Here is a 57,671-nt window from a genome sequence, read left to right on the forward strand (position 1 = left end):
CGCGAACGCCCGCCGGGGCGAACCGGCCCGGGCGCCGCAGCCCGCCCGCGTCCGCGAACCGATCCCGGAACGGCGGCGACCGGAACGGCGCTAGCTGTACGTGGCCGGCGCGGGAGGTGAGCGCGGGTCAGCGCCGAGCGGCCCGCAGTTCCCGCGGCAGCGCGAACACGAGGGTCTCGTTCGCGGTGGTCACCGGCTGGACCTCGCCGAACCCGTGTTCGGCGAGCATGTCCAGCACCCCGCGCACCAGGATCTCGGGGACCGACGCACCGGAGGTGATCCCGACCGTGGTCACCCCCTCGAGCCACGCCGGGTCCACCTCGCGCGCGTAGTCCACCAGATACGACGCACGGGCCCCGGCGCCGAGCGCCACCTCCACCAGGCGCACCGAGTTCGACGAGTTGCGCGAACCCACGACGATCACCAGATCGCATTCCGGAGCCATCGCCTTCACCGCGACCTGACGGTTCTGGGTGGCGTAGCAGATATCGTCGCTGGGCGGGTCCTGCAGCGCGGGGAACTTCTCGCGCAGCCGCGACACCGTCTCCATTGTCTCGTCCACACTGAGTGTGGTCTGCGACAGCCAGATCACCTTGGACTCGTCGCGCACGGTCACCTTCTCGACCGCGTCGGGTCCGTCGACGAGTTGTACGTGCTCGGGAGCCTCACCGGCGGTTCCCTCGACTTCCTCGTGGCCTTCGTGACCGATCAACAGGATGTCGTAGTCGTCGCGGGCGAAGCGTTTGGCCTCCTGATGGACCTTGGTCACCAGCGGACAGGTCGCGTCGATGGTGCGCAGGTTGCGTTCGGCGGCGGTCGCGTGCACCGCGGGCGAGACCCCGTGCGCGGAGAAGACCACCAGTTCCCCTTCGGGAACTTCGTCGGTGGTGTCGACAAAGATCACGCCGCGCTCACGCAGGGTTTCCACCACGTGGCGGTTGTGCACTATCTCCTTGCGGACATAAATCGGGGCGCCGTGCTTTTCCAGCGCCTTCTCCACGGTTTCGACGGCACGGTCCACACCCGCGCAGTATCCGCGCGGTTCGGCGAGCAGCACTCGTTTTCCTTCGGGGGCGGCGGTCGCGGCGCCGGCCGAGCGAGCGATTCCGACATTCAACGGTATTGCCGAGGACATGCCCCACAGAATACGTGCGTACCCCGGCGACCGCTGCGGCCGTGCACCCCGGCACCCGGGCGACGCCCAGACCACCTGTTCGGCCCGTTCACCCCGCTCACCGCCGGGGTCCGCGGGACCTCACGCGACCGGTCACCGGCGGCGTCACCGCCGGGAGGGTGTGCAGGTTCACCCGCGGCGGCTACCACGACGCCGACGCGTTTCCCGCCGCGGCGGCACCAGCCGGTCCGCGGGAAACGCGCCGACCCCGCCGCGGCTTGCCGGGTGAGCGCACCCTCTTTTGCGCACCCCGCTATATCGGGCAGGCTATTACCATGTTTCGACCACCGTTCCTGGCCCGCGTCGCCGCCGGAGCCGCCGTCTACGTGCTCGAGGAGACGCGACGGCTGCCTTCGGCAGCGGCGAAATTACCGCTCACCGCGGTAAGCCAATTACTGCAGACGGGAATGCACGTCCAGCAGTTCGTCACCAGTCTCGCGATCAAGGGCGATTCGGTTTTCGACCGGATCATCAACCGTCCCGAGGAGCAGCCCGAATGGGCCACCTTCGACGAGGACGACGACCCGCCGGTGCGTGAGCCGGTCGCGACTCCGCGCCGCCGCAACAGCGGTTTCGACCGCTTCGACGCCGATCCGGCCGAGGTGGAACTGGCCCTGCAGGAGACCCTGGACGGCCTGCGCGCGATCCAGAACGGCAACCCGGTGCCCGCGGCGCACACCTTCGACACCGAAGCCGCCGCCGCTGACCCGGCCGGCGATATCGCGGCGTCGGCCGCTGCGGCCGCGGTCGACGGACCCGAGTCCGCCGCCACGGCCAATCCCGAGCCCGTCGCCGGACCCGAGCCGGCGGCCGAGCCCGAGCTCCCCGAGGCCGGCGTCCGCTACGACTACCCGAACATGACCCTGGCCCAGCTGCGCGGACGGCTGCGCACGCTCACGGTCGCCGATCTGGTCGCGCTGCTCGACTACGAACAGCGCACCCTGGATCGCGCCGCGTTCGTGACCATGCTGACCAACCGGATCGCCACCGTACGGGCCCAGTGACCGAGGCCGATCCCGCGCCCGCGGCCGGCCGGAGCGGTTCCGGCCGGCCCGGGCAGGCGCCCGCCCCCGCCAATTCCGCCGAGCAGCCCTGGCCGGTGCGCTCGGTGTCGATGAAGGTCGCGCAGTGGATCGACCGGCTCGGCAGCATCTGGGTGGAAGGCCAGCTCACCCAGATCAACCTGCGGCCCGGCACCCGCACAGCCTTTCTGGTGCTGCGCGATCCGGCCGCCGATATGTCGCTGTCGGTGACCTGCGACCCGGCCCTGTTGCGCGCCTCCCCCATTCCGCTGCAGGAGGGCAGCCGGGTGGTGGTCTACGGCAAGCTCTCCTTCTTTCCCGGTCGCGGCACCTTGTCGCTGCGGATTTCCGAGATCCGCCCGGTCGGCGTCGGCGAACTGCTGGCCCGGATCGAACGCCTGAAGGCGTTGCTGGATGCCGAGGGCCTGTTCGATCCGCGGCTCAAACGCCCGGTCCCCTTCCTGCCCGGCACCGTCGGGCTGATCACCGGCCGCGGCAGCGCCGCCGAACACGATGTGCTGAGCGTGGCGCGGGATCGCTGGCCCGCGGTGCGGTTCGAGGTGCGCAACACCGCGGTACAGGGCCCGTCCGCGGTCCCGCAGATCCTCGACGCGCTGGCTGCGCTGGATCGCGACCCGGCGGTCGAGGTGATCGTGATCGCCCGCGGCGGCGGCAGTGTGGAGGATCTGCTGCCGTTCTCCGACGAGACACTGTGCCGGGCCATCGTCGCCGCGACCACTCCTATTGTCAGCGCTATCGGTCACGAACCCGATTCCCCGGTCTCCGACCTGGTCGCGGATCTGCGCGCGGCCACCCCGACCGACGCCGCCAAACGTATCGTGCCCGACGCGGCCGCGGAGACCACGCTGGTCCGGGAACTGCGTGCCCGATCCGCGGCGGCCCTGCGCGGCTGGGTCGAACGGGAGTCGGCGGCCCTGCGGCAGCTGAGGTCACGCCCGGTCCTGGCCGACCCACTGCGCGAGCTCGGCCACCGGCACGACGAGATCGAACGCCTGCGCACCGCGACCCGCCGTTGCGTGGAGAGCCTGGTCCGCGCCGAATCGGTTACCACCGACCATCTGCGGCGCCAGCTGACCGCGGTCGGCCCGGCCGCGACCCTGGCCCGCGGCTACGCTGTCGTGCAGCGGGTGACCGGACCCGAACGCCATGTGGTGCGCGGTGTCGACGATTCGCCGGCGGGCAGCCAACTGCGTATCCGGGTCGGTGACGGCGCGATCTCCGCCGCGGTCCTCGGCACCGAAAGGCTCGGCGAACGCGGCTCCCCCACCCGCTCCGACGACTCCGAGAGGACCTGACCGTGTCCGATACCGGCACCGACGACCTGGCCGATATCGCCGGCCTCGGCTACGAACGCGCCCGCGACGAGCTGGCGGGCGTGGTGAAGATGCTGGAGCAGGGCGGTATGGACCTCGACGACGCCCTGGCGCTGTGGGAACGCGGCGAGGCGCTCGCCAACCGGTGCGAAGAACATCTGGCCGGGGCCCGGCAGCGCATAGAGAAAGCGCTGGGCGAATCCGACGGGGCGCAATGAACGGCGCCGATATCCGCTGACCTGCTATGCGGCGGGCAGCGGCCGGGCGGCCACCACCGCGGCGGCCAGGGTCTCGAAGGCCTCGGTATTGCCGGCCCCCCGGATCAGCACCCGGCTGGACCCGAAATCGGCGACCCACGCGGGCTCGGCCCCGGGTTCCTGGTAGACCACCCATTTCTGTCCGGCGATATCCCGGGTACCGGTGGCGTACCGGCTGCCCGCGATATGCCCGGCCAGCACCTCTTCGGTGGCATCGCTCTGATCGAGTTCCATATAGGTGCCCATCCCGGTGACATAGCCGATGGTGCTGACCGTGCCGCCGCCGCGTTCGGTGATGGTGTCGCGGCTCCCGGAGTTCGCCTGCCAGTTCTGCGGGAGGGCCGGCTCCCGAATCGGGAAGGACAGGTTCTGCGCGTCCGAGCGCAGGGCCGCGGCGGCGTCGAAACTGGGTATCGTGCCCTGGGTCGGACCGGTCGCGGAGAAACTGCACTGACTGGTCAGTCCGGCGAACACCACGGCGATCAGCACCAACGGGATCAACGACCAGAAAAGATCCCGGTAGTCGTTCATGATGCGTGGCTTCTTGTTCGGCACGCTCCCAGTATCCATCGTGGTCACAGCGGGACCCCGCCGCCCCCGGTACTGCCGTACCAGGTGATCACCGGCACGCAATCCGGCGATGCGACAATTACGGCAAGTTACACAACCTAGGAGGCACCCGCTATGACGGCATCTTCGCCCGCTCCGAGCCGCCGCGAGGCACCCGACCGCAACCTTGCGCTCGAACTCGTCCGCGTCACCGAAGCCGGCGCCATGGCAGCGGGACGCTGGGTGGGCAAGGGCGACAAGGAGGGCGGCGACGGGGCGGCCGTGGATGCCATGCGGCAGCTGGTCAGCTCGGTCTCCATGAGCGGTGTCGTGGTGATCGGCGAGGGCGAGAAGGACGAGGCGCCCATGCTGTACAACGGCGAGAACGTGGGCGACGGTACCGGTCCGGAGGTCGATTTCGCGGTCGACCCGATCGACGGCACCACCCTGATGTCGAAGGGTTCGCCCGGCGCCATCTCGGTGCTGGCGGTCGCCGAACGCGGTGCCATGTTCGACCCGTCGGCCGTGTTCTACATGCACAAGATCGCCGTCGGCCCCGACGCCGCCGAGGTGATCGATATCTCGGCGCCGATCGGGGAGAACATCCGCAAGGTCGCCAAGGCCAAGCACGCCTCGGTCTCCGATATCACCGTCTGCATCCTGGACCGACCCCGCCACGGCGACCTGATCCAAGAGGTCCGCGACGCCGGCGCCCGGATCCGGCTCATCTCCGACGGTGACGTGGCCGGTGCCATCGCCGCCGCCCGGCCCGATTCCGGCACCGACATCCTGGTCGGCATCGGTGGCACCCCCGAGGGCATCATCGCCGCGGCCGCGATGCGCTGTATGGGCGGCGCGCTGCAGGGCAAACTCGCGCCCAAGGACGACGACGAGCGGCAGAAGGCGATCGACGCCGGACACGATCTGGACCGCGTCCTGACCACCGAGGACCTGGTGGCCGGGGAGAACGTCTTCTTCTGCGCCACCGGTGTCACCGACGGCGACCTGCTGCGCGGAGTCCGCTACTACGGCGGCGGCGCCTCGACCCAGTCCATTGTGATGCGGTCGAAATCGGGCACCGTCCGCATGATCGACGCCTATCACCGGCTCACCAAGCTGCGCGAGTACTCGTCGGTCGATTTCCACGGCGACGAGCACGCCGCCCCGCCGCTGCCCTGACGGTTGCGTGTGCGGTCCGGGGCCCGCTCCGGACCGCATGGGGTGTTTCGGCACGCCCGGGCATATACCCGCCATGTCCAGCAACTTTCTGGCATCCAGACTCCTTGCCCGGTTGTTCCGGGTAATATCCGCGTGGCCACCGAACCGGCAGCGTCACGAATATCCGCGCTCGATAGCCGTCACGTTGCCGAACCCACAGCCGGAGTGATGAACCACCACGCTCTGCCCGTCCATCACACCGGCCTCGCGAGAGGATGGACATGCACCACTTCGCTCGACGTTCGGCCGGATTCACCATGGCACTCGCCGCCGCTGGTCTCCTCGTCGCCGGCTGCGGTGACGACGACAACTCGGTGTCGGATACCGTCGGCTCCCTGACCTCGGCGGTGATGCCGGGCGGCAACACCGGTACCAACGGCCAATCCCCGTCCCCGGGCGCCGAAGGCTCGCCCACCGAGACGACGGGCGCCGAGGGTTCACCCACCCCCGACGAGGATCCCAATGCCGATGCCGGCGAAACCACCGTGCAGACCCCGGACGGCAACGAGATCACCGTGAAGGGCAGCATCTATCAGAAGTACACCGAGGCCGGCGGGCCGACCGGCACCCTCGGTATGCCCGAGGGGGAGGAACAGGTCGCCGGGGACGGCGGTCGCTACCAGAACTTCTCCGGCGGCACGATCTTCTTCAGCGAGGACACCGGCGCCCATATCGTGTGGGGCGATATCCGTGAAGCCTGGGAAGCCAACGGCGGCGCCGACGGCCAACTCGGCTTCCCCACCTCCGACGAGGAGACCACCCCGGAGGGCAAGAAGAGCGAGTTCGAGGGCGGCACCATCACCTGGAACTCCTCCGACCGTTCCACCACGGTCACCGAGAAGTGAGATACCGCACTCGGGGCGCCCATCACGGTGGGCGCTCCGAGCGCTGTCCGGGGTCCGCGCCACACCCGCTCCGGAATCTCCGTTCACATCCGGGGAGCGGCGCCGACTGTGCGCGGACCCCACCCGCATCGGCCGGATCACCGAGATTCCCCAACCCGACCCCGGCGCTCACCCCGTACCCGGTCCGACCCGCTACCGTGTGTGCGTGCAGAAACTGTTGACCGACCGCGACCTGCTGGAATCGCTCGCGGTAGAGGTGGAACTGACCATGCGGCGCCATACCGAGATCGCCGATGAATGGCAGCCGCACGACTTCGTCCCGTGGGACGACGGCCGCAACTTCGCCTTCCTCGGCGGCGAGGACTGGGACCCCTCGCAGTCCGAGCTCAGCGATACCGCCCGGCTGGCGCTCACCGTGAGCGTGCTGATCGCCGACAATCTGCCCTCGTACCACCGCGAGATCGGCAAATACCTGCGCACCGGCGCGTGGTGGCGCTGGGTGGGCCGCTGGACCGCCGAGGAGGCCCGGCACTCCATCGTGATCCGCAACTACCTGATGGTCACCCGCGCCTGTGACCCGGTGGAACTGGAGCGGCTGCGGATGGGCCATATGACCGACGGTTTCCGGCGCGAGCCGCTGCATCTGCTGGATGTGCTGGCCGCCTGCGCGTTCGAGGAGACCGCCGCCGCCGTACGCCACCGCAATACCGCCGCACTCGGGGAGAACCCGCTGATCACCGCGATCAGCGAGCAGATCGCCAAAGACGACGAGCGGCAGGCCGCGGTATTCGCCGATCTCGTCGCGGCCGGTTTCGCCGAGACCCCCGACCAGACCATGCGCGCCGTCGCCGACCAGGTCGCCGCGTTCCGGGTCCCCTCGGTCACCCTGCCCGACGGGCGCAGCAGCGACGAGGCGCTCGCCGATGCCGGTATCTACGACCCGGAGCGGCAGGACGAGCTGGTCTTCGCGCCGCTGCTGCGGCGCTGGGACGTATTCGGCCGCACCGACCTCGGCGAATCCGGGGAGGCGGCCCGAGAAGAACTGGCCCGTTTCCGGTCCTGACCCATCACGGCGACGCGACCGTCGATCCACGGTCGCGTCGCACCGAATACCCCGGACCGCCCGGCAGCCTCAGTCGTTGTCGATATTCGTCATCGACAGCACATCCAGGCGCCGGTCGAGTTCCTCCTCGCTGAGCGCCTCCCCGATCAGCCCGCGATCGATGACCGTCTGACGGATCGTCTTCTGCTCCCGCAGCGCCTGTTTGGCCACCGCCGCCGCCTCCTCGTAACCGATCGCCGAATTCAGCGGGGTCACGATGGAAGGCGAGGATTCGGCCAGGGTGCGCAGCCGATCGACGTCGGCGGTCAGCCCGTGCACACAGCGGTCGGCGAACAAGCGGGACACCGCGGCCAGCAGCCGGATGGATTCGAGCACATTACGCGCCATCACCGGAATGTAGACATTCAGTTCGAAATGGCCGCCCGCACCCGCGAAAGTGACCGCCGCATCGTTTCCGACCACTTGCGCCGCCACCTGCGTGACCGCCTCCGGCAGGACCGGATTCACCTTCCCCGGCATGATCGAACTACCCGGCTGCAGGTCGGGCAGTTGCAGTTCACCCAGCCCGGTCAGCGGGCCCGAACCCATCCAGCGGATATCGTTGGCGATCTTGGTCAGGCTCACCGCGATCGTCTTCAGCGCCCCGGAGACCTCCACCAGCCCGTCCCGCGCCGCCTGTGCTTCGAAATGATCCTCCGCCTCGGTCAACGCGTCGATCCCGGTGGCCCGCACCAACTCCGCCACCACTTTCGCCCCGAACCCGGCGGGTGCGTTCAGCCCGGTTCCGACGGCGGTACCGCCGATCGGCAGTTCACCCAGCCGCGGCAGCGTCGCCAGCAGCCGCTCCATCCCCGCCGCGACCTGCCGGGTGTAGCCGCCGAACTCCTGGCCCAGCGTCACCGGGACCGCGTCCATCAGGTGCGTACGCCCCGACTTCACCACAGTGCGCCATTCGGCCGACTTGTCCAGCAGCGCCAGCCGCAGATGTTCCAAGGCGGGCAGCAGATCCTTGATCACGGCCTCGGTGGCAGCCAGGTGGGTCGCGGTCGGGAAGGTGTCGTTCGACGACTGGGACATGTTCACGTGGTCGTTCGGATGCACGGTGACCCCGCCCGCGGCCGCGATCGAGGCGATCACCTCGTTGGCGTTCATATTCGAACTGGTCCCGGACCCGGTCTGGAACACATCGATCGGGAACTGGTCGTCGTGGCGGCCCTCCGCGATCTCGGTGGCCGCCGCCACGATCGCCGCGGCCCGCTCCTCGTCGAGCAACCCCAGATCCCGGTTCACCACCGCGCAGGCCCCCTTCAGCAGCCCGAGCGCCCGGATCTGCGCCCGCTCCAGCCCCCGCCCGCTGATCGGGAAGTTCTCCACCGCCCGCTGAGTCTGGGCACGCCACAGCGCGTCCACCGGAACGCGGACCTCGCCCATGGTGTCGTGCTCGATGCGGTACTGCTTCTCCTCGCTCATGTTCCCGACCCTATGCCGCGCCCCGGCGATGTTGGCGTGCCACGCGTGAGGTCTGGGTCACCGGAATTGCCCGCGGTGCCACCGCGCTCCGCCGACCCGTGAGCGTGCGACGGGTCGCCGGGTCGGTGCGCTGGGCTGCTCCCATGTCCGTGAGTTATTTCTGCGCGGCCCTCGACCGGCACCCCACCATCGACCACCTCAGCAGTCGGCGTGCCCGTTACCGCTCAGCCGTGCCCGGCGGAGACGAGCCGGTCGATCTCGCGGCTCAACTCCGCATGCGAGATCGGGTCGATATGGAAATCCTGGTAGCGGTGCCGATAGACGTAGCGCCCGTCTTCGGCGACATCGAACCAGCTCAGATAGCGGGGCGGCGGCGGTTCCGGCTCACGCAACCGGTGCCGCGCCTCCAGGAATCCCGACCCCGCCCGCGGCGCCTTCAGCAGTCGGCGCATCCGGTCGGCCGGCTGCGGTGTACCGCCGTTCCACACCTCGTAGGTATCGCGGAGCCGGTCGATACTCTCCACCAGCGGTGCCCGGCTCCCCTTCGGCTGCTCCCCGAGGATCTGCAGAAAAATCTTGGGCACGAGCGCGGGCGAGCCGACCTGGAGCACGAACTTACCGTCGAAATCGGTAGTGGTGCCGGGGAATTGCACGGCGGTGACGGCCACCTGCCCCGCGAAAGCCCCGTACGCGCGGATCCGGTGCCGGCGACTACCCGAGAGGGTGAGCGTGTACTCGGGGTCGGCGGCGACACGCAACGCGGCAGTCAAATCGGGATCACCGCCTCGGGGATACGCCGTCGCGATCCCGGCCGCCAACCGTTGGAACTCGTCCTCCCAGCGCACCGAAGACCGCACCTCCAATGGGTACGGATACCGGTCCTTACCGGTCTCCTTCCAGACGTGCATGAATTCGTCCGGAGTGAATTCCCACTTCACCGCCGGTCACCGCGATCATCGGCCGGCTGCGCGGCGGGAGCGTCGGCTCCGAGAACCCCACCCAGGGCGCTGATCCGAGGACCGAACAGCTCTTCTTCACGATCCTGGATCAGGTAATCGGGCGTCTTGTGCTCGTCGTCGTCTTCCCCACGCCTGCCCGCGCCCGCGGACATCATGCCCGGCATCCCGGACATCCCCCGGCTGGTACCCGCGGCCGTTGCCGCCGCACTCGGAGACCCCGTGGCGGTATTGGGCCCGCCGGGGGTTGCGGTCACCGTCTTACCCGGAGTTCGGCTCTGCGGCGTCCCGCCGGGCGTCCCGACCGGCGCCCCGGTGGAAACGGAGGGAGAACCGGTGGTGGTCGACGGGGTGGTGCGCTGCGGGTCGCCGGTCGGGGTGCCGGTCGTCGTCGTGTTCGGCTGCTGGGTGGTCGGGTTCTCGTTCGATCCGGCGGTGGTGGTCTGCGAATCCTCCTCCGTACCCGCGCTTTCGCTGCCCTCCCCGTCGGTTTCGTTCGCTCCGGGCGTCTCGGAACCCGGGGTTTCACCACCGGGAGCCGAGGTCGTTGTACTGCTGCCATTGGGCCCGGTGGTGGATGTACCGCCCGGAACAGAGGGCCCCGGCCCGTCCCCCGGCGCCTGAACCGGCACGAAGGTCGGCACCCCGTCACCGGCGGACTGATAAGTGGGTTTGTACGCCATGTTCATGGCTTCCACCGCGACCAATCGCTGCTCTTCCTTGTACCGATCGAGCGCGGCGGCAGCGGCGGGATCGGTAGCGCCGACAACAGTCTGGGCGACCTGGGCGGGGTCGACCACCGAGGTGGCGAGCGTCGGGTTCGTCCCGGGCGCCTGAGTGGGTGGCGGTGGGACGGATTTCCGCACAACCTCGGCGCCGTAGGCAGCGGCATCCACGCGGAAGCCGACCGCGCGGATGACTTCTTGCACGTCATTGGCTTGGTCGTGAAATTTCTTTGTAGCTTGCGCAGCAGCGTCAGCGAATTGACCACTCATACCTTCCGAAAGCTCCCGCTGGAGCGAAAGGTGGGCGCCGAGCAGGGCGCCACTCAAAGCGTTCGCAATGGACTCGTAGGCGCTGGCAATCTCATGCATGAGGCCGGGCTTCATGGCATCGACTTTGGTGAAGATCTCTTCATGCGACATCCCTTCGAATTGCTCCATCCGCGTGATGTACGAAGGGTCTCGGTCACCGTGTGAAACCTGAGATCCGAAATATTCCGCACCGGACTGGCTTTGCTGGCCTGAAAGACGATTGGGCACAGCCGATGGGTCGATGCCCAGACCCGGCCCGAAGATACCGAGCGGCGAAGAGGACTGGTCTTCACTCATGGTCTAGTTCCCCGAACCGATCTCCGGTTCGAGTGCCTCCACGACACGCAGGACACCATCACACTTCTGGAGTCCAACTTCCGACCCTTCGAAAGTTCGCTTGGTCGTGAACATCACAAAGCCGACCTTCGTGCGCAGATGGATGCTGCATCGTTTGGCCTCCTGGGGGTCACGCACCCACATCGCTTCGCGGCCGTTCACGGTCAAGGGCTCGCTGAAGGCTCCGTTCTTCTGCAGATCTTCCTCCCACGTCACATTCCCCGAGTTGATCTGCAGATCCCAGTGAGGGCTATCGAAATCGCACGTCAAAAACGTGTACTCGGCAACCGTATCGTCGCCCCGACGACGGCTGGCGGGATCCAATCCTGCCTTCTCCGCAGCCTGATCGCTGATCCAAGTACAGGGATCGAAGACCACCTCCGGCCGACCCTCGGTGGTGTATTCGTTTTGCAGCGGCGGGGGCTGCAGTCTGGATTCCGTCAGTGTCGGACGAGTCGATCCTTCTTCCTCACTCACCGACACAGCCGGCGAGGTGGTTGCTTCCACCGCAGCCGGACTTCCACTGCCCGCGCAACCTGCCACAGCGAAGGCAATTGCTCCACAAAAAACAGGTACAACAACTTTGTATCGCACCATCACTGGTCGACCTCCACCGCTTCGAGAGCTCTCCTGTTCATCGCGTCGGCTTCCTGGAAGGCGCCGCCCGCTTGAAGAAAGGCCGCAGCCATACGCAACGCAGCCTCTTTCATCCCCGTCAATACCTCGGTAGTAAGAGCGCCCTTGCCCCCGAAATTGGTCTCCAGTTCGCGCGCGGAGTCGAAGCCTCCGAAGCCGGAGGTGTCTCGCAGACGTTCGGATGCAGCAATCTGCGCCTCCAGGCACGTGTCGACCAACCGCGTGTACACCGCCGCACACCGTTCCGCGGCGCCCCGCTCCATCCGGAATGTCCCTGCCACAGCTTGCTGATACAGCGAGGTAGCGGTCCCCTGCCCCACATCCATCGCGCTCGGCCCACCCTTCCGTAAACTTCACTCACCATACTGGACGCACCCGCCCCCACTCCGGTTCCGCCGGACCCCCCGCTCCCGCGAAAACGCACCGCGGCAACCCTATTCGTTCCTCTCACTCCCTTCCGCGGCAACCGACGTCCCGGCCGTGACCACGGTCGACCCGGCCTTCGGGAGATCGCTCGACGGCGCAGCATCACCTCGGGCCGGACGTTCGACACGAGCAACAGTCCTCGGCGCAAGCGAGACGGCTTCGGCCGATCGTGCGGTGCGCAGAAGCCCGCCGCGTCGTGGGGTGCCGCCGATCGGTCGCCGCTATATCTCCGATGATCGATCAGCCGGTACGCCCACCTTCGGTCGGCAGGGTTCGGGCGACCCCTCCCCCGCCGTCAACGTCTGTTTTCCGGCCGCCACCTCGACCAGCCCCGATCCGAAACCGACCGGAATCGATCCCACGTTTCATCGTGAACACGGCGTACCACTGCCCGCCAGGCGGCATAGTGAGGTACATCACGCTCTATCCGGCGTGCGTTCAGCGCCCGAGTCGACCGAGGAGTTCGTCATGACCTACGCCAAGCCCGGTGCCGACGGCAGCATCGTCAGCTATGCCCGCCGATACGACAATTTCATCGGGGGTGAATGGACCGCGCCCGTGGGAGGTGAATACTTCGACAATCCGTCGCCGGTCGATGGCGAGACCTTTTGCGAGGTAGCGCGTTCCACCGCGCCCGACGTGGAATTGGCACTGGATGCCGCGCATGCCGCCGCCGACGGATGGGGGGCCACTTCGACCACCGAGCGCGCGAATATCCTCAACAAGATCGCGGATCGGATCGAGGAGAATCTGGAGGCGCTGGCGGTCGCGGAGACCTGGGAGAACGGGAAGCCGGTCCGAGAGACGAAGGCGGCGGACCTGCCGCTGGCCGTGGACCATTTCCGGTATTTCGCGGGGGCCATCCGCGCCCAGGAGGGCGGAATCAGCGAGATCGACGCCGATACCATCGCCTATCACTTCCACGAGCCGCTGGGCGTGGTCGGTCAGATCATCCCGTGGAATTTCCCCATTCTCATGGCCACCTGGAAATTGGCTCCGGCGCTGGCGGCCGGTAACGCGGTGGTGCTGAAACCGGCCGAGCAGACGCCGGCGTCGATTCTGAAGGTGGTCGAGCTGATCGCCGACCTGTTGCCGCCGGGTGTGCTGAATGTGGTGAACGGTTTCGGGGTGGAGACCGGTAAGCCGCTGGCGTCGAGTCCGCGGGTGGCGAAGGTGGCGTTCACCGGGGAGACCACCACCGGCCGCTTGATCATGCAGTACGCGAGCGAGAACATCATCCCGGTCACCCTGGAACTGGGCGGGAAGAGCCCGAATATCTTCCTGCCGGATGTCATGGCCGCCGACGACGATTTCCTGGACAAGGCCGTCGAAGGTTTTGTGATGTTCGCGCTGAACCAGGGCGAGGTCTGCACCTGTCCGTCGCGGGCGCTCGTCCATTCGTCCATCTACGACGAGTTCATGGCCCGCTGTGTGGAGCGCACCAAGGCCATCGTGAGCGGCGACCCGCTCGACGACGCGACCATGATCGGCGCGCAGGCCAGTAACGACCAGCTCGAGAAGATCATGTCCTACATCGATATCGGCAAGAAGGAAGGCGCCGAGGTGCTGACCGGCGGCGGGCTTCGCTCGGTGGAGGGCTACCCGAACGGCTACTACGTGGAACCGACCATCTTCAAGGGCAGCAACGATATGCGCATCTTCCAGGAGGAGATCTTCGGCCCGGTCGTCTCGGTCACCACCTTCGATTCCACCGAGGAGGCCCTGAAGATCGCCAACGACACCCTCTACGGTCTCGGCGCGGGTGTCTGGACCCGGGACGGCAATACCGCCTACCGGCTCGGTCGCGGTATCAAGGCCGGCCGGGTGTGGACGAACTGCTATCACGCCTACCCCGCGCACGCGGCGTTCGGCGGCTACAAGAAATCGGGTATCGGCCGGGAGAACCACGCACAGATGCTGGACCACTACCAGCAGACCAAGAACCTGCTGGTCAGTTACTCACCGCAGAAGCTCGGGTTCTTCTGATGCCGGACCCGAACCGGGTGGAACTCACCGCGACCGCCGCCGATCTGCTGCACCGGCTGATCGCGCGGCACGGTCCGGTGATGTTCCACCAGTCCGGTGGGTGCTGTGACGGCAGCGCGCCCATGTGCTACCCCCGGGGCGAGTTCCGGGTCGGGGCGCAGGATGTGCTGCTGGGGCAGGTGGATGTGGACACCCCGTTCTGGATGAGCGCCGACCAGTACCAGTACTGGAAGCACACCCATCTGACGGTGGACGTGGTGCCCGGGCGGGGCAGCGGGTTTTCCCTGGAGGCGCCCGAGGGGGTCCGGTTCCTGATCCGGTCCCGGCTGCTCACCGATGAGGAATTCCTCCGCCTCGAAGCCGCACCACCGCCACCGACGGGCGCTGAAATCACCGACTGATCGCCTCCCGGCCCGCCCGGCCTCGGCTCGTGCCGGCCGGCCCGGCGGGCCGGCTCGGGCGTCGTCCTCGGTCGCGAGAATCGTCGACCGGCACAGGTCCACCTCACCCCTTTTCTGGCCACGTCGACGGTCGGGGCCGGTCCCGGCTCTGGAGCGGCACAGCGCAGCGAGTGGGCGGCGGAGTGCCGAGCCGGGGCTATGAAAGCCCGACTCACCGCGGCGGACTCTCGATGATCGGGCCCGGCGGGTCGGGCCGTATGCGCAGCCCGGTATCGGATCATCGATCGAATCCGGCCGGAGCCGATCAGTTCCGGCTCCGGGATCCGTCGTCAGTGCATACCAGCCGTCAGCTGAGGAGGATCGTCATGCAGAAGATCGTCACCAATCTCTGGTACGACACCCAGGCCGAGGAGGCCGCGGAGTTCTACTGTTCCCTGTTCCCGGACGGGAAGATCACCGGGGTGCAGCGCTACACGGAGTCGGGTATGCGCGAGGCGGGGACGGTGATGCTGGTCGATTTCCAGCTCGCCGGGCAGCAGTTCACCGCTATCAACGGGGGCGGCGACTACCACTACACCCATGCCATGTCGCTGCTGGTCAACTGTGACGACCAGGCCGAGGTGGACCGGCTGTGGGAGGCGCTGCTCGCCGACGGCGGCGAGGAGGTCCAGTGCGGCTGGCTCAACGACAAGTACGGGGTGCCGTGGCAGATCTGGCCCAGCGAGGCCAACGACCTGCTCTCCGGTGACGATCCGGCGGCGGTCGACCGGGCGCTCGCGGCCATGTATCAGATGAAGAAGATCGATGTGCGGGCGATGCGGGAGGCCTACGCCGGCTGACCCGCAACCGGTGGCCGCGCGGGTGGGTTCCCGCGGCGGGCGAACTCACCCGGCCGTGGTGTCGGCGGCGGATCTCGAGGCACCCCGATCACCGCGTCCTTCGGCGAGTACCGCAACGCGTGGGGCCGGGGCCGTGCCGATCCGGGCACCGCGGCGAGCCCGCGGTGCCCGTCGCCGCGCCACGGTCAGGAATGCTCCCGCAGGTAATCCAGATAGAACCCGCGCAGCGCCTCGGCGAGTTCACCGTCACCGGCGTGGATGTAGTCGTCGAGCATGGGCACCACCCATTTGATATCGGCTTCGCTCTCCCCGGTCCGGCCCGCGGTGGCCTCCGCCGCCGGGATCCGGGTCAGCAGTTCCCAGAGGAAGCGGATATCACCGTGCCGCACCGCGGACCTGACCGCGCGGTCGTGCAGTTCCTTCGACGAGAGCTTGTCCAACTCCTCGTACTCGGTCATATCGCCGACTCTAATCCCGGCACCGGGCTCGGGGCTCGGTTTCCGGGAGGGTCGCCCGGCCGGCCGCCGCGTGGCGTACCCACTCCGAGCCGATACCGTGCTGCGATGGCCCGATGACCGACGATACCCTCACCCCACCGCCCGGCTTCCAGGTCAAACGCGTCTACGAGCCGCCCGCGGCCGAGGACGGATACCGGGTGCTCGTCGACCGCCTGTGGCCGCGCGGCCTCGCCAAGGCCGCGGCCGGGATCGACGAATGGGCCAAGGAGATCACCCCCTCGACCGAATTGCGCCGGTGGTTCCACGAAGACCCGGACGGCCGGCGCACCGAATTCGGCGACCGCTACCGCGCCGAGCTCGCCGAGCCGGCGGCCCGCGAGATACTGCACCGGTTACGGGAGCGCGCCGGTAGCAGCCCGCCGGTGACTCTGGTCACCGCAGTCAGAGAGCCGGGTCACAGCCATGTTCCGGTACTCGTTGAGCAGCTGGGCGGCTGAGGCGGCGCGCGCCGGGCGACACGAAGGCGAACCCGGAGCGAACACGCCGTCTCGGCCCCGGGATACCGCGAGTTCCGCCGATACCTGATCCGAATCGATCGGGGGCGACCGATACCCACTCTGACCTGCGCGGAACCCGCCGAACCGGGCCCAGTTCACAGCGAATTCATCAAAGCCTCCCGCATTTCTCCGAGCGCGCAGGGGTGGTGAGGAGGTAGCTTCGGAGTGGCGGGTCGCACGTTGCGGTTCGCTCGGGAGGTCCTGACCGTGACTGAGAGACTCAGTACGAGGGGGCCGGCACCCGGTCCTCGTGGCCACTGACGCACCACGTCAGCAGCCATCCGGACCTACCGGCCCAGCGAGACTGTCTGTGTGGGTGCCGCGCAGACCATAGGAGCCTACCGTGACTGATAATCGCTCCGTATCCGCCCCTTCGGCGAATTCTCGCTTCATTCAGAAAGGTTTGAAAACCTTCGTGGTCGACACCTCGGTGCTGCTGTCGGATCCCTGGGCAGTGACCCGGTTCGGCGAACATCATGTGGTGTTGCCGCTGGTCGTGATCAGCGAACTCGAAGGTAAACGACACCATCACGAACTCGGCTGGTTCGCCCGCGAGGCGCTGCGCATGCTCGACGATCTGCGGGTGGCCCACGGCCGGCTCGACGAACCGCTGCCGATAGGTACCGACGGCGGCACGTTGCAGGTGGAACTGAACCACACCGACCCCTCGGTGTTGCCGGTCGGTTTCCGCACCGAGAGCAACGATTCCCGCATCCTGGCCTGCGCGTTGAATCTCGCGGCCGACGGATGCCAGGTGGTGTTGGTGTCCAAGGACATCCCGATGCGGGTGAAGGCCAGCGCGGTAGGTCTACGGGCGGAGGGATATCACGCACAGGATGTGGTGACCTCCGGTTGGACGGGCATGGTCGAGATCGACACCGCCTCCGAAGTCGTCGACCGGCTCTACAGCGAATCGGTCGTCGATCTCGACGAGGCACGAGAACTGCCCTGCCACACCGGAATCCGGCTCCTCGGCAGCAGTTCCAGCGCTCTCGGCCGGGTGACACCGGACAAGCGGGTGCAACTGGTGCGGGAACGGGAGGCGTTCGGGCTGCACGGCCGCTCCGCGGAACAGCGCGTCGCATTGGATTTGTTGCTCGACGAGAGCGTCGGCATCGTCTCGCTGGGCGGCCGCGCCGGCACCGGTAAATCCGCGCTGGCACTCACCGCCGGTCTGGAAGCGGTGCTGGAGAAGCGCACTCAGCGCAAGGTCGTGGTCTTCCGGCCGCTCTACGCGGTGGGCGGTCAGGAACTCGGCTATCTGCCGGGCACCGAGAACGAGAAGATGGGCCCGTGGGCCCAGGCCGTCTTCGACACACTGGACGGCCTGGCCAGCCGCGAGGTCATGGAGGAGGTGCTCAGCCGGGACATGCTGGAAGTCCTCCCGCTGACCCATATCCGAGGCCGGTCGCTGCACGATTCGTTCGTGATCGTGGACGAGGCCCAGTCGCTGGAACGCAATGTCCTGCTGACGGTGCTGAGCCGGCTCGGCAGCGGTTCCCGGGTGGTCCTGACCCACGATGTGGCGCAGCGCGACAATCTGCGGGTCGGCCGGCACGACGGTGTCGCCGCGGTGGTCGAAAAGCTCAAGGGTCACCCCTTGTTCGCGCATATCACCCTGACCCGCAGCGAGCGGTCGCCGATCGCCGCGCTGGTCACCGAGATGCTCGAGGAGTACGGGCCCAACGCCTAGGGCCCGGCGCAGCCGTTCGAGAGCGCGCCACGGCGCTCTCGAACGGCGTCCGCGTCGACGCGACCCGGCGGGTCAGCGGCCGAAAAGCGCCTTCACGACCCCGACCGCGGTGCCGCGCAGGAAGTTCTCCCAGCTGAAATGGTCGTGCCACAGCACGATCCGGCCGTCTCGCAGTTCGAAGGTCCCCATCACCCAGAACGAGATACGCACCGGCCCGAACCGCAGCACATCGGTACGATCGGTGAGCACCACCGACCCGTCCGCGGCGATATGGTGCATCTGCGCCGAGAACCCGAACTGCTCCCGGTCCAGACCGCGTATCAATTTCCCGACCCGCCGAGCCCCGCGCACATCCGGCAGCGAGGTGTTCTTCCAGACGATATCGGGATGCACCAGCTCCAGCGCCTCGTCGAGCGCGCCGATCTCCATCGCGGTGAAGAACTCGCGGACCGTGGTGACCGCGTCCTGATTCAGCTCGGTATCCATTGTCCGAGCCTAGGACAGTGTCCAATTGCGCGCCTTCGGCGCGCGGGGTCGAGGCCGCCGAAGGTCCCGTCGTTCAGGCCTCGAGACTCGCGCCTGCGGCGCATGCGCTTCGAGGCCTGAACGACGGGACGGGCCTCAACCCTTTGAGGGCCTCGCCGAACTCGGCACCGAAAAGAGTGCTGCTTGTGAAGACGATCTAACGCGAGGCCGTCCCACGCGACCGAGTCGGCATCGGTCCTGGACATCGAATGCCGACGCAACCCGCCTGCGTCGAGTTTTACGAGACACCTCCAAGGGTTGAGGCCCGTCTCGCCGTTTCGGCCTCGAAAGCGCCCGCGCCGAAGGCGCAAGTCTCGAGGCCGAAACGGCGAGACCAAGGGGGCCTCAACCCCGCGCGCGCCAGCGCGCCATAAACACAGACCTTCACGAGCAGGCCCACATCTCACCTTCACGAACCGCTCGCCAGCGCGAGCCGGCGCGCCGGATTACAGCAGGTTCCAGTCCTCCAGGCTCTGGTAGAGCGGGAAGTCGTTGGCGAGTTTCTTGACCCGGCCGCGCAGTGCGTCCAGGTCGGCCCCGCCGGCGAGGGCGGTGGCGATGATATCGGCGACCTCGGTGAACTCGGTGTCGCCGAAGCCGCGGGTGGCCAGGGCGGCGGTGCCGATACGCAGGCCGGAGGTGACCATCGGGGGCCGCGGGTCGAAGGGGACGGCGTTGCGGTTGACCGTGATGCCGACCTCGTGCAGCAGGTCTTCGCCCTGCTGGCCGTCGAGGTCGGAATTGCGCAGGTCGACCAGGACCAGATGGACATCGGTGCCGCCGGTGAGAACGCTGATGCCCTTACCCGCGACGTCGGCGCCGGTGAGGCGTTCGGCGAGGATCTTGGCGCCGGTCAGGGTGCGCTGCTGGCGTTCGGCGAACTCCGGGGTGCCGGCGATCTTGAACGCGACCGCTTTCGCGGCGATGACGTGCATCAGCGGGCCGCCCTGCTGTCCGGGGAACACCGAACTGTTGAGCTTCTTGGCGTAGTCCTGTTTCGCCAGGATGAGGCCCGAGCGAGGCCCGCCGAGGGTTTTGTGGACAGTGGAGGAGACCACGTCGGCGTGCGGCACCGGGGAGGGATGCAGTCCGGCGGCGACCAGTCCGGCGAAATGGGCCATATCGACCCACAGGTAGGCCCCGACCTCGTCGGCGATCTCCCGGAACGCCGCGAAATCCTGATGCCGCGGGTACGCCGACCAGCCGGCGACGATCACCTTCGGCCGCGCTTCCCGGGCGATCGCCCGGACGTTGTCCATGTCCACGCGGTGGTCTTCCTTGGAGACCCCGTAGGAGTGGACCTCGTAGAGCTTGCCGGAGAAGTTCAGCCGCATGCCGTGGGTGAGGTGGCCGCCGTGGGCCAGGTCCAGGCCGAGCAGGCGGTCGCCCGGATCGAGCAGCGACATCAGCACCGCGGCGTTGGCCTGCGCGCCGGAATGCGGCTGCACATTCGCGAAATCGGCGCCGAACAGCGCCTTGGCGCGCTCCCGGGCGAGATTCTCGACCACGTCGACGTGCTCGCAGCCGCCGTAGTAGCGACGACCGGGATAGCCCTCGGCGTACTTGTTGGTCAGTACACTGCCCTGCGCCTGCAGCACCGCGCGCGGCACGAAGTTCTCCGACGCGATCATTTCCAGGGTGTCGCGTTCCCGGGCGAGCTCACCCGCCATCGCGGTGGCGAGTTCGGGATCGAGCTCACCGAGAGACTGGGTATTGACAGAGGCGGTCGTCTGCGTCACCACGCCAGTGTATGAGTCACCGCGGGGATCGGTTTATCTGCCCCGGCCTTCGGCGGGGCGTGGCCGGGGTCCCTTGTGACCCAGGCCACGAAGCCCTGCCAAACGGAGGTGAGGTGGGCACAGGACCCGGTCAGGCGGCGCGGAGGGCGGAGGGGATGAGGGGTTCGTCCAGGAGACGGCGGAAGCGGTCGGCGCGGTCGTCCTCGTCGGTGGCTCGGTCGAGCCAACCGCCCAGCAGCCGGTAGCCCTCCACGTAGGTGCTGATATAGGCGCGCCACAGCGGTGAGGACAGGAAGCGCAGCGACTGGCGGGCGCGGTCGGGGGTGGTGAGCGACCAGCGCTCCAGGAAGGCGGCCACGTCGTCGGCGTCCTTGCCCTGGTCGTGCAGCATGAGCGCGGCGTCCTGCCGGACGCCGAGCAACTGGCCGGAGGCCTCGGCGAGGCGTTCGGCGCGTTCACCGTCGAACCGCAGTCCCAGATCGGCGTAGATCTCCTCGGCCCACCGGCCCCAGCCGGGCCCGACGATCGAGCGCAACGCCAGGTCCGCCAGCCCTTCGGCCATCAGGCACTGCGGCGTGTTGACCAGGAAGATCGTCTGCTCGGCCTGCCCGGCGGCCACCAGGCCGGCTTCTTTGCGGCAGTGCTCGGTGTGATGCCCCGGGTAGGACTCGTGCGAGATGAGCCGGGGCAGATTCGCCATGTGCTGGCGCAGGTCGGAGTTGATCGCGACCTTCGAACGGTAGTTGCCGAGGTAGTAGTTGAATCCCGACCACGGCTTGTCGCCGACCACCTCGTAGGTCACGTGTTCGTGGTCGGGCAGCGGGTACCGGGCCCGGACCAGTTCGCGCAGCGCGCCGGAGAACGCTTCGACGCAGGCCTCGAGTTTCTCGGGCGGGATCTCGTCGGCCTTGCGATGGGCCGCCATCCGCTCCATCAGGGGACCCGATCCGCCCAGGACCTCGTCGATCTTGCGGTGCGCCTCCTGGTATTCGGCGGGATCGCCGGGCGCGATATCGACGTCGAAATACGCGCGCACCTCGTCGACGAAACCGATATCGTCCCCGGCGAATTTGCGACCCGAACATTCCAGCGCCCGCAGATGCACATCGATGAACTCGGTTCGCGCGGCGCCGAGGCCGGCGTTCGGCAGTTCCGCACGCAACCGCGCGGCCGTACGGGCCAGCTCCCGGGGTTCGGGCTTCGGCGCGTTCTCGACCTCCTGCCGCAGCCGCGGGTCGGCCGTGTAGGCGTCGACGAATCCCTCTTCGATCCGGTCGAATGCCAGACCGAGGCGCAGGTATTCGATCACCAGGGGATGGGCTTCCATGGCATCGACCCTAACGGGCGAAGGCCCGCCGCGATCGGCGTACGGCGGCAACGCACGGCCGGCCGGCTCCGCGACACCGCGCCACTCCCGGCGTGGATTCGGCCGCCGCGCACCGGCCGCGCATCCCTGCTACCACGGGAAGCAGTTGTTATACACGACAGTAATGGACCCCCCGATCCCCCCACTCCCCGCCGAGGGGCAGAATTCAGCCATGAGGGCACAGCCAGAGCGCCGGACCTGCCGGGGTCGCGACAGCCGCAGCGGCGGAATCCCACGGGCAAGGCACCGCGAGCACGAGTGTCCGGCAGAGTGGAGCGCTGAGTAGATGGCCAAGGCGAGCGAGCCGAGTCCGTATGTGGAATTCGACCGGAAACGGTGGCGCGAACTGCGCAAATCGACTCCGCTGGTGCTCACCGAGGAAGAACTGATCGGGCTGCGGGGTCTGGGCGAACAGATCGACCTCGAGGAAGTCGCCGAGGTCTACCTGCCGCTGGCCCGGTTGATCCACCTGCAGGTGGCGGCCAGACAGCGCTTGTTCGCGGCCACCGCCACCTTCCTCGGCGAATCGCATCCGGACAAACAGGTCCCCTTCGTGATCGGCGTGGCCGGCAGCGTGGCGGTCGGCAAATCCACCACGGCCCGCGTGCTACAGGCACTGCTGGCCCGCTGGGATCATCATCCCCGGGTCGATCTGGTGACCACCGACGGATTCCTCTATCCCACGGCCGAACTCACCCGCCGCGGGCTCATGCACCGCAAAGGCTTCCCGGAAAGCTACGACCGCCGCAAACTGCTGCGTTTCGTCACCGAAGTGAAATCAGGCGCCGAAGAAGTCTGCGCGCCCGTCTATTCACATATTTCCTACGACATAGTCCCCGGCGAATTCCACTGTGTACGCCAGCCGGATATCCTCATCGTCGAAGGACTGAACGTATTGCAGACGGGGCCGCGGCTGATGGTCTCGGACCTCTTCGATTTCTCCATCTACGTGGACGCGCGGATCGAAGATATCGAAACCTGGTACGTACGAAGGTTCCTGAGCCTGCGTGCCACCGGTTTCGCCGATCCCAAGGCCCATTTCCATCACTATGCGAAATTCACCGACGCGGAGGCGACGGCGGCGGCGAAGGATATCTGGAACTCCACCAACCGCCCCAACCTGGTGGACAATATTCTGCCCACCCGGCCCCGTGCGACGCTGGTCCTGCGGAAGGACTCCGACCACACGATCAACAGGTTGCGGTTGCGGAAACTGTGACACCGGCGGGGACGTTGCCGCGACCGCCCGGGCGACCTCGCGTTCGATCGCCTTCACGAACAGAAGCGCCCTCCCGGTGCCGAGTTCAGCGAGGCCCATAAAGGGTCGAAGGCGCGCAAATCAAACACCGTAGCGGCGGTGGCGTGCGGCGTAGTCGCGGAGGGCGCGGAGGAAGTCGACGCGGCGGAACTCGGGCCAGTAGACCTCGGTGAACCAGATCTCGGAGTAGGCGCTCTGCCAGAGCAGGAAGCCGGAGAGCCGCTGTTCGCCGGAGGTGCGGATCACCAGGTCGGGGTCGGGTTGGCCCGAGGTGTAGAGGTGCTGCCCGATGGCGCTGACCGTAATGGACTGGACCAGGTCTTCGCCGGTTTCGCCGGCCGATATCTCCTGGCGGACCAGTTGGCGGACGGCGTCGGCGATCTCCTGGCGGCCGCCGTAGCCGATGGCGACGTTGACGTGGGTGCCGGTGCGTTCGCGGGTGCGTTCGGTGGCGGTGCGCATTCGTTTGGCGACCAGTTCGGGGAGACCGTCCAGGGTGCCGACGATGCGTACCCGCCAGTTCTGTTCGGGGGCGGCGAGTTCCTCGACGACGTCGGTGATGACTTCGAAGAGGGTTTCCAGTTCTTCCTGGCCGCGGCTGAGGTTTTCGGTGGAGAGCAGGTAGACGGTGACGAGCTCGATTCCTTCGGCTTCGCACCAGCTGACCAGTTCGGCGACTTTGAGAGCGCCGACACGGTGTCCGTGGGTGATATCGGTGAACCCGTTCTCCCGGGCCCAGCGGCGGTTGCCGTCGCACACCACCGCCACATGGCGCGGATGCTGTTTATCCGCAAGCTGCTTGGCCAGACGGGCCTCATAGATGCGATAGGGAAAGCCCCGCAGCCGACTCGGAAATTCCACGACGACCAACAGTACGCCTCTTCCGCCCGTGGTCCGAGTTGTGGCGGAACGCGGTGGCGGTCACGGCCCGGGGCGGAGACGACCCGTATCGGCGGGTGAGGCGGTACAGTAGCCAACGAGAGAAACCTACGCCGCCGTAGGTTACCCATGAGTTCACTATCGGCCCCGGCGGGCCGCGGAGTATCCGCAGGCCGGCACCAACGGCGGGCCGACGCGCTGCCATCGGAAACCGGGCAGTGCGCACCCGAGCCAGGAGGCAACGTGTCCCACCCGTCCCCCGGCGGCCCTCCGGATCCCGGTGCCCCGGAGCCCACCGGCACCCTCACCGGCGCCGCGCTCGACTCGCGAACCGGCCCGGACAACGACGACCCGGTCCCCAACCCGGCGGACTCACTGGTCGCGCTGGTCAAACCCCGGATGCGTGGCTGGATCCACACCTGGGCCACCGGTTTCGCCGCGGTGGGCGTGACCGCGCTGGTCGCCACGGCGGCCACCATCTCGGTGACAGCGGTCGTCGCGACCCTGGTCTACGGACTCACCATCTGCGCTCTGTTCGGGGTCAGCGCCGTCTATCACCGCATCACCTGGCCGACGGTCCAGGCCCGGACGCGGATGAAACGCGCGGACCATTCGATGATCTTCGTGTTCATCGCGGGCACCTACACGCCGTTCGCGCTGCTCGGCCTGCCCGATCCGACCGGCCCGATCCTGCTCACCGTGGTGTGGGCGGGCGCGCTGGCCGGGGTCGCCCTGAAACTGCTGTGGCCGCTCGCCCCGCGGTGGGTGGGAGTGCCTTTGTATCTACTGCTCGGCTGGGCGGTGGTCCCGGTGGGTGGGGAGCTCTATCGTTCGGTCGGCCTGCCCGCGGTCCTGCTGCTGGTCGCCGGCGGGCTGGCCTACAGCATCGGCGCGGTGCTCTACGCGACCCGCTGGCCCAACCCGTGGCCCAGCACCTTCGGCCACCACGAGTTCTTCCACGCCGCCACCGTGGTGGCCGCGCTCTGCCATTACGCGGCGGTCTGGCTGGTGCTGCTGGGGTGAGCGGGTTCGTTCCCGGACCGCTGACCAGCTACGTCGATTAGGCTGCTGAGTCGTGTCCTCCGATTCCGGCCGCCCGCGCTCCAGCGGCCACCGCGGGTAACCCGCCGATGGCCTACAGCGTCGGATCCCGGCCCCGGGCCGGCACGGTCACCCGCCTGGTGCAGTGGACCGTCCTCGCCCGCTGGGGGCTGGCGTCGGTCGTCATCGCCGCCCACCTCAGCGGTCTCGCGGTCATCGTGACCCAGCTGGTGCTCATCGGCTTTCCCGGTCGCGTCGGCGCCGATCAGCTGAGCGGGCTGATGCTGGTCACCGTCTATCCGATCGTCGCGTCGCTATTGGGGATCGCGCTGGCCGTCCGCGACCGGATGAGCTATTTCGCCTGGCTGGACAGCTCCCGGAAGCCGACCCCCGAGGAGGCGCGGCGGATCCTGCACCTGCCGCTCGCCATCACGGTGCGCTCGCTGGTGATGTGGGCACCGGGGGTGGTGCTGTCGGCGGTCCTGCTGGCCGGTCTCACCACCGAGCGGGATCTCACCGTCCTGCTGGCGATGTTCACCATCGGCGGGCTCGAATCGGCCGGCCTGACCTATCTGATCGTGGACCGGGTCATCCGGCCCGTGGTGCCGATCGTGGCCGGCGTGCTCGGCGCGACCATGCACTGGAGTTCGTCGGTGTTCGTCCGGGTGGCGCTGGCCTGGGCGGTATCGGGCGCCATGCCGCTCAGCGCGCTGATCGTGGTGCTGGCCGATCCGGCCACCTCCATGGAACATCGGATCCGGACCGGCATCTATCTCGCCGCCATCAGTCTGATCGTCGGAGTGCTGGCCACCTGGGCACTGACCCGGGCCGTCGCCTCACCACTGCGGACGCTGCGGATAGCGGTCGACCGGATCACCCGGGGTGATCTGGATGTGCGGGTGTCGGTGGGCAGCGCCAGCGAGATCGGCCGACTGGAACATTCGGTGAACGAGATGTCGGCGAACCTGCGCGAACGATTGCGCATGCGGGATGTGTTCGGCCGGCACGTGGGCGAGGAAGTGGCCGAGCGGGCACTCGCCGGGGGGATCGATCTCACCGGTGACGTGCGGGAGGTTTCGGCGCTGTTCGTCGACGTCACCGGGTCGGTGGCCATCTCCACCGGACTGCCGCCGCAGGAGTTCGTGGCCAAATTGAACCGGCTCATGGCCACTGTGGTCGCCGCGACCGAGGACAACGACGGACTGGTGAACAAGTTCGAGGGTGACGCGGCGCTGTGTATCTTCGGCGCCCCGATCGCGCTGACCGACAACGCGACGCCGGCCCTGCGCGCCGCCCGCCGGATCCGTGACGAGGTGCTGGCGGCGGGCGAACTCGATATCGGCATCGGGGTGGCGCGTGGCCGGGTGTTCGCGGGGGACGTCGGCACCGACACCCGCCGGGAGTACACGGTGATCGGGGACGCGGTGAACGCCGCGGCCCGGCTCACCAGCCGCGCCAAGGAGGTACCGCGGCGCATCCTGGTCTCGCAGAGCGTGGTCGACGCCGCCGCCGCGGGCGAGCGCGCGGAGTGGGTGAAATACGGATCCGTCGCATTGCGCGGTATCGACGCACCGACCCCGTGCTGGACCGACCGCGAACACTAGACGCCGCGCCGAGTGCCGAGGGTGTCGTGGAGAACGGTCTACAACCTTCGCGGCAGCTACTCGTCGATGATGGCGGTCAGCGCGAGAGCCGGGTGGCGACCTCCGCCACCAGCGCGGCAAGTCCGAACTCGAACACCGCGGCGGCCGTCGCGCTCGTGCCGCGTGGCTCGGCCGCGCCTGCCATGGCGACAACGGTCAATGCCGGGAATCGCTGCGGCCCGTCGAATTCGGCGAAAACGACGGGATCCAGCACCGGACCCACATGCGTGGGAGAGTCGCACCCGCGCGCCGGGTCGACCTCGAGGCGGGTGACTCCGGAGGTGAAGGCGCTGACCGAAAGTAATGTATCGGTCACCAGGTGTACCGGCAGCCCGCCGTCCAGCAGCGCGCGGGTGGCAGCTTCGCCCCAGGCAGCTTCGTTGGGCCCGAGATAGCGATTACCGGTCCCTACGGCCAGGACCCAGGGATGACGCGTGTAGAGATCACGCATCGCCCGAGCCCAGCGGTCTATGGCCCCCTCCCAGTCCCCCGGCAGCGCGGGTGGTGTGCCCATGGCGGCGTCGAGCATGAGCGCCACCAGGTCGTCTTTGCTCGGCACGTGCCGATACAACGACATGGTGGCCGCGCCCAACTGCTTGGCAAGCCGTTGCATGGACAGCGCCCCGATCCCGTCCGCGTCGGCCATCGTGATCGCCTCGGCGACGATCCTGTCACGGCTCAGCGCCGGTCGCGGACCACGCCCGGAAGGTTGCTGCCCTGACCACAACAGTCGCGCCAACGGTGCGATCTCGTCGCTCACCAGCCACTCCTCACATTATTGCGTATGCCATACGCTACGCGTACGTTATACGCAGAATCTCGCTTCCTCGGCTCCCCCGGATGGTCCCTCATGACTTTTTCGACCCGGCGATCACCGCGCTCCGCCCACTCCGATCCCCGCCCCGCCTGGTGGCGGCGCCCGTGGACGGGGCCGCTACTGGTACTGGTCCTGGCTTTCGTCGCATTCTCACTTCCCCCCTATCTCACCTTCGACCGGTCGCAGTCCCGAGTGCCCGACGCGGGTTTCGCCCTGCATTATCCACTGCTGGTGATCCACGTGATCTGCGGTTCGGTGGCCATCCTGACCTGCGGATTCCAGGTGTGGCCTTGGTTTCGGACGCACTACCGCCCACTGCATCGGCTTCTCGGCCGCTGCTACGTGTTCGCAGGCGTCCTCCCGGCCGGTCTCACCGGATTGGTCATCGGCGCGACCAGCCCGTTCGGCCCGGTCGCCCGGGTCAGCAATGTGATGCTGTCGGCCCTCTGGCTGCTGACGACGATCGCAGGCCTGCGTGCGGCCCGGCAGCGCCGGATCGGCGACCATCGCCGCTGGATGATTCGCAGCTTCGCACTGACCCTGTCCATCATTCTCAACCGCATTCTCGGCGCGATCCTGCTCGTGACGCTGGAACCCCTCTCGGCCACCACGTTCCACGGTGACGAGGATCTTCTTGTCCAAACCATCGCGGGGATCGGTACCTGGCTGGGCTGGACCCTGTCACTGCTGACGGCACAGTGGTGGCTCGACCGGCGGCCCCGCCCGGCAGGTGCACGATGACGCCGGGCCGGCCGGGCCTCACGGCCGATCAGAAACGCATTTATCGGCATCTGCTCCGGGGCCGCGGACTGCCGGAACCGCCGACGCACACCACCCGTGCCGTGGTCGCCGAACTGCGCACCCTGGGACTGTTACACGATGACCTGACCGCCGTCGCCCCGGCCGAAGCCGTGGCAGATCTCGTCCGGCAACGTCTTTCGGACTCGTTGCACCAACTGGCGGGACTGTCCACCGTGTGGGAGGTGCTCCAGGATCTGGGCGAAGAACAGCAGACGGGCCGGCCGGTCGAGCCTGTCGAGGTCCTGGAGAGCCACGACGCGCGACGACGTATCCGCGAGCTGTTGCTCCGGGGGCCGGGGGAACTGCTCTCGGCGTGGGGCAGACCAGGCCGGGAACCGATCGAGACGGCGAGCGTCGGAGCGAACCCGGCCGCGGTCCACCGGGTGCTGGTGTCACCCGAGGCGATGGAAGACCCGGGGCAGGCCGAGTATGTGCGCCGCAGTGCTGTACTCGGTGTGTCACATCGGGTGTTCCCGCGGCCGTTCGGTCCGCTGGTGATCGTCAACCGATCGGTCGCCTACACCGCCGCCGTGGACGATGGGTCCGTGCTGCAGATCCGGCAGGCCACCCTGGCCGGATTCCTTGCCGAGGTCTTCGACCAGGCGTGGGACCTCGGTCACGAGATCACCGAGGCACCCTTCTCTCCCATCGAACGCCGGGTTTTGCAGGCCTTGACCTGCCACGACACCGACGACACCGCGGCGCGATCGATCAATGTCTCAGTGCGGAAGTTCCGTTCGCACGTGGCGGCGGTGATGGACCGGCTGGGTGCGCGCACCCGGTTCCAGGCCGCGCTGGCGGCGAAGGAGAAAGGGTGGCTGTGACGTCGCAGTCGGGTAGTTATGCCCGGAATGTCCGCCGAGGAAAATGGGCGGCTGCGCCGGTCACATTGTCCGGGCGAAGTGGGCCGCGGCCGTGTCGACAGCAATCGTGACCTGGGGTTCCTGGTCATAGAAGTCGAATTGGGTGCCCTCGGTCCACAGGAAGTCCTTCGGTCCGGCGAGTCCGGAGTGGAAGCGTCGGGCGCCGTCGGGAATGGCCGCGTCTTCGCTGTGGACGAGTACGGTCGGCTGCGTAATGCGGGTGGCGGCCGCGATCGCGTCGTGGGTGAGCCAGTCGACCCAGGACATCACGGCGAATCGATTGGGCCAGGCAGGGATGCCGCCGCGCGCCGGATCGAGATAGAAATCGATCTCGTACGGCATGGCCGCGTTGTCTGCGGCGCTGCCCACAACAGGCACGTAGTCGATCTCTCCGGTCTCTTCGAACCGCGCCCGGGCGCGGCGGCCTGCCTCGATCCGGGCGGCCACCTCATCGGCGCCGCCGTACGCCTGCTCGCATACCGCTGCGTCGTGCAGCCACGGAGCGACCAGCGCCAGCGATTTCACGCGGGGGTCCACCGCGGCATTGCCCGCCATATACATGGCGGCTGCGCAGATACCCAGCGCCCCGATACGCTCGGCGTCGACGACGTCGAGCGTGGCGAGGAAACCGACGGCATGGCCGATATCGTCGATCTTTCGCTGCGGCGACTCGACGTCGCGGGGCTCACCGGCCGATTCGCCGAACCCGGTGAAGTCGAAGGAGAGGGCCGCGTATCCCTTGTCGGCGAGCCGCTGGGCGTAGCGGTCGGCCATCATCTCCTTGACGCTGGTCCAGGTACCCGCGACCACCACGCCGGGCGCCGGTGCGGTGGTGTCGGTGTCGGGCAGGAACAGGTTTCCGACGAGTTCGACCCCATCGCTGACGAATTCGACCTTCTTCACACATCCTCCTCATTGTCGGTCACCGATCGCGCCGAGCGAGTCCGGTTCATGCGGGTAGCAGACGCCTGTTGCCGTCCCCCCACGCGGGGGTCATCACCAGACCCCGGATCCGCCAACCACCGGCGACGCGCACGAGGTCGAACCGGTAGCTGCCGCCCAGTGTCCACAGCGATGCGCCGAACTCGTCGTTGCCACGATGGGTCGCCTGGAAGGAGGCCGTGCATACGGCGGTGTCGCCGTCGATATCGACCAGATGGTTCGTCAGCAGATGCTGAGTGGCCTCGAACCCGCCGAGCGCGTCACGCCATGCTGCGGTGATCTGTGGTGGGGTGAGTACGACCGGCTCACCGCCGTTGAGACCGGTGTAGTCCAGAGTCACTCGATCGGCGAAAACCTGTTCGAGAGCAGCCCACTCACGATGGTCGGTGTGCCAGGCCATGCGGGTGCAGGTGTCGATGATATCGAGACGATCCATATAACGATTCTTGCTGTGAGGTAACCGCTTCCGGAACGCGAATCGCTGCACGATCGGTTGCAGGAAGCTGCAGCGGTCAGCGCCGGGTGAAGGACGCGGCGTGGGCGGTCGCCCAGTCGGTGAAGGTGCGCGGCGCTCGGCCGGTGACGGTCGCAACGGTCGGATACACCACGGATTCGTCGAGCGAGCCATCGATGTAGAAGTCGGTGAACGCTGCGGCGTACTGCGCGGGAACAGTAGCGGCGAGCTCGGCGCGGGTTTCCTCGTCGGTGAGTTCCCGGCACACCAGCGGCCGCCCGAGGGTTTCGGCCAAGATCGCGACCTGATCGGCGGGATACAGTGCCTCGGGTCCGGTCAGATCCAGGACCTCGCCGGTCAGATCCATTCCGGTGAGCGCCCGGGCCGCGACCGCCGCGATATCGGCCGGATCGATTGCCGCCAGCGCTACCCGCGGAAATTGCACGCGCACGACGTCTCCGACCGCCAGCTGAGGCAGCCAGCGCAAGGTATTCGACATGAATGCCCGCGCACGCAGCATCGTCCAGGCCAAGCCGGACTCGCGCACCGCGCGCTCGGAGTCGGCCATGGAGCGGGCGATCACATTGCCGGTGTGGGCGATACCCGCCGAGCCGTTCGACAGCAGTACGACATGCTCCACCCCGGCAGCTTCGGCCACATCCAGCAACGTGGACATCTGGGAGTACCCCGGCATCAGATACATCGCGCGCACATTCTCCAGCGCCCCGGCCATCGACTCCGGATCGTCGAGGTCACCGACCACCGGCGTCACGCCTGAAGGAAAAGTCGTCGAATCGTGTTTCCGGACAAGGGCTTTGAGCGGCTGCCCGGCGTTCGCCAGTTGCGCTACCAGTTCCGAACCGACATTGCCGGTGGCGCCGGTCACCAGAATCATGAACTCTCCTCGTTCGCGCATCCCACCCGGGTGATCGGGCTGTCCACACACTCTCGCTCAGATCCGGCCCGTATCGAAGAGAACCACCTGCACGAAGCGTGCAGGAACCTGCACGCCGGAACCGAGAACCGCCACTGCCGGCTTCGTGCTCGTAACGGCCACCCGCCGGAGCGCCGCACAAGCGGTCGTGTACGGCCCGGACCCTAGGGCGTTTCGTAGCGGGCGACGATCGCGGCGGCGCGATCACGCAGACAGGTGCGCAAGGACTGCGGCGCCAGGACTTCCGCGTCCGTGGTGAGCTGCCACAGCGCCCATTCGGCGTGCCGCGCGTCCTGGAAGGTCACCTCCAGCCGCAACCAGCCGTCCGCGTCGGCTTCCTCGGCGCGGACGGCCAGCGCGGTGCCCACCAGCTCCGCGCGCCGCGCCGGGTCGACCCGGACCGATACGGCGATCCGGTCGCCACCGTTGCGGAATCGGGTGCTGTGTTCCTTCCAGGCGCGGCTCAGATCGACCCGCTCCGAGCGTTCGGCAGGTTCGGGAAGTGCTGCTGCCGCCAGCATCCGGGACAGCCGATAGGTACGTTCCGCGCCGGATCTCGTGGCCAGCAGATAGCCCTGGCCGCGCACCGTGACCAGGCCGATCGGGTCGACTGTGCGCCACTGCGGGTCCCGGTCGACAGCCGCGTAGTGGATACGCAGCCTGGTTCCGGCGAGCACCGCGCGCCGGACCTCGGCCGATATGCCGCCGGGTACCTCGTCGGTGATCAGCCGGCGCGACAACAGATCGGCGTCCGGGTCGATGAGCAATCGTTCGGCCGCGTCGGCCGCGGTGTTCCGGTAGCTCTCCGGCAGTGCGTCGACCACCTTGAGCATGGCCGAGGCGAGTGCCGAACCGAGACCGAATGCCTGCGTGCCGCGCCGCGAACCGGCGACCAGGAGGGCGAGCGCCTCGTCGTGGTTCAGCCCGGTGAGTTCGGTCCGGAATCCGGGCAACAATGCGAAACCGCCGTGCCGGCCGCGCTCGGCGTAGACCGGGACACCGGCCGCGGACAGCGCCTCGATATCACGCAGCACAGTGCGGGTGGACACTTCCAGCTCTTCGGCCAGTTCGGTGGCGGTCAGGCGACCGCGCTGACGCAGCAGCAGCGCCAGTGACACCAACCGGTCTGCCCGCATGCGGAAACCCTACCGAATACACGACACAGGATGTCGTGTTTTGTCGGCAGGCTTGCCACCACGGCGTCGCGGACCGCGGCTGCCGCACCAATGGACGGACGTCCTACACCGAATCGAATGGAGCTGATGTGACAGTGGAACGAACGGCGGTCAACCCGGTGACATGGTCGAAGGAGATGGGGTTCAACCAAGGCGAGCTCGTCTCCGGCCACACCCGGACCCTGTACTGCTCGGGACAGACGGCGATGGGCGACGACGGCACACCGCAGCATGCCGGTGACATGGCGGCCCAGTTGGCATCGAGCCTCGACAACCTGGCGGCCGTGCTCGGCGAGGCCGGTATGTCCCTGGCGAATCTCGTACGGCTCAACGTCTACACCACCGACGTCGATCTGGTCTTCCAGCACTACGGCCTGCTCGCCGCACGGCTGGGCGCATCCGGCGTGGCACCGGCCACCACGATGCTCGGGGTGACCCGGCTGGCGATCCCCGGCCTTCTGGTGGAACTCGAGGGGACCGCCGTCGACTGATCCCCGGCCGCCCAGCGCGGCCTACAGTGCGCGACGTGCCGGTAGCCGGTAGCCGGGATACCGATGACACGGGCCGACGGCACAGCGGACGGCGTGGAAGCCGGATCCGGTCGCACCTCGCGACCGGCCGCACAGCACGACCGGCTACCGGCGACATGCTCCCGGCGCGTCTCTGCCGTCACCGGTCTCCGGCACTCCTACCGCCGGGCAGACATCGCGGGCCCGGTGAGCGCGGCGCGCAGGGCATCCGGTGTCGTCACCGGCAGGTCGCAGACCGACCCCCGGCACACGTAGGCCGCCGCGCTGCCCTCGATCGAAGGCCGGTCGGTGAGCAGCGGGACGGTGTCCACATCGGCCCGGACGACGACCGCCCCGCCGGGCGCGTAGACCCGCGCGACCTCCAGCAGTTCGGCATCGCCCACCGACCCATCACCGGTGGTGGAGATGGCGATCTGTAAGGGGCCCTGGAGCGCGGCCTCGGCCACCGTCAGCCATTGGCCGGCCGAGCGCGGCGCTTTCGCCAGCACCACGGCGCCGCGGGCGAGGGTGTGCTCGGCCAGTTCGCGATAGCGCGTGGCGCGGTCGGGTTCGACGACGGCGGAGGCCGTCAGCAGGGCTTCGGCCAGTACGGACGCCCCGGCGGGGGTGGCGCCGTCGATGGGGTCGCGGGGGCGGGCGATCAGGGACTCGGCGTCGTCCGCGGTGTCGAACCAGCTACCGGGTTCGTCCGGGTCGGCGAAATGGGTGATCGCGGAATCCAGGACGCGGTGGATATCCGGTAGCCGATCGGCCGAACCCGAGTACTGGTGCAGGGCCAGCAGGGCGGTGGCCAGCCAGGCGTAGTCCTCGAGCACCCCGGGCGCGCTACCGGCGACACCGCCGAGCGAGGCACGCAGCACCCGGTCGTCCACGACGTGCAGGTCCAGCAGCACTCGCGCGAGATCGTGGGCGGCGTCGAACCAGTCGCGCCGGTCGAGAGCACGAGCCGCCTCGCAGAGCGCGGTGATCGCCATACCGTTCCAGGCGGTCACCGCTTTGTCGTCGCGCTCGGGCTGGGGCCGGCGCTGCCGGGCCGCGCGCAACGCGGTACGGGCGCGTTCGAACCGCTCGCTGTCCTCCGGATCGGCGCGGCGGGTGAGCACCGAGCAGCCCTGCTCGAAGTTCCCGGCGGTGGTGACGCCGAAGACCTCGGCGGCCCAGGCGCCGTCGATGGGCCCCAGTTCGCCGACCAGCTCGGCGGGATTCCATACGTAGGTCGCGCCCTCCACGCCGGGTTTGCCCGCTTCGACGTGGGTGTCGGCGTCCAGGGCGGAAGCCAGACCGTGCGCGGTGGCCAGATCGTCCAGCAGGAACTGCACGATCTCCTCGGTGATCCGGCGGGGCAGCGGATCCGCCGGACTCCGCCGCGCCAGATGCGCGTAGAACCGCAGCAGTTGCGCGTTGTCGTAGAGCATCTTCTCGAAGTGCGGGACCACCCAGGCCGCGTCCACCGAATAGCGGGCGAAGCCACCGCGCAGCTGGTCGTAGATACCGCCGCGGGCCATGGCCTCGGCGGTACGGTCAACCACGGTCCGCACCGCCGGATCGCCGGTACGTTCCCAGCTGCGCAGCAAACCCTCCAGCAGCGCGGCGGGCGGGAACTTCGGCGCGCCGCCGAAGCCGCCGTGGGCCTCGTCGAAATCGCGGAGCACCGCGGCCACGGCGTGATCGAGCAGTTCGGCGGTGACGGTGAGCTCGGATCTCGGGATCCCGCCCGCCTGCTCCCGCAGGGCCGCGGCCACCTGCTCGGACGCCGTGTCCACATCGGCGCGGCGATTGCGCCAGGTATCGGTGATCGCGGTGAGCAGCTGGGTGAACGACGGCATCCCGCCGCGCGGCACCTTCGGGTAGTAGGTGCCGCAGTAGAACGGCTCCCCCGCCGGGGTGAGGAAACAGGTCATCGGCCAGCCGCCCTGGCCGGTCATCGCCACCGTGGCGTTCATGTACACCGCGTCCAGATCCGGGCGTTCCTCCCGGTCCACCTTGATACACACGAAGTCGGCGTTCATCTGCGCGGCGGTGGTCTCGTCGGCGAACGATTCGTAGGCCATCACATGGCACCAATGACAACTCGCGTACCCGACCGACAGCAGGATCGGCACATCCCGCGCCGCGGCCTCCGCGAGGGCCTCGGCATCCCATTCCCACCAATGGACCGGGTTGCTCGCGTGCTGACGCAGGTACGGCGAGATGGCACCGGAGAGACGGTTCATGCCCTCCAGCCTTCCACAGTCACCCGCGACCGCGCCCCGGCAAACCGGTGCACGATCTCTCGACAGCCGGGTCTCGCTGATCAGTTGACCACCACTGCGGATTCGACAGCCTGGCCACCTCTTGCCCACCCTCCCGCGCCCAGAAGCCCGTTGAAAACAGGTTTCAGTTTGTTGCGGAGTCGCTGACTGTTCCCGAAGGAACAGGCGGGCCACCCAACCCTACGACCCCGGCAGCCAAGCCATCTGTCAGTACCGCGCGGACCTGCGCAGCGGCGTCCGCAAGTGTGCGGAGCCCGGCGACCTGATCGTCGACGGCCGTCATGGTTGTGCCGATCCAGCGTTGTTCCTCCAAGGAAGGAAGGATGATCGTCTGACAACCCAGCGCATCCTTGCTCAGGGTAGCGACCGCAGTGCCGGTCGTACGGGCGGCAATCTCGGCCAGAATCCGCGGACTCGACAGGTAGACGAGCAGGTAGAGCGGGTCCACCTCGGCATTGCCCTGGACTCGAATTCGAATCAGGTTATTACCCAACAACATCCGAGACTGATCGGCGTCGACAATGGCCGGGGGGATCATGGAACCGGAGCGGGCCAGCAGAATATCATTCGGTTCGAGGAAGTACTTGCCGAGCCGGTCGGCCGCCCTCTCACCGATCGCCTCGGCTGAGGTGGCATCGATCCGGAAGTCGCGCAGATGTTTCCGCTTCACCACCGGCACCGAGCGTTCCTCGGCGGCCTCTCCTTTCGGCATGAGGTCGTGCGAGAGTCCAGGTTGAATGTCACAGATCGCGTCCAGCCGGACTACTCGCCGGGCCTCCGGATCGTCTCGTAGAGGTCCGTCATTTGAACACAGCCGATCGAGCACGGCCCGCGGCGCGGTCGATTCCCGCGATCGCCCGAATTCGGCGATTGCTCGATCGATATCGCCCAGCAGAGCATCGGTCCCGTTCTGCGCCGCACGACGGATATAATCCGCGGGGCGCAGCCCGAACCCTGCCTCACCGATCATGTCCAGGTCCGCGTTGATCGCCGACCCACCCCCCGCCAGTTCCACGACGTGCTCCGGCGGCAGGGAGCGCCGGTTACGGAAGCAGTCGGAGATCGCTGCCACCGCGGCGTCCGGCAACCGGATGCGGTTACCATCCCGCACACCCATGTTCCCCGCGTCCACTAGCAACACAGCTTCGAAGTCCGACACGCCACGGGCGACGATCCACACCGATGCCGCGATATCGGTGTTCGGGAATATTCTGGCCGGCAAAGTGACCACTGCGCGTACCGCGCCCGCTGCCACCATTCGACGACGGATTTCCATCTCGGAGCGGTCGGCGGAGACTGCTGCCTGCGCCGGCATCAGCACCACTGCCACGCCGTCCGGCGCCAGACTCGCCACAGCGTGCTGCAGCCAAGCGAAGTTGTCATTGTGTGACGGCGGAACACCGAAATCCCAGTCTTCGGGTCGATAGTCCGAGCGGCGTTCGGTCCGATTGTTGAACGGCGGATTTGTCAGGACTATGTCCGCATGGACACTGTCGGAGTCCTCATCTTCCCACGGCGCCGAATCACCCTGCCGAAAGTCGCCGGTTCGGCCCGCGATCGCGGTCCGCATGGCAGCTATCCGCAGTGATTGCATTGCCTGACCGACACCCCGGACACGGACATCTGCGTCCGGACCACACTCGCCTATGGCGGCCAGGAGCAATTCACCACCGCGGGCATATGGGTCGTACAACAGACCAGGCACCCGGCCTTCGGCGGTCGCGAGCGCTGACATGAGAGCGGCCGGCGAGGCTGGTGTGAAGTACCCGGCGCTGCCCGAGTCTCTAATGGCGGCGTAGCGGTCGACCAGGCTGGAGAATGCATGCGGACCCAAGTTTTCGCATCCGTCGAGCATTTCCCGCACATCGCGGACCCGTCGCGTGTGCAGACGTTCCATTACTGGACGCACACCCGGTGCGATGGCGTGCGAGCGGAGCACGGCATCGATGCGCCAACCTGCCTCTCGGAGCAATTCCTCACCCTGTTCCGGCCCTGCCGCACGCCGCAACTCGCGCCAGGAGTCGTTATCGCGCACCCGAAGAAATATCAGGCACATCAGAATGACCAGGTAGTCCGGTTCGGACACCGATCCCGCACGCAGCCGGAACCCGATCGGCCCCAGCAGATTCGCCAGCACGCGATTCCGGCTCTCCGCATCGACTTCACTGTGGATCGCGGTGGCGTGTTCCGCTTGCTCGGCAGCGAAGCGGTCCCGGACCCGCTGCCCGTAGGTGATTCCCGCCGGCTCCCGCCCCGCATCCCGCTCCTTGTCTGGAACGGTACGGTCCGCCAACCAGTCGACGATCTGGTCGAGCCGGTAGTACACGCCTCGGTCATCGGAGCCTTCCGGTCGCGGAAAGGTCGCGGGATGCCGTTTCTCCCACATGGTGACGGTAGGCCGACGCACCCCCGCCAACCTGGCGATATCCGGCTTGTGGACATAACTGAGGCGCTGCGTCCGGTCGGCGTGGTTCAATTCTGGTCCTCGGGTGAATCGTGTTCCTGATGGCATTCGGCGGGGCATGCGTCCGGTGCGCCGGGGTCGCAATCGCACCGCCGGGCCGGTTCGGTCTCTTCAGCCGGATCCTTCGGCAGCAGACGAGCGAGTACGCCGCCGGCATCCCGGCGACGCGACCGGTCTGGATGCCATACCGCGCACAGCGCGGCCATGAGTCGTTCCGGCCCGAGGTGAGTGGCCCACCAGGCGACGGCGGGCGTGGCTGAGATGGCGATCAACTCCAGCATCATCGGCGGCATTCCGTTCCGGGCCGCCGAGACCGGCAATGTAGCGCCGCCGGCAGCGGCGCGAGTCGACGAGTCATGACCTCTCGTTCAGGGCGTAGTAGCGGGTTGACACCAAGGACGCTATCGTCTCCGGCACCGATCGATCGATAATCTGATTATCACTAGACCAAGCCGACTCAGCAAGATTGCACATGGAGATCCAGGAGAATTCTGGCAAATATGCACTTCAAAAGGCATTCACAGCACCGGCGTAACAGGCTTGCGCACGCTGAAACATATCTGAGCACTGCCCATGGTCAGCTTGTCAGTTCGTCAGTATCTCCGGACCGATTGCTCTCCGTACCGCCCTTACCGACCCTTCGATAGGGTTCACCGGTGATCACCGGCGAACTCCGCACCAAGATAGACAGCCTCTGGGATGCCTTCTGGTCTGGCGGCATCTCCAACCCCCTCGAAGTGATCGAGCAGATCACCTACCTGATCTTCCTGCGGCGATTGGATGACATCCAGACCGTCAAGGAGCGCAAGGCGAATCGCACATCCAGCCCGATCGATCGGCCGATCTACACCGACGAGACCGACTCGCTACGGTGGTCGAACCTGAAGAACCTCCACCCGGACCTGATGTTTCCGCGATTCCGGGACGAGGTTTTCCCCTGGTTGCGGGATCTGAGCGGCGCGGACGCCAGCGACGACTCCACCTACGCCCACCACATGCGCGACGCCCGCTTCACTATCCCCACCCCTGCCCTGCTCGGCAAGGTGGTGGACCTGATCAACGAACTTCCGCTCGACGCGGGCGACACCAAGGGTGACCTGTACGAGTACATGCTCGGCAAACTCGCCACCGCCGGCCAGAACGGCCAGTTCCGCACTCCTCGCCACATCATCGACCTGATGGTGCGCATGATGGCTCCTGGCCCAAACGACGAGGTCTGCGATCCGGCCTGCGGCACAGCCGGCTTTCTAGTCGGCGCGGCCGAGTACATCGCCCAGACCCACCACGAGGACCTACTCGATCCGGCCATCCGCGATCATTACGACCACGGCATGTTCCACGGCTTCGACTTCGACCGCACCATGCTGCGCATCGCCAGCATGAACCTGCTCATGCACGGCGTCGACCAACCCGATATCCGCTACCGAGACTCCCTGGCCGAAAGCGCCGCGGGCGAGGCCGACAAGTACTCCATGATCCTGGCCAACCCACCCTTCGCGGGCAGCCTCGACTATGCGACCACCGCCAAGGACCTCCAGGCCATCGTCAAAACAAAGAAGACCGAGCTGCTCTTCCTGGCCTTGTTCCTGCGCCTGCTCAAACCCGGCGGCCGAGCCGCCGTCATCGTCCCCGACGGCGTGCTGTTCGGATCCACCAAGGCGCACAAAGAACTTCGCAAGATACTGGTGGAGGGCCACAAGCTCGATGCCGTGGTGAAACTGCCCAGCGGGGTATTCAAGCCCTACGCGGGCGTGTCCACTGCCATCCTGTTCTTCACCAAAACGAACAGCGGCGGCACCGACACCGTGTGGTTCTACGAGGTCACCGCCGACGGATTCAGCCTCGACGACAAGCGCACCCCACTGCTGCCGGAGACCAAACTCGGAACAGCCCCCACCACCGCTCTCACCAGCGACGAGCACACCAAGAACAACCTCCCTGACGTTATGGCCCGCTGGGCGCTGCGCAACGGCAGCGAACATGAGCGGCCCCGCACCGCCCAGAGCTTCTGCGTACCCAAGGCCGACATCGCCGCCCAGGACTACGACCTGTCCCTCAACCGGTACAAGGAGATCGTCCACGAGGAGGTCGAGCACCGGCCGCCGATGGAGATCATCGAGGAGCTGGAGCGGATCGAGGCGGAAATTCAGCAGGGAATGTCGGAGTTGAAGGGGATGCTCGGGTGACCGTCTACCGTTCGGTTCCAATCGGCGATGTCACGACAGTTAGGGGTGGCGGAACTCCTACTCGGTCCAACGCGGACTACTACGGCGGCGGCATTCCTTGGGTTACGCCGAAGGACATGAAATCCTGGAGCATCGATCAATCACAGGTAACCCTCTCAGAATTCGGTGTCCAGAATAGCCCGGCAAAGCTCATACCAGAAAACAGCGTCCTGGTAGTGGTGCGTTCGGGCGTGCTGAAACATACGATCCCGGTTGGTATCAACAAGGTACCCGTAACTATAAATCAGGATATTAAAGCAATAATATGTGGCGACTCGATCCTCCCCGAGTACCTTGCAAGGTTCATCAAGGAACGATCGGAGGTCATCCTCAAATGGGTCCGAGCGACGACAGCTGACAACTTTCCGTTCGACGCGCTTCGATCCCTACCCATACCGCTGCCCCCGTTGAACGAACAGCGGCGGATTGCGGCGATACTGGATCGGGCAGATACTCTGCGGGCGAAACGGCGACAGGCCATCGCTCTCCTCGACGACCTGGCCCAATCCCTCTTCATCGACATGTTCGGTGACCCCTCCTCGAATCCACACGGATGGCCAACCCGCACTATTAGGGACTTGATTGAATCGACACAGTACGGCACAGGCGAAAAGGCCGCACTCACTGGTGAGACACCGGTGCTGCGCATGGGAAATCTAACAAGCGACGGAAAGATTGTCGTTGACGACCTGAAATATCTCGGTGGATATGTCGACGAGCGATACATCGCAAGGCAGGGCGATATTCTTTTCAATCGAACCAATAGCGCCGAGCTCGTTGGAAAAACTGCACTGTTCAAGTATTCGGAACCGATGGCGTACGCTGGCTATCTTATTCGTGTAAGAGTAAATGCCGCCAACACTCCCGACTACGTCGCAGCATTTCTGAACACCAAGTACGCAAAACGCATTCTACGTGGAATGTGCAAGTCCATCGTCGGCATGGCGAATATCAACGCGAGGGAGCTTCGATCGATCGCAATTGCTCAACCTCCCCTCCCATTGCAACAAGAGTTCGCCGAACGCATCGACAGCGTCGACTCGGCGAGGTCCATCCACGCCACTGCTCTCGCCCACCTGGACACTCTCTTCGCCTCCCTCCAATCCCGTGCCTTCCGCGGCGAACTCTGGCAAACTGACCTCGAACACCTTGAGGGGGAAGGATTGTCGTGAGCAACTTCGGGTTCCTGCGGGCAGAGTGGCCGAATCTGTTCGAGGAGGCCAAGCGGGCCGAGCGGGCCGGGGTGGCCGATCCCCGGGTGGCGTGCATCTGTGCCCGCAGGACGCTGGAGTTGACCGTCGAGTGGTTGTACGACGCGGATGCCACGCTGAAGAAGCCATACTACAACGATTTGAACGCCAAGATCAATGATCCGTCCATGGTGGCGCTGGTCGGTCTCGATATGCGGACGAAGATGGAGCTGGTCCGCAAGGCTGGCAATGACGGGGTGCACGGGAAGAAGCCCATCACCGAGAAGTCCTCGATGGAGACTCTGGGTGAGCTGTTCCAGGTGATGTACTGGGTGGCCCGGCGCTATGTCCGCAACCCCGCGAATCTCCCGCCTGCGGCATTGGCTTTCGACCCGAACCTGGTGCCCCGGCCGGTACCCGCCGAGGTACGGCGAAAGAAGCAAGCCGAGATCCAAGCGATGCTGGCCGAATTCGAGCAGCAACGCAGTGACCTCGCCGCACAGCGAGCGGCGAACGCCGATCTCGAGGCGGAACTCGCCGAATTGCGGGCGCAGATCAGGGCGGCCAAGCAGACCAACCAGAAACTTCCCGACACACATGACTACACCGAGAACATCACTCGAAAGCTGTACATCGACCGCCTGCTGGCCGAAGCTGGATGGCAGCTCGACAGTCTGGAGGACCGGGAATATCCGGTACCCGGTCTGCCGACGCCGAGCGGCAAGGGACGTGTCGATTATGTGCTGTGGGACGACAACGGCAAGCCGCTGGGGCTGATCGAGGCCAAGCGCGCGTCGAAGGACCCGGATGTCGCCGGCAAGGAGCAGGCCCGCCAGTACGCCGACGCACTGGAGCAGCAGACCGGCCAGCGTCCGGTCATCTTCTACACCAACGGTTTCGAGACCTGGATCTGGGACGACCGGCTCTATCCGCCGCGCCGGGTGCAGGGTTTCTACACGAAAGACGAGCTACGGCTGCTGATTCAGCGGCGCGCCGGCCGCAAGAAGCTGGCCACCGAAACCATCAATGAGCAGATCGTCGACCGGCATTACCAGACTCGCGCAATCCGCCGTATCGCGGGCAGCTTCGAGTCCGATAATCGACGCCAGGCCCTGCTGGTGATGGCGACGGGCACGGGCAAGACTCGCACGGCCATCGCCCTGGTCGATCTGCTGGCCCGGTCGGGCTGGGTGAAGCGGGTACTGTTCCTGGCCGACCGGCAGGTACTGGTGAATCAGGCAGCCAAGGCGTTCAAGACCCACGTTCCGGGGCTCACCACGGTAAACCTGCTGGCCGACAAGAAAGCCATCGGCCGGGTGTACGTCTGCACCTATCAGTCGATGATGGCGCTGGCCGACGAAATCGACTCCGGCGGCGTGAAGCGTTTCGGGCCTGGTCATTTCGATCTGGTCATCATCGACGAGGCACACCGGTCGGTGTATCAGAAGTACGGAACATTGTTCACCTACTTCGATTCGCTGCTGGTCGGATTGACCGCCACCCCGCGCGACGATATAGACCACAACACATACCAGCTTTTCCACCTCGAAGACGGGATGCCGACCGACCACTACGACCTCGATGAGGCGGTGTCCGACAAGAACCTGGTGCCGCCCACCGTCGTGGACGTGCCCTTGAAGTTCCCGCGCCTCGGCATCAGGTACGACGAACTCCCACCTGACGAGCAAGACCAGTGGGAATCCACGGACTGGGCCCCCGACGACGGCGATATTCCCGACGTCATCGAGCCCGACGACCTTAATAAATTCCTGTTCAACGCCGACACCGTCGACAAGATGCTGGAAACGGTGATGGAATTCGGGTTGAAGGTCGATACCGGCGATCACATCGGAAAGACCATCGTGTTCGCCCGTAATACCAAACATGCCAAGCTAATCGCCGAACGCTTCGACAGCCTGTACCCGCATTACCGGGGCGACTTCGCGACCATCATCACGAGCAAGGCCGACAACGCGCAAAGCCTCATCGATAAGTTCGAGAAGCCGGGCAGCGCGCCCTATCTCGCTATTTCGGTCGATATGCTCGACACCGGGGTGGATGTACCCGCCGTAGTAAACCTGGTGTTCGCGAAGCGAGTCCGCTCGAAGACCAAGTTTTGGCAGATGCTCGGACGCGGGACCCGGCTGTGCGAGAACCTTTTCGGCCCCGGACAACACAAGACCGGGTTCGTCGTGTTCGACCTGGGCCAGAATGTCGAGTACTTCAATCAGAACCTTCCCACCACAGCCGGCCGGTCGACGCGCTCTTTGCGCGAGAAGCTGTTCCGGCAGCGTGCTGACCTGTTGTTGGAGCTGGATCAGCTGGAGAATCCCGGCGATACACCGGCCGACATCCCGACAGGTGAACCGGAAAGCACCGGTGATGTGCGTTGGCAGTTCGCGCAGGCACTGCACCAGCAGGTGGCCGGAATGAATCCCGACAGCATCGAAGTACGCCACAAATTGCGGCAGGTCGAAGCCTTTGTCGATCCCGCCACCTGGCAGCGGTTCACACCGCAGAAGCGCAGGGAACTCGATGAGATAGCCGGGCTGCCGACCGAATTCGTGGAGGATGGCAACAGCCCTCAGGCCAAACGCTTCGACTACCTCATGCTGCGGCTGGAGTACGCATGTCTCACTGGAGAGCCAAGCTTCGCTGCGCTGCAAGAGCAGGTGCGCGATATCGCCACAGAATTGCTCAGCCTGGCGTTGCAGAACATCCCGGCAGTCTCGAAGCATCATGACTTCCTCGAGGACGTCTGCTCCGATGCCTGGTGGGATGATGTCACCCTGCCCATGCTCGAGACCGTGCGCCGACGCCTGCGTGCCCTGGTCGCCAATATCAAGCCAACACGGCGCAGCCCGGTCTACACCGACTTCACCGACGAGCTCGGCCAACTGCACATCCAGGAACTCACCGCGCTCAGCGGCATTCGTGGCAAGTCACGATTCGAGGCGAAAGTCCGCGCTTACCTCACCGAACACGCCGACCAGATCGCGGTGCAGAAGCTGCGCCGTAACCGGCAGATCACCACGATGGACGTCGCCTTTCTGGAGCAGGTATTCCTCGCCGAGGGCTTCGGCACGGCCGAGGACCTGGAGCAGGCGAAGTCCGAGTACGACGGGCAGCTGGGCCTATTCGTACGCGCGATCGCGGGCCTCGATGAAGAAGCCGCCATCGCCGCGTTCGACAAGTTCCAGGCTGGTCGCACGCTCTCGGCGAATCAGCTCGACTTCGTCAAACTGTTGATCAAAGTGATCACCAAGAGCGGTGTCGTCGATGTCGGCGCCCTCTACGATCCCCCGTTCAGCAGCATGGCTCCACGCGGCCCCGAGGAGTTGTTCTCCGACAAAGATCTCGACGCGATGGAGGAAGTGCTCACCCACCTGCGTACCACAGCCATTCCCGTCGATACGCAGACAGCTTGACAGGTTCCATGCTCAGCACGGACCGGCTACAACCCTGGACGTGACGCAGTGGCAACTATCGACGTGACACTCCTACGATCACGCCGTAACTACGCTCGTAGGGCCGGAACTGGCGATTGGAACCAATCCGATCATGCGCTATGCACCGGGCTCCCATCGTCGAGCTCCGGCCACCCATGTTCCGCCGATCACTCTGCCTTCGATAAGCGGGTCCGCAAACTCGGCGACCAGTTCGAAAACGTGGAGGAATCGGTCAGGGTAGCCAGCCCCCGCTGGGCCCTGACGACGGCGCCAAGCCGCGTACGAGCGCTGACGGAGCTCGGGAAGCTGGGTTACCGAACTACTGAGTGATCTCAATGTGATTCCTCGGTAGGTAGCGGTGGCCTCCAGCGCGTCCGCCAGTTCGTTGCCGAGGAGGTCATTGGAGGAGATCAAGCGATGCAGGTCTGCGTAGTCGCGGTCGCGGGTGTTCAGGTCGCCCAGTGCCACCGCGGTCGACAGCTTCTCGGCGATAACCGTGGCGAGCGGATATCCGAAAAGCTGAAAACTGGTGCCATCGAGCTGTTGCGGGTACTCGATGGGCATTGGCTCCGGAGTCACCGGATCTCCGAAACTGACATCGAGCTGGAGCTTGAGGCGTGCCCGAGAAATGGATGCGGCCATCGTCATACGTAGCCCGTGGTACTCGTCGTCCTCCCGGATCGGGACAGTCTTCAGTGTGCTGGGATCGAAAAGGACCCCATCATCTACCTCAGTCGCTGCGATCATCGAGATCCGCCGAACGATCTCATCCTCATCGCCACTGAAGAACCGGCCGAGGATGTCGATATCGCGGGTCATCCGGCGAGCACCGAACTGAGCCAGCAGTAGGCCACCCTTGAGAACGAAGAACCGGCCGCCCATCGGTGACACCGCAAGCCGGAACAGGAAGCGCTCGAGTAGATACTCGATCATGAGCTCGTCGGTTGACCGTGCAGTACGGCGAGCCAGATTGCGCAGGTCGTTGTAGATACGGCCTGCTGTGCTGTCACGTGCCGGATTGGGCATCAGGCGATCACCGCTTCGACAGCGGGGCGAATGATCGATATCGCATTGAGTTCACCGGCGATGCGCTGCAGCTCGGCCACGCCCGCGGAGCCGGCACGACGTAGGTAGCGGCCGAGTGCGGCCAACGCGAGAGTTTCACCGATGCGGTGGCGATGACGCATTGCGTCGACCACGGAGCGAGCGGCGTCATACACGGGAATGGTTTCGCCCGGCGCCGCCTCGTAACGCTCGACATTGAGTGCAAAGGTCCTTGCCGAATACTGGGAGACGACAACAGGAGGAAACGAGATCGAAGGGCGACGGGCGCCCCGCGCCACAGCGATATGCACCGCCCAAGGAATATCGTCGATCAACTCGTGCAGCGCGAGAGCGGATTCACCACATACAACCGCATGCGGCGCCCGTGTACACACCGCGAGAAGATCGATGTGCGCGGACTTCGGGGCATCGGTGCGGCGATAGACACCGCGTGATAGCTCGTCCACCTCCCCGCGGTCCAGTAAGAGCGATAGGTCCCTGGAAGAAAGCTCGGCCTGACGCGCCTGCGCCGAAGTGAAGGTCGGCGGCAGCCCACCCAACCTAGCCGACAGTCTCGAAGACCCAGTAGAATCCATGCATTAAATCGTACCCACAGGACAGGGCTATGGGTGCGAATTGATACAAGCCGACCTATTACCGACCCGGAACCCAGCTTCCACCCGCACCCAACATACCGCCATCTACCTGCATGAATGCCACTTGTAACCCTAAACCATCACGTGGCACCAATGACAACTCGCGTACCCGACCGACAGCAGGATCGGCACATCGCGCGCCGCGGCCTCCGCCAGAGCCTCGGCATCCCACTCCCGCCAATCGACCGGATTGTCCGCGTGCTGACGTAGATAAGGCGATGTCGCACTGTCCAATCGGTTCACGATGCCAGCCTCCCAGATCCGGTGAGCGCACGACACGATCCGCACGATGTGCCGGCCCGAACGGCGCAATCCGCCGATCGGCTCCGACCCCAGACTAGTGGGCAACCACAGGATGACGGGCGCGCCCGCGCCCCGCATCCATATCCCACGGCCGGGGCGCCGCGGGCCGGCGGCAGTATCCCGGCCGGACGATCCGAGCGGCATCCCGGGCGCGGCCGTTCTTCTCGCAGGGGAGTCGCCCGGCCGGCAGCACCGCCGCCGCCCGAACTCGACCCGGCCGTCTTCGCGGCTTCGACCGGCGCGGGTGCGACAGCGTCCGCGAACGCTGTCGCACCTCTACCGGTCGGCCACGGCGACCCCCGCGTCCCTACGCGAGCAGTGCGGATGTGTCGTCACGCCGGGCCCGCAGCAGCTGTGGCCGGTGTTTGCCGTCCTTGAACCAGTGATGCGAACCGGGTTTGCGTGCTTCGGTCGCCATATGGTTGATACCTGCCTCGCACGCGAACTCCTTGAGCTTCTTGCCCAGGAACCCGCTGAAGTACAGCCGCATGGCGGTCTCGTCCTTGTGGCCGAGCTGGTAGATCCCGGCCTCCCGGCCGAAGCTGAGGCACATGGCGGGGAAGGCCAGGTCGATCGGGGTGGGCTGGTCACCCGCGATGCGGTGCAGCAGGGTGTCGGCGGCGTGCGCTCCCAGGCAGTACGCGGTGTAGGCGCTCATCCGCAGCGGCAGGTCCGATGGGGCCGAGGAATCTCCCGCCGCGACAATGCGTTCGTCGTCCACGCTGGTCAGCGTCTCGTCGGTGAGCAGACGCCCGGCGGCGTCGGTGCGCAACCCACTCCGGGCGGCCAGGTCGGGGACGCCGAAGCCGGCTGTCCAGATCGTGACCGCACTCGCCAGCGTCCGGTCGTCGCCGAGTTCGACGGCCTCGCGGGTCACCGCCGTGACCGTCGCGCCGGGGCCTTCGAGGACGGTCACCCCCAGCCCGGCGAAGTACTTGCGGGCCGTGCGCCGGGCCTTCGGATGCAGGTATGGACCGAGCACCTCGCCACAGATCAGGGTCACGCTGCGGCCCTGCTCGGCCAGTTCCGCGGCGGTTTCGATACCGGTCGGGCCGCCGCCGATCACCGTCACCGGCGCCGTCATCGGGGTATCGAAGAGCACCGTGCGCAGCTGTTGGGCGGCCTCCAGCGTGGCCACCGGATACGCGAACTCGGCCGCGCCCGGTACCTGCCGGCCACCTGTACCGCTGCCCACCGCGTAGATCAGGTAGTCGTAGCCGATCGTGTCGCCCTCGCCCGTCGTCACGGTGCGACCGGCCGCGTCGATCCGCGTCACACTGTCGACCACCAGCCGGACGCGCTCGGCCAGGATGTCCTTGTAGTCGACGACCGCGTCATGAGTACCGCCCACCAACTGGTGCAGGCGCAGCCGTGGCACGAAGACCGGGCGCGGATTGATCACGGTCACCGTCACGTCGTCGCGCTGCGTCAAACGGTTGGCCGCCATCACGCCGGCATATCCGCCGCCGACCACGACCACATCGGTGTTCTTGCTCATGGCATCTCCTTCGCTCCGAGGGGCTCGTGAACAAGACAGCGCAGCGCCGGGATTCCTGACAGCAGGTGATGCAGATCACTCGATCGACCCCCGGGGGCAGGTCCCGCCGCCCTGCCGGGCCCCGAGGTCGCGCGGACTTCTACGGTGTAGCCGTGATCAGAACCGCCGCCCTGGCCCATATCCGCGACCGCCGCCTGATCCAGACCCGTTCGACCGGGAAGACCGTCTTCTACATGGCGGGCGGGAAGATCGATCCCGGGGAGAGTCCACTACAGGCGCTGCACCGGGAGGTCCGGGAGGAACTCGGCGTCGGAGTCACCGACGTGAGCGAACTCGGGGTATTCGAGGCCGACGCGTACGGGCACACCGCCGGGACCCCGTTGCACATGACCTGTTTCCTGGCCGAGGTCACCGCCGACCCGAGCCCGCTCGGCGAGATCGCCGAATTCCGCTACTTCACCGGTGGGGAGTACGCCGCCATGCCCGAGGTCGCACCCGGCTCGCTACTGGTTTTCGAACATCTGCACCGGCTGGACCTGATCGACTGGTAGCGCGACCACCCGGTCGCGGCCACCGGCGCGAACTACGGTTCACCCCTGTGGCACCGGGCGGGCACGGCCCCCACGCGCTGCTCCGGCCGCTGCCGACGGCGGTATGTCACACCGGACGGTCGCGGTCCTCGGCACCACCGTTCGGGGTCGACTCGGCCCGCCTCGGCACCCCGGGCTCGGTGCCCTCGTCGGCTTCCTGGTCCGGTTCCGGATGTTCGGGTTCGAAGGTTTCCGGCAGGTTCTTCAGATGTTTGTTCATCGAACGGACCAGCAGGAACGTGCCCGCCAGCAGGATCAGCACGATCGCCAGCCCGAGCGGGGACGCCTTACCGAATTCCGGACCGGTCGGCGTGCCGGGCGTCTGCGCGAGCAGCGCGGTCGCCGATACCGGGAGAGCAGCGGCCCACATCAGCGGTACTCGTCGGTGATACCGGCGAACAGGTCGGTCTCCGGGATATCGGTGCTGACCCGGGTGCGGGCCAGTTCGAACTCCTCGGTCGGCCACAGCCGCTGCTGCATCTCCAGCGGAATGGCGAAGAAGGCGCCGTTCGGATCGACCTGGGTGGCGTGGGCGCGCAGCGCGTCGTCGCGGCGCGGGAAGTACTTACCGCATTCGACCTGGGTGGTGACCCGGGCCATGATGTCGCCGCGTTCCACCGCGTACTTGCGCGACCGGTCCAGCCACTCCTGCAGGGGGAACGGTTCGCCCAGCTTCTCGTACTCCTCGGCGAACACCTCCATCCGCCGGATCGTGAAGCCGTGGTCGTAGTACAGCTTGAGCGGGGTCCACGGCTCGCCCGCGTCGGGGAACTTCTCCGGATCGCCGGCGGCCTCGAACGCGGCCACCGATACCTCATGGCACCGGATATGGTCCGGGTGCGGGTAGCCGCCCATTTCGTCGTAGGTGGTCATGACGTGCGGCTTGAACTCGCGGACCACCCGGACCAGCGCCTCGGTGGCCTCCTCCAGCGGGACGAGCGCAAAGGAGCCCTCCGGCACCGGTGGCAGCGGGTCGCCCTCGGGCAGTCCCGAGTCGATGAAACCCAGCCAGGTCTGGCGGACGCCCAGGGCGGCGGCCGCGGCCGCCATCTCCTCGCGCCGGATCTCGTCCATCCGCTCCAGCACCCCGGGTGTGTCCATGGCCGGGTTGAGGATGCTGCCGCGCTCCCCGCCGGTCAGGGTCACCACCAGGACGTCATGTCCCTCGTCGGCGTACCGCGCGGTGGTCGCACCACCTTTGCTGGATTCGTCGTCGGGGTGGGCGTGCACCGCCATGAGGCGAAGGCCACTCACTTCTCGTTCACCGTCGCTCTCGGTCGCGGGTGTTCGGACTTCATTACATATAGTTCCATCTGGACCGATTCTGTTCCGACCTACCCCCCGGGAGCACGCGATCATGACCGAGCCCACGCCCGAACGGCGCCCGGACTCTTCCGCTGCCGCGGCGGCATCTCCGGACACCGCCGTATCGGCGGGGGATCGCCACGCCGACCGCTACGGCCGCCGCGCCGCGCGGCCGGACCGCCGGCTGATCGGCGTGGTGCTCACGGCCGTGGTGGTGCTCGCCGGGATCGGGGTCGCCTATCTGGGCTGGGCGAAGTTCGGGCCGGAGGACATCGAATCCGAGGAACTCGGCTACACCGTGCTCGACGATTCCTCGGTCGAGGTGCAGATCCGGCTCACCCGTGCCGACCCGTCGAAACCGGTGGTGTGCCTGGTGCGGGCGATGTCGCGCGATCTGACCGAGGTGGGCCGGCGCGAGGTGCTGGTGCAGCCCACGGCGGGCGACAAGACGGTGCGGCTGTCCACGGTCGTGGCGGCTTCCGAGCGACCGGCTTCGGCGGCGATCTACACCTGCACCGACAAGGTGCCGGGTTACCTCAAAACCGAGTGAGCGCGGGTTAGGACCCGGCCCGCCTGGGTATCGCCAGGGTCATGGAAGTAGGCCGAGCAAAGTTGACCGTCGGGTAAAAACCAGCCCGACCTGCATCTTTGTGAATCATGCTAAAATGGCCTGACACACGGTTCCGGGGCTCGGAGCCGTGTTTGCTGCATTGGCGGCCAGCGCGGTCGAAACCGGGGAGGGTCCCGGAATCGGACTGTCGGGGTTCTTCGAACTTCCCGCAGATCGCGATAGCCGTCTGCTGAAGCATGCCTGCCTGCGGGTGGGCCGTGCCGCAGTGATCAGGAATCCCGGCCTGCCGGGGACAACTACTAGGGAGTGATCGAGATGACTGAGACCCAAGTGACCTGGCTGACCCCGGAGTCGCACGACAGGCTCAAGAGCGAACTCGACGCGCTCATCGCCAATCGTCCGGTCATCGCCGCCGAGATCAACGAGCGTCGCGAAGAAGGCGACCTCAAGGAGAACGGCGGCTACCACGCGGCGCGTGAGGAACAGGGCCAGCAGGAGGCCCGGATCCGCCAGCTGCAGGAACTGCTGAACAACGCCAAGGTCGGCGTGGCCCCCACCAAGTCCGGGGTCGCCCTGCCGGGGTCCGTGGTGAAGGTCTACTACGACGGTGACGAGTCCGATACCGAAACCTTCCTCATCGCGACCCGCGAAGAGGGCCTGGGCAACCCCGACCTCGAGACCTATTCGCCCAGCTCGCCCCTCGGCGGCGCACTGATCGACGCGAAGGTCGGCGAAACCCGCGAATACACCCTGCCCAACGGCAACCTCATGAAGGTGACGCTGGTCAGCGCCGAGCCGTACCACAGCTGAGACCACCGGTCCGGTCGCGGCGCGTCCCGCCGCGACCGGACCGTATGACGACGCGAGCGGCCGCATCCGTTTTCCCGGATACGGCCGCTCGTTCATGTCCTGCGTATTCTCCCGAATGCTCGGTGGTGCCCCGGCGGGTTCAGCTCAGGGCTTGTTCGAGGTCGGCCAGCAGGTCGCTGATGTCCTCGATTCCTACCGACAGCCTTACCAGATCACCCGGCACTTCCAAAAGCGACCCTGCTGTAGAGGCATGGGTCATCGCCGCCGGATGCTCGATGAGCGATTCGATTCCACCCAGCGATTCGGCGAGCGTGAACACCTTCGTCCGCGCGCACAGATCGCGGGCGGCGTCGGGGCCACCGGCCAGTCGCACCGAGATCATCCCGCCGAACCGCCGCATCTGCTTGTCGGCGACGGCGTGGCCGGGGTGTTCGGGCAGTCCCGGGTAGATCACATGGCTGATCGCCGGATTCCGGGACAGGAACTCGGCCAGGGTCTCGGCGTTGTCGCAGTGCCGGTCCATCCGCAGGGCGAGCGTTTTGGTGCCGCGCATGGTGAGGAAGGCGTCGAAGGGGCCGGGCACCGCGCCGGCGCCGTTCTGCAGGAAGGCGAAGGCCGAGTCGAGCTGGGCGTCGTCGGTGACGAGCGCGCCGCCGATGACATCGGAGTGGCCGCCGAGGTACTTCGTGGTCGAATGCACCACGACATCGGCGCCGAGCAGCAGCGGCTGCTGCAGATACGGGGTGGCGAAGGTGTTGTCGACGACCAGTTTGGCGCCGGAGGTGTGCGCGATATCGGCCAGCGCGGGGATATCGCCGATATTGAGCAGCGGGTTGGTGGGCGATTCCACCCAGATGAGTTTGGTGTTCGGGCGGATCGCGGCCCGCATCGCGTCGATATCGGTGATCGCGGCCGGGGAATGCTCGATTCCCCATTCGGTGAACACCTTGTCGATCAACCGGAAGGTGCCGCCGTAGGCGTCGTCGGGGATGACGATATGGTCGCCCGGCCGCAGCATCGCGCGTAGCGCACAGTCGGTGGCGGCCATTCCCGAGGCGAATGCCCGGCCGTAGCGGCCGACCTCGAGGGCCGCCAGATTGGCCTCCAGCACCGTGCGGGTGGGGTTGCCGGTGCGGGCGTATTCATAACCGTCCCGCAGTCCACCCACCCCGTCCTGGGCGAAGGTGGAACTGGCATAGATGGGCACGTTCACCGCGCCGGTCCGGGGATCGGGATCGTAACCGGCGTGCACAGCCCTGGTGGTGAATCCCAGTTCGCTCATACCCCCACCCTAGAGGCCGGACGCGCCACAACCGCACTCCGGGCGGCCGACGTGTGAGCAGGCTCGCGCCCTGCCGAGAGCCGCGGGGTGTCGCCCGTCGGCGATTACCCTGAGGCCATGCTGACCGTCGCCGAACTGTTCGCCACAGATTCACTGCTGACCGGGGAGGAACGGGAGATCCGCGCGACCGTCGCGGCCTTCACCGACCGGCATATCCGGCCGCATATCGCGGAATGGTTCGAGGCCGGGGAGTTCCCGGTGCGCGATATCGCGCCGGAGCTCGGGAAGCTGGGCGTGCTGGGGATGCATCTGGAGGGTTACGGCTGCGCCGGCCTGCCGGCCACCGCCTATGGGCTGGCCTGCCAGGAATTGGAGGCGGCCGACTCCGGGCTCCGGTCGCTGGTGTCGGTCCAGGGATCGCTGGCGATGACCGCGTTGCACAAATACGGCTCCGCGGAACAGAAGCGGCAGTGGCTACCGGATATGGCGGCCGGGCACACGATCGGTTGTTTCGGTCTCACCGAACCCGATTTCGGCTCCAACCCGGGTGGGATGCGCACGCGCGCCCGGCGCGACGGCGGCGACTGGGTGCTCAACGGGTCGAAGATGTGGATCACCAACGGGTCGGTGGCGGATCTCGCCGTGGTGTGGGCTCAGGTCGAGACCGGCGGGAAGGATGTCGTGCACGGTTTCCTGGTGCCCACGGGAACGCCCGGGTTCACGGCCCGGGAAATGAAGAGAAAGCTCTCGTTGCGTGCATCGATCACGGCCGAACTCGATTTCGACGAGGTGCGGCTACCCGCCGATGCGGTACTCCCGGGTGCGTCGGGGCTGTCGGGCCCGCTGTCCTGCCTCGGTGAGGCACGGTTCGGGATAATCTTCGGCGCGCTGGGTGCCGCGCGCGATTGTTTGAGCGCGACCGTCGAATACGCGCGTACCCGCCGGGTTTTCGATAAATCACTGGCCGCCTATCAACTCACCCAGGCGAAATTGGCGGATATGGCATTGGAATTGGGCAAGGGCCAGCTGCTGGCGCTGCATCTGGGCCGGCTCAAGGATCGTGGCGAACTGACTCCGGAGCAGGTGAGCGCGGGCAAACTGAACAGCACCCGCGAAGCCCTCGCGATCGCCCGGGAATGCCGCACCATATTGGGGGCCAACGGGATAACCCTCGACTACCCGGTACTACGGCACGCGAACAACCTCGAATCGGTCCTCACCTACGAGGGCACCGCGGAGGTCCACCAGCTCGTGCTCGGCAAGGCGCTCACCGACGCGTCCGCTTTTCGCTGACGCCACGAGCGAATCGGAGCCACTAGCCATTTCGTGCACAGCCGCATCCCGTTCCCGGGGAATACACTGCCTCACACGGTGTCCTGGCCGAGCGGAGGACATTGTTACCAACCGTCATCGGCGAGCCATCTCGGTGTCACCCACCGGCCGGGCCGGCGGCGCACTCTGATATTCGCACCCGGTGTGGACCGAAAACCCCCGGGAGCGGTACAGGGAGGTGCGTTATGAACTCGCAGTCGTCCGGGCCGGGCAATCGGCGACCGTCCACCACGGCGAAATCCGCCCCCGGCGTACGGGCCGCACGGAATTCGCGCGAGCGTGCCACCGCCTGTCGATTACCCGATCAGCGTGAGCTGGTGGCCGCGTTCTCCGGGGCGGAGGGAACCGCAGCCGGTCAGCCACTGCTCGCCTGGGCGAACACCCTCGCGGACCTGCATCGCCGCCGGCACGCCGATCCGCTGGCGACGGCCGGGATAGATTGCCGCCGAGCCGAAGTCGTCGCGCTGATCGACCGCTGGATCAGCACCGGGCCGGTCGGGCGGCGGCCTCGGCGCGACGATTCCCTCGGCGCCACGATCGACCGGATGGCGGCCGCGCATGTGCGCGCCGACCATCTGCTGCACCACGCCGAGTGCGTTTCCGACGATCGGGTGCACGCGGCCTGGTATCGGCTGGCGCTACTGGCCGACGAATGGACCGATCTGGTGTCGGGCGCCGAGCCCGTCCGGCGCCGGACCTGAGTACGCACAGGAGCGCGACCTGCGTGAATGCGCGATAAATCACAATTCGATAAATGACGGCGCGTTGTTACCATCAAGTTATGTTCGCCCTGGGTCCCCGTATGTTCGAAATCTCCGCCCGCCGCTATCTGGAGGGTATCCAGCGGACCCACGGTGCGCCGGCCTTCGCGGCAGCCGCCGCGCTGCCGGGACTGTGCGCGCAACTGGACCAGCACGCGGCCGCCGTCCGCGACATACTGGACCTCGGGATCGATACGGCCGAGCGGATCTCCCCGGTCGTCCTGCTGGCCGGATACATGCGGGGGCTGCTGGAGGACCGGACGACGCCAGTCACCGAACCCGCCGACTGGGCCACCGCCGAATGGCTGCACCTGCGGCTGGCCGGTGCCTGCCGGCAGGCCGGGTACTCGGCTCGATGAACGACTTCCGCCGTGTACCGGGGTTCCGGTACACGGCGGAAGAGTATCGGCGTAGCGGGGCTCAGCGCAGGTGGCGCGGCTCGCCGCCACCATAGGGCGACTGGCCACCCTCGTCGTAGCCGCCGCCGTAGGGCGGTTGACCGCCACCTCCTTGCAGACCCTGGCCGCCGCCCCCGTAAGGCGCCTGGCCGCCGCGGTAGGGGTTGCCGTACTGCCGGTACTGGCCACCGGACATCTGCTGCCCGTAGCCGCCGGACTCGTCCGGTTCCCGGCGGAAACCGCCACCGTGCGCGGGCTGCGGTTCGTCCCACTGCTCCGGATCGCGGCCGGCGGCGGCCGAACCTCGCCCGGCCTGCTGCGCACCCATCCGCTCGCGTTCCCGGGACGCGTCCTCCCGGCCGCGCTGGTATGCCTCGGCGTGACCGCGCATCGCGGGCATCTCCTGCTCGAGCCCGTTCAGCCAGCCCTCCCAGCGCTGCTGCATCGGCCGCACCAGACCACCGCCGACACCGACGACCAGGATGCCGCCCAGCGTGGCGAGAACCGCGATCAGCACCGGTGTGGTGACCGTGGTGGCCACCCCGATCTGGTTCAGGGCGGCGACGATACCGATACCCCAGATGAACACCGCCGCGATCCGGCCGATCATCGGTCCGTAACTCAGCCCGCCGAGCGCGTTGCGCACCAGATCGCTCACCGCGTGCGCGATGGCGCCCGCGACCACCACGATCAGGATGGCGACCGCCGCGCGGGGCAGCCAGGCGACGATCCCGTTGATCAGGTTGCTGACCGGGTTGGGGCCGAAGACCCCGAAGCCCATCTGCAGCGCGATCAGCAGGATCGCGTAGAAGGCCAGCCTCCCGAGGAGATCGGACGCGTCGTATTTGCTCCGCTCCAGCATCCGCTGGATTCCGCCCCGCTCGACGAGCCGATCGAAACCCACCCGTTCGAGCACCTTGTCGACGATCTTCTCGACCACCTTGGCGATGATCCAGCCGACGACCAGGATGACCAGGAAGCCGATGAGCTTGGGTACGAATGTCGCGACCGAGCTCCACGCGTCAGAGAAACCCTGCTGGAAATCGATTGCCAAACTTGAGGTTTGCACAAGCCCTTCCCTTCGCTCTCCGATCGGACGCGGCGTTTGCCACGAACGGCACTAGGCCACGTTATACCCCGATGGAGCAGGTTGAACCTGTGATTGCGGAATAATTGCTAATGCGCCACGCGATCGGTGCTGACGAATCCCAGCAGATCGTGGCGGGTGATCACGCCGACCGGCTTGCCGTCCTCCACCACCATCAGCGCATCGGTATCCGACAGCGCCTTGGTGGCCGCCGAGATCGGCTCGCCCGAGCCGATCAGCGGGAACGACGGGCTCATGTGCTGGGCCACCGAATCGGTCAGGTTGGCCCGGCCCGTGAAGACCGCCGAGAGCAGGTCGCGCTCGGAGACACTGCCGGCCACCTCGCCGGCCATCACCGGCGGTTCCGCACCGACGACCGGCATCTGCGATACGCCGTACTCCCGCAGGATCTCGATGGCGTCGCGCAGGGTTTCCGAGGGATGGGTGTGCACCAGATCCGGCAGTTCGCCGGACTTGCCGCGCAGCACATCGCCGACCAGTACTTCCGCGGTCGACCCGTCGAGCGGGGTGCGCAGGAACCCGTAGGAGCTCATCCACCGGTCGTTGAAGATCTTGGACAGATAGCCGCGCCCGCCGTCGGGGAGCAGCACCACCACGACGGCATCCGGATCCCGCCGGGCCACCTCGAGCGCCGCCACCACGGCCATCCCGCACGAACCACCGACCAGCAGGCCTTCCTCGCGGGCCAGGCGCCGGGTCATATCGAAGGAATCCGCGTCGGAGACGGCGATGATCTCGTCCGGGATCGCCGGGTCATAGGCCGAGGGCCAGAAATCCTCGCCGACCCCCTCGACCAGATACGGACGCCCGGTGCCGCCGGAGTACACCGACCCCTCCGGATCGGCGCCGATGACCTTCACCTTCCCGCCCGATACCTCCTTGAGGTAGCGGCCGACACCGGTGATGGTGCCGCCGGTGCCGACACCGGCCACGAAATGGGTCACCGTGCCCTCGGTATCGCGCCAGATCTCCGGCCCGGTGGTCTCGTAGTGGCTGTCCGGACCACCGGGATTGGAGTACTGGTCCGGCTTCCAGGCGCCCTCGATCTCCTGGACCAGGCGGTCGGAGACGCTGTAGTAGCTGTCGGGGTGCTCCGGCGGCACCGCGGTCGGGCAGACCACCACTTCGGCGCCGTAGGCGCGCAGCACATTGCGCTTGTCCTCGCTGACCTTGTCCGGGCAGACGAAGACACAGTGGTAGCCGCGCTGCTGG

General features: G+C 66.9%; 53 protein-coding genes and 1 pseudogene (1 of these 54 running past the window's edge). 26 read left to right on the top strand and 28 right to left on the bottom strand.

Features of this window, described 5'->3' with window-relative positions; translation table 11 throughout:
• Nucleotides 1–127 precede the first annotated feature (127 nt).
• A complete protein-coding gene (locus ON38_RS20515; RefSeq protein ID WP_039826533.1) occupies nt 128–1,135 on the bottom strand; it encodes a 4-hydroxy-3-methylbut-2-enyl diphosphate reductase in 1,008 nt (335 codons plus the stop codon).
• A gap of 314 nt (nt 1,136–1,449) precedes the next feature.
• Between ON38_RS20515 and ON38_RS20520 the strand changes: the two genes are divergently transcribed.
• Genes ON38_RS20520 through ON38_RS20530 form a run of 3 tightly spaced genes read left to right on the top strand, consistent with a single transcriptional unit; the run spans nt 1,450 to nt 3,748 of the window.
• Nucleotides 1,450–2,178 carry a lipid droplet-associated protein gene (locus ON38_RS20520; RefSeq protein WP_039826534.1) on the top strand — a complete coding sequence of 243 codons (729 nt, stop codon included), beginning with the start codon at nt 1,450–1,452 and terminating at the stop codon, nt 2,176–2,178.
• The gene (xseA, locus tag ON38_RS20525; RefSeq protein ID WP_039826535.1) at nt 2,175–3,512 is read left to right on the top strand and encodes an exodeoxyribonuclease VII large subunit; all 1,338 of its coding nucleotides are present in this window, start codon (nt 2,175–2,177) and stop codon (nt 3,510–3,512) included. The genes ON38_RS20520 and xseA overlap by 4 nt, the downstream gene beginning before the upstream one ends.
• A gap of 2 nt (nt 3,513–3,514) precedes the next feature.
• Nucleotides 3,515–3,748, top strand: a complete 234-nt coding sequence (locus ON38_RS20530; RefSeq protein WP_039826536.1) for an exodeoxyribonuclease VII small subunit — start codon at nt 3,515–3,517, stop codon at nt 3,746–3,748.
• Between the two features lie 24 nt (nt 3,749–3,772).
• Here ON38_RS20530 and ON38_RS20535 read toward each other — a convergent pair whose 3' ends face one another.
• Nucleotides 3,773–4,342, bottom strand: coding sequence for a DUF4245 domain-containing protein (locus ON38_RS20535; RefSeq protein ID WP_039826537.1), 570 nt, complete (start codon nt 4,340–4,342; stop codon nt 3,773–3,775).
• A 129-nt stretch (nt 4,343–4,471) separates the two neighbouring features.
• Between ON38_RS20535 and glpX the strand changes: the two genes are divergently transcribed.
• From glpX to ON38_RS20550, 3 genes are all read left to right on the top strand, one after another.
• Nucleotides 4,472–5,515: a class II fructose-bisphosphatase gene (glpX, locus tag ON38_RS20540; protein WP_039826538.1), complete on the top strand. Its 1,044-nt coding sequence runs from the start codon at nt 4,472–4,474 to the stop codon at nt 5,513–5,515.
• 260 nt (nt 5,516–5,775) lie between these two features.
• Entirely contained in the window at nt 5,776–6,399 is a 624-nt protein-coding gene (locus tag ON38_RS20545) for an LGFP repeat-containing protein (protein ID WP_051165019.1), read from the top strand.
• Nucleotides 6,400–6,604: 205 nt separating this feature from the next.
• Nucleotides 6,605–7,462, top strand: coding sequence for an acyl-ACP desaturase (locus ON38_RS20550; protein ID WP_085995460.1), 858 nt, complete (start codon nt 6,605–6,607; stop codon nt 7,460–7,462).
• A gap of 69 nt (nt 7,463–7,531) precedes the next feature.
• Here the strand turns inward: ON38_RS20550 and ON38_RS20555 are convergent, their stop codons facing one another.
• The 5 genes from ON38_RS20555 to ON38_RS20575 form a co-directional block, all read right to left on the bottom strand.
• The gene (locus ON38_RS20555; protein WP_039826540.1) at nt 7,532–8,932 is read right to left on the bottom strand and encodes a class II fumarate hydratase; all 1,401 of its coding nucleotides are present in this window, start codon (nt 8,930–8,932) and stop codon (nt 7,532–7,534) included.
• A gap of 224 nt (nt 8,933–9,156) precedes the next feature.
• On the bottom strand, nt 9,157–9,870 hold the full coding sequence (locus tag ON38_RS20560) for an ESX secretion-associated protein EspG (protein ID WP_039826541.1): 714 nt from the start codon (nt 9,868–9,870) through the stop codon (nt 9,157–9,159).
• Complete coding sequence (locus tag ON38_RS35610) at nt 9,867–11,219, bottom strand: hypothetical protein (protein WP_157181824.1); 1,353 nt, start codon at nt 11,217–11,219, stop codon at nt 9,867–9,869. Before ON38_RS35610 ends, ON38_RS20560 begins: the two co-directional genes overlap by 4 nt.
• Nucleotides 11,220–11,222: 3 nt before the next feature.
• Nucleotides 11,223–11,855 carry a DUF3558 domain-containing protein gene (locus ON38_RS20570; RefSeq protein ID WP_083872910.1) on the bottom strand — a complete coding sequence of 211 codons (633 nt, stop codon included), beginning with the start codon at nt 11,853–11,855 and terminating at the stop codon, nt 11,223–11,225.
• Nucleotides 11,855–12,220, bottom strand: a complete 366-nt coding sequence (locus ON38_RS20575) for a hypothetical protein (RefSeq protein WP_051165009.1) — start codon at nt 12,218–12,220, stop codon at nt 11,855–11,857. Before ON38_RS20575 ends, ON38_RS20570 begins: the two co-directional genes overlap by 1 nt.
• Before the next feature lie 568 nt (nt 12,221–12,788).
• Here ON38_RS20575 and adh point away from each other — a divergent pair.
• The 3 genes from adh (at nt 12,789) to ON38_RS20590 (ending at nt 15,546) form a co-directional block, all read left to right on the top strand.
• Entirely contained in the window at nt 12,789–14,306 is a 1,518-nt protein-coding gene (gene adh / locus ON38_RS20580; protein WP_039826606.1) for an aldehyde dehydrogenase, read from the top strand.
• Nucleotides 14,306–14,707, top strand: coding sequence for a DUF779 domain-containing protein (locus tag ON38_RS20585; protein WP_039826544.1), 402 nt, complete (start codon nt 14,306–14,308; stop codon nt 14,705–14,707). The genes adh and ON38_RS20585 overlap by 1 nt, the downstream gene beginning before the upstream one ends.
• Nucleotides 14,708–15,072: 365 nt before the next feature.
• The gene (locus ON38_RS20590) at nt 15,073–15,546 is read left to right on the top strand and encodes a VOC family protein (protein WP_039826607.1); all 474 of its coding nucleotides are present in this window, start codon (nt 15,073–15,075) and stop codon (nt 15,544–15,546) included.
• A gap of 185 nt (nt 15,547–15,731) precedes the next feature.
• Here the strand turns inward: ON38_RS20590 and ON38_RS20595 are convergent, their stop codons facing one another.
• Nucleotides 15,732–16,004 (bottom strand): hypothetical protein, encoded by a 273-nt coding sequence (locus ON38_RS20595; protein ID WP_039826545.1) that lies wholly within the window; start codon nt 16,002–16,004, stop codon nt 15,732–15,734.
• 113 nt (nt 16,005–16,117) lie between these two features.
• Between ON38_RS20595 and ON38_RS20600 the strand changes: the two genes are divergently transcribed.
• Nucleotides 16,118–16,501, top strand: a complete 384-nt coding sequence (locus tag ON38_RS20600) for a DUF488 domain-containing protein (protein ID WP_039826546.1) — start codon at nt 16,118–16,120, stop codon at nt 16,499–16,501.
• Nucleotides 16,502–16,904: 403 nt separating this feature from the next.
• Nucleotides 16,905–18,254: an RNA 5'-3' helicase PhoH2 gene (gene phoH2 / locus ON38_RS20605; RefSeq protein ID WP_039826547.1), complete on the top strand. Its 1,350-nt coding sequence runs from the start codon at nt 16,905–16,907 to the stop codon at nt 18,252–18,254.
• A 72-nt stretch (nt 18,255–18,326) separates the two neighbouring features.
• Here the strand turns inward: phoH2 and ON38_RS20610 are convergent, their stop codons facing one another.
• The 3 genes from ON38_RS20610 to ON38_RS20620 form a co-directional block, all read right to left on the bottom strand.
• The gene (locus ON38_RS20610) at nt 18,327–18,740 is read right to left on the bottom strand and encodes a limonene-1,2-epoxide hydrolase family protein (protein ID WP_039826548.1); all 414 of its coding nucleotides are present in this window, start codon (nt 18,738–18,740) and stop codon (nt 18,327–18,329) included.
• Between the two features lie 485 nt (nt 18,741–19,225).
• Complete coding sequence (glyA, locus tag ON38_RS20615; protein ID WP_039826608.1) at nt 19,226–20,518, bottom strand: serine hydroxymethyltransferase; 1,293 nt, start codon at nt 20,516–20,518, stop codon at nt 19,226–19,228.
• Nucleotides 20,519–20,648: 130 nt separating this feature from the next.
• A complete protein-coding gene (locus ON38_RS20620) occupies nt 20,649–21,845 on the bottom strand; it encodes a hypothetical protein (protein WP_039826549.1) in 1,197 nt (398 codons plus the stop codon).
• A 325-nt stretch (nt 21,846–22,170) separates the two neighbouring features.
• On the opposite strand from ON38_RS20620, the gene coaA reads away from it, so the two are divergent.
• Nucleotides 22,171–23,103, top strand: coding sequence for a type I pantothenate kinase (gene coaA / locus ON38_RS20625; RefSeq protein ID WP_039826550.1), 933 nt, complete (start codon nt 22,171–22,173; stop codon nt 23,101–23,103).
• 120 nt (nt 23,104–23,223) lie between these two features.
• Here the strand turns inward: coaA and ON38_RS20630 are convergent, their stop codons facing one another.
• Entirely contained in the window at nt 23,224–24,012 is a 789-nt protein-coding gene (locus tag ON38_RS20630; RefSeq protein WP_030522173.1) for an isoprenyl transferase, read from the bottom strand.
• A gap of 408 nt (nt 24,013–24,420) precedes the next feature.
• Between ON38_RS20630 and trhA the strand changes: the two genes are divergently transcribed.
• The gene (trhA, locus tag ON38_RS20635; RefSeq protein WP_051165020.1) at nt 24,421–25,044 is read left to right on the top strand and encodes a PAQR family membrane homeostasis protein TrhA; all 624 of its coding nucleotides are present in this window, start codon (nt 24,421–24,423) and stop codon (nt 25,042–25,044) included.
• Between the two features lie 107 nt (nt 25,045–25,151).
• Nucleotides 25,152–26,666: an adenylate/guanylate cyclase domain-containing protein gene (locus tag ON38_RS20640; RefSeq protein ID WP_051165010.1), complete on the top strand. Its 1,515-nt coding sequence runs from the start codon at nt 25,152–25,154 to the stop codon at nt 26,664–26,666.
• A 76-nt stretch (nt 26,667–26,742) separates the two neighbouring features.
• Here the strand turns inward: ON38_RS20640 and ON38_RS34255 are convergent, their stop codons facing one another.
• Nucleotides 26,743–27,465, bottom strand: a complete 723-nt coding sequence (locus ON38_RS34255) for a TetR/AcrR family transcriptional regulator (protein WP_157181826.1) — start codon at nt 27,463–27,465, stop codon at nt 26,743–26,745.
• Between the two features lie 90 nt (nt 27,466–27,555).
• Between ON38_RS34255 and ON38_RS20650 the strand changes: the two genes are divergently transcribed.
• Complete coding sequence (locus tag ON38_RS20650) at nt 27,556–28,263, top strand: DUF2306 domain-containing protein (protein WP_083872912.1); 708 nt, start codon at nt 27,556–27,558, stop codon at nt 28,261–28,263.
• On the top strand, nt 28,260–29,147 hold the full coding sequence (locus ON38_RS20655) for a helix-turn-helix domain-containing protein (RefSeq protein ID WP_039826551.1): 888 nt from the start codon (nt 28,260–28,262) through the stop codon (nt 29,145–29,147). The genes ON38_RS20650 and ON38_RS20655 overlap by 4 nt, the downstream gene beginning before the upstream one ends.
• A 60-nt stretch (nt 29,148–29,207) precedes the next feature.
• Here ON38_RS20655 and ON38_RS20660 read toward each other — a convergent pair whose 3' ends face one another.
• From ON38_RS20660 to ON38_RS20675, 4 genes are all read right to left on the bottom strand, one after another.
• Nucleotides 29,208–30,089, bottom strand: coding sequence for an alpha/beta hydrolase (locus ON38_RS20660; RefSeq protein WP_039826552.1), 882 nt, complete (start codon nt 30,087–30,089; stop codon nt 29,208–29,210).
• A gap of 46 nt (nt 30,090–30,135) precedes the next feature.
• On the bottom strand, nt 30,136–30,564 hold the full coding sequence (locus tag ON38_RS20665) for a nuclear transport factor 2 family protein (RefSeq protein WP_039826553.1): 429 nt from the start codon (nt 30,562–30,564) through the stop codon (nt 30,136–30,138).
• Nucleotides 30,565–30,640: 76 nt separating this feature from the next.
• The gene (locus ON38_RS20670) at nt 30,641–31,477 is read right to left on the bottom strand and encodes an NAD(P)H-binding protein (protein WP_039826614.1); all 837 of its coding nucleotides are present in this window, start codon (nt 31,475–31,477) and stop codon (nt 30,641–30,643) included.
• A 203-nt stretch (nt 31,478–31,680) separates the two neighbouring features.
• Nucleotides 31,681–32,652 carry a helix-turn-helix transcriptional regulator gene (locus ON38_RS20675; protein ID WP_039826554.1) on the bottom strand — a complete coding sequence of 324 codons (972 nt, stop codon included), beginning with the start codon at nt 32,650–32,652 and terminating at the stop codon, nt 31,681–31,683.
• A 134-nt stretch (nt 32,653–32,786) separates the two neighbouring features.
• On the opposite strand from ON38_RS20675, the gene ON38_RS20680 reads away from it, so the two are divergent.
• Entirely contained in the window at nt 32,787–33,182 is a 396-nt protein-coding gene (locus tag ON38_RS20680; RefSeq protein ID WP_039826555.1) for a RidA family protein, read from the top strand.
• 197 nt (nt 33,183–33,379) lie between these two features.
• Here the strand turns inward: ON38_RS20680 and ON38_RS20685 are convergent, their stop codons facing one another.
• The gene (locus tag ON38_RS20685) at nt 33,380–35,434 is read right to left on the bottom strand and encodes a thioredoxin domain-containing protein (RefSeq protein ID WP_039826556.1); all 2,055 of its coding nucleotides are present in this window, start codon (nt 35,432–35,434) and stop codon (nt 33,380–33,382) included.
• 163 nt (nt 35,435–35,597) lie between these two features.
• On the bottom strand, nt 35,598–37,949 hold the full coding sequence (locus ON38_RS20690; RefSeq protein ID WP_169333285.1) for a type I restriction-modification system subunit M/S: 2,352 nt from the start codon (nt 37,947–37,949) through the stop codon (nt 35,598–35,600).
• Nucleotides 37,950–38,593: 644 nt separating this feature from the next.
• Between ON38_RS20690 and ON38_RS20700 the strand changes: the two genes are divergently transcribed.
• Genes ON38_RS20700 through ON38_RS20710 form a run of 3 tightly spaced genes read left to right on the top strand, consistent with a single transcriptional unit; the run spans nt 38,594 to nt 44,780 of the window.
• On the top strand, nt 38,594–40,123 hold the full coding sequence (locus ON38_RS20700) for a type I restriction-modification system subunit M (RefSeq protein ID WP_039826559.1): 1,530 nt from the start codon (nt 38,594–38,596) through the stop codon (nt 40,121–40,123).
• Complete coding sequence (locus tag ON38_RS20705; protein WP_083872916.1) at nt 40,120–41,334, top strand: restriction endonuclease subunit S; 1,215 nt, start codon at nt 40,120–40,122, stop codon at nt 41,332–41,334. The genes ON38_RS20700 and ON38_RS20705 overlap by 4 nt, the downstream gene beginning before the upstream one ends.
• Nucleotides 41,331–44,780: a DEAD/DEAH box helicase family protein gene (locus tag ON38_RS20710; RefSeq protein ID WP_039826560.1), complete on the top strand. Its 3,450-nt coding sequence runs from the start codon at nt 41,331–41,333 to the stop codon at nt 44,778–44,780. The genes ON38_RS20705 and ON38_RS20710 overlap by 4 nt, the downstream gene beginning before the upstream one ends.
• 138 nt (nt 44,781–44,918) lie before the next feature.
• On the opposite strand, the gene ON38_RS20715 is transcribed toward ON38_RS20710, so the two are convergent.
• From ON38_RS20715 to ON38_RS20730, 4 genes and pseudogenes are all read right to left on the bottom strand, one after another.
• A complete protein-coding gene (locus ON38_RS20715; protein ID WP_051165012.1) occupies nt 44,919–45,827 on the bottom strand; it encodes a nucleotidyl transferase AbiEii/AbiGii toxin family protein in 909 nt (302 codons plus the stop codon).
• On the bottom strand, nt 45,827–46,441 hold the full coding sequence (locus ON38_RS20720; protein WP_039826561.1) for a type IV toxin-antitoxin system AbiEi family antitoxin domain-containing protein: 615 nt from the start codon (nt 46,439–46,441) through the stop codon (nt 45,827–45,829). Before ON38_RS20720 ends, ON38_RS20715 begins: the two co-directional genes overlap by 1 nt.
• 138 nt (nt 46,442–46,579) lie before the next feature.
• Nucleotides 46,580–46,747 (bottom strand): annotated as a pseudogene (locus ON38_RS37585) (DUF255 domain-containing protein); the annotation flags it as partial.
• Between the two features lie 364 nt (nt 46,748–47,111).
• Nucleotides 47,112–48,302 (bottom strand): NAD(P)/FAD-dependent oxidoreductase, encoded by a 1,191-nt coding sequence (locus tag ON38_RS20730; RefSeq protein WP_039826563.1) that lies wholly within the window; start codon nt 48,300–48,302, stop codon nt 47,112–47,114.
• Between the two features lie 152 nt (nt 48,303–48,454).
• Between ON38_RS20730 and ON38_RS20735 the strand changes: the two genes are divergently transcribed.
• Nucleotides 48,455–48,853 (top strand): NUDIX hydrolase, encoded by a 399-nt coding sequence (locus ON38_RS20735; RefSeq protein ID WP_039826564.1) that lies wholly within the window; start codon nt 48,455–48,457, stop codon nt 48,851–48,853.
• A gap of 106 nt (nt 48,854–48,959) precedes the next feature.
• On the opposite strand, the gene ON38_RS20740 is transcribed toward ON38_RS20735, so the two are convergent.
• Together ON38_RS20740 and mca are read right to left on the bottom strand one after the other, a co-directional pair.
• Nucleotides 48,960–49,262, bottom strand: coding sequence for a hypothetical protein (locus ON38_RS20740; protein ID WP_039826565.1), 303 nt, complete (start codon nt 49,260–49,262; stop codon nt 48,960–48,962).
• Nucleotides 49,262–50,128 carry a mycothiol conjugate amidase Mca gene (mca, locus tag ON38_RS20745; protein ID WP_039826566.1) on the bottom strand — a complete coding sequence of 289 codons (867 nt, stop codon included), beginning with the start codon at nt 50,126–50,128 and terminating at the stop codon, nt 49,262–49,264. The genes ON38_RS20740 and mca overlap by 1 nt, the downstream gene beginning before the upstream one ends.
• 121 nt (nt 50,129–50,249) lie before the next feature.
• Here mca and ON38_RS20750 point away from each other — a divergent pair, with 121 nt between their 5' ends.
• Together ON38_RS20750 and greA are read left to right on the top strand one after the other, a co-directional pair.
• Nucleotides 50,250–50,747: a DUF4307 domain-containing protein gene (locus ON38_RS20750; RefSeq protein ID WP_039826567.1), complete on the top strand. Its 498-nt coding sequence runs from the start codon at nt 50,250–50,252 to the stop codon at nt 50,745–50,747.
• A 336-nt stretch (nt 50,748–51,083) separates the two neighbouring features.
• Nucleotides 51,084–51,578 carry a transcription elongation factor GreA gene (gene greA / locus ON38_RS20755; protein ID WP_039826568.1) on the top strand — a complete coding sequence of 165 codons (495 nt, stop codon included), beginning with the start codon at nt 51,084–51,086 and terminating at the stop codon, nt 51,576–51,578.
• 139 nt (nt 51,579–51,717) lie between these two features.
• Here greA and ON38_RS20760 read toward each other — a convergent pair whose 3' ends face one another.
• The gene (locus ON38_RS20760; protein WP_039826569.1) at nt 51,718–52,860 is read right to left on the bottom strand and encodes a cystathionine gamma-synthase; all 1,143 of its coding nucleotides are present in this window, start codon (nt 52,858–52,860) and stop codon (nt 51,718–51,720) included.
• A 117-nt stretch (nt 52,861–52,977) separates the two neighbouring features.
• Here ON38_RS20760 and ON38_RS20765 point away from each other — a divergent pair, with 117 nt between their 5' ends.
• The 3 genes from ON38_RS20765 (at nt 52,978) to ON38_RS20775 (ending at nt 55,312) form a co-directional block, all read left to right on the top strand.
• Nucleotides 52,978–54,153, top strand: a complete 1,176-nt coding sequence (locus ON38_RS20765; RefSeq protein ID WP_039826570.1) for an acyl-CoA dehydrogenase family protein — start codon at nt 52,978–52,980, stop codon at nt 54,151–54,153.
• A 224-nt stretch (nt 54,154–54,377) separates the two neighbouring features.
• Nucleotides 54,378–54,893, top strand: coding sequence for a DUF4254 domain-containing protein (locus ON38_RS20770; protein ID WP_174372445.1), 516 nt, complete (start codon nt 54,378–54,380; stop codon nt 54,891–54,893).
• An 80-nt stretch (nt 54,894–54,973) separates the two neighbouring features.
• On the top strand, nt 54,974–55,312 hold the full coding sequence (locus ON38_RS20775) for a DUF6401 family natural product biosynthesis protein (RefSeq protein WP_039826571.1): 339 nt from the start codon (nt 54,974–54,976) through the stop codon (nt 55,310–55,312).
• A gap of 61 nt (nt 55,313–55,373) precedes the next feature.
• Here the strand turns inward: ON38_RS20775 and ON38_RS20780 are convergent, their stop codons facing one another.
• Together ON38_RS20780 and ON38_RS20785 are read right to left on the bottom strand one after the other, a co-directional pair.
• The gene (locus tag ON38_RS20780) at nt 55,374–56,405 is read right to left on the bottom strand and encodes a mechanosensitive ion channel family protein (RefSeq protein WP_245564131.1); all 1,032 of its coding nucleotides are present in this window, start codon (nt 56,403–56,405) and stop codon (nt 55,374–55,376) included.
• A gap of 122 nt (nt 56,406–56,527) precedes the next feature.
• A protein-coding gene (locus ON38_RS20785; RefSeq protein ID WP_039826572.1) for a cystathionine beta-synthase crosses the window boundary here: on the bottom strand, nt 56,528–57,671 show its 3' portion. 248 nt of this gene lie beyond the right edge of the window; only the last 1,144 of its 1,392 coding nucleotides appear in the window; its start codon lies off the right edge, out of view; the stop codon is at nt 56,528–56,530.

The sequence above is a fragment of the Nocardia testacea NBRC 100365 genome (genome assembly GCF_000308775.1).
In the GTDB taxonomy this organism is placed as follows: Bacteria; Actinomycetota; Actinomycetes; order Mycobacteriales; family Mycobacteriaceae; genus Nocardia; species Nocardia testacea.

Coding starts and splice junctions, on each gene's coding strand:
- ON38_RS20590 (WP_039826607.1), top strand. CDS start 15,073: ATGCAGAAGATCGTCACCAATCTCTGGTACGACACCCAGGCCGAGGAG.
- ON38_RS20740 (WP_039826565.1), bottom strand. CDS start 49,262: ATGTGGGCCGCTGCTCTCCCGGTATCGGCGACCGCGCTGCTCGCGCAG.
- ON38_RS20760 (WP_039826569.1), bottom strand. CDS start 52,860: ATGAGCGAACTGGGATTCACCACCAGGGCTGTGCACGCCGGTTACGAT.
- ON38_RS20730 (WP_039826563.1), bottom strand. CDS start 48,302: ATGAGCAAGAACACCGATGTGGTCGTGGTCGGCGGCGGATATGCCGGC.
- ON38_RS20640 (WP_051165010.1), top strand. CDS start 25,152: ATGGCCTACAGCGTCGGATCCCGGCCCCGGGCCGGCACGGTCACCCGC.
- ON38_RS20515 (WP_039826533.1), bottom strand. CDS start 1,135: ATGTCCTCGGCAATACCGTTGAATGTCGGAATCGCTCGCTCGGCCGGC.
- ON38_RS20600 (WP_039826546.1), top strand. CDS start 16,118: ATGACCGACGATACCCTCACCCCACCGCCCGGCTTCCAGGTCAAACGC.
- ON38_RS20620 (WP_039826549.1), bottom strand. CDS start 21,845: ATGGAAGCCCATCCCCTGGTGATCGAATACCTGCGCCTCGGTCTGGCA.
- ON38_RS20770 (WP_174372445.1), top strand. CDS start 54,378: ATGAACTCGCAGTCGTCCGGGCCGGGCAATCGGCGACCGTCCACCACG.
- ON38_RS20685 (WP_039826556.1), bottom strand. CDS start 35,434: ATGAACCGTCTCTCCGGTGCCATCTCGCCGTACCTGCGTCAGCACGCG.
- ON38_RS20650 (WP_083872912.1), top strand. CDS start 27,556: ATGACTTTTTCGACCCGGCGATCACCGCGCTCCGCCCACTCCGATCCC.
- ON38_RS20665 (WP_039826553.1), bottom strand. CDS start 30,564: ATGGATCGTCTCGATATCATCGACACCTGCACCCGCATGGCCTGGCAC.
- ON38_RS20555 (WP_039826540.1), bottom strand. CDS start 8,932: ATGAGCGAGGAGAAGCAGTACCGCATCGAGCACGACACCATGGGCGAG.
- ON38_RS20570 (WP_083872910.1), bottom strand. CDS start 11,855: ATGGTGCGATACAAAGTTGTTGTACCTGTTTTTTGTGGAGCAATTGCC.
- greA (WP_039826568.1), top strand. CDS start 51,084: ATGACTGAGACCCAAGTGACCTGGCTGACCCCGGAGTCGCACGACAGG.
- ON38_RS20675 (WP_039826554.1), bottom strand. CDS start 32,652: ATGCGGGCAGACCGGTTGGTGTCACTGGCGCTGCTGCTGCGTCAGCGC.
- ON38_RS20670 (WP_039826614.1), bottom strand. CDS start 31,477: ATGATTCTGGTGACCGGCGCCACCGGCAATGTCGGTTCGGAACTGGTA.
- adh (WP_039826606.1), top strand. CDS start 12,789: ATGACCTACGCCAAGCCCGGTGCCGACGGCAGCATCGTCAGCTATGCC.
- ON38_RS20595 (WP_039826545.1), bottom strand. CDS start 16,004: ATGACCGAGTACGAGGAGTTGGACAAGCTCTCGTCGAAGGAACTGCAC.
- ON38_RS20715 (WP_051165012.1), bottom strand. CDS start 45,827: ATGCCCAATCCGGCACGTGACAGCACAGCAGGCCGTATCTACAACGAC.
- coaA (WP_039826550.1), top strand. CDS start 22,171: ATGGCCAAGGCGAGCGAGCCGAGTCCGTATGTGGAATTCGACCGGAAA.
- ON38_RS20520 (WP_039826534.1), top strand. CDS start 1,450: ATGTTTCGACCACCGTTCCTGGCCCGCGTCGCCGCCGGAGCCGCCGTC.
- ON38_RS20750 (WP_039826567.1), top strand. CDS start 50,250: ATGACCGAGCCCACGCCCGAACGGCGCCCGGACTCTTCCGCTGCCGCG.
- ON38_RS20765 (WP_039826570.1), top strand. CDS start 52,978: ATGCTGACCGTCGCCGAACTGTTCGCCACAGATTCACTGCTGACCGGG.
- ON38_RS20655 (WP_039826551.1), top strand. CDS start 28,260: ATGACGCCGGGCCGGCCGGGCCTCACGGCCGATCAGAAACGCATTTAT.
- ON38_RS20610 (WP_039826548.1), bottom strand. CDS start 18,740: ATGGATACCGAGCTGAATCAGGACGCGGTCACCACGGTCCGCGAGTTC.
- ON38_RS20775 (WP_039826571.1), top strand. CDS start 54,974: ATGTTCGCCCTGGGTCCCCGTATGTTCGAAATCTCCGCCCGCCGCTAT.
- ON38_RS35610 (WP_157181824.1), bottom strand. CDS start 11,219: ATGAGTGAAGACCAGTCCTCTTCGCCGCTCGGTATCTTCGGGCCGGGT.
- trhA (WP_051165020.1), top strand. CDS start 24,421: ATGCGTGGCTGGATCCACACCTGGGCCACCGGTTTCGCCGCGGTGGGC.
- ON38_RS20545 (WP_051165019.1), top strand. CDS start 5,776: ATGCACCACTTCGCTCGACGTTCGGCCGGATTCACCATGGCACTCGCC.
- ON38_RS20720 (WP_039826561.1), bottom strand. CDS start 46,441: ATGGATTCTACTGGGTCTTCGAGACTGTCGGCTAGGTTGGGTGGGCTG.
- ON38_RS20585 (WP_039826544.1), top strand. CDS start 14,306: ATGCCGGACCCGAACCGGGTGGAACTCACCGCGACCGCCGCCGATCTG.
- mca (WP_039826566.1), bottom strand. CDS start 50,128: ATGGCGGTGCACGCCCACCCCGACGACGAATCCAGCAAAGGTGGTGCG.
- ON38_RS20575 (WP_051165009.1), bottom strand. CDS start 12,220: ATGGATGTGGGGCAGGGGACCGCTACCTCGCTGTATCAGCAAGCTGTG.
- glpX (WP_039826538.1), top strand. CDS start 4,472: ATGACGGCATCTTCGCCCGCTCCGAGCCGCCGCGAGGCACCCGACCGC.